Genomic DNA, 57671 nt, shown 5'->3' on the forward strand with positions numbered 1-57671 from the left:
GCGGGACGGCGCCGTTGGGCCACGATCGTGCGGGAGCGTTACGGGGCGGCCACCGACAAGGCGTCGATGTTCCGGTTCGGCTGCGTGTGCGGCGGCGCGTCGCTGTATGGCCCGCAGGCGCGCAACAACGTCGTGCGCGTGGCCTACGAGGCGATGGCGGCGGTGCTCGGCGGGGTGCAGTCGATGTTCACCGCGGCCTGGGACGAGCCGTTCGCGCTGCCCACCGAGGAGTCCACCACGCTGGCGTTGCGCACCCAGCAGATCCTGGCCTACGAGACCGGGGTGGCCAGCGTGGCCGACCCGCTGGGCGGCTCCTACTTCGTCGAGGCGCTCACCGATGCGACCGAGGCGCGCATCGTGGAGATCATGGACGACCTGGAACGCCACGGCGGCATGGTGGCCGCGATCGAGGACGGCTACCTTCAGGGCCTGATCGCCGACGAGGCCTTCCGGACCCATCAGGACATCGAGGCCGGCACCCGCCCCGTCGTCGGGGTCAACCGCTTCGTCTCCGAGGAGCCCGAACCCGACGTCATCACCTACGAACTCGACGCCGAGGGCCGCGACCTGCAGCTCAAGCGGCTCTCCAAGGTGAAGGCCGAAAGGGACTCCGCCGCAGCGCAATCGGCGCTGGCGGAACTGTCACGCGCCGCGGAGGGCACCGACAACCTGATGCACAAGCTGATCGACTGCGCCAACGCCTACTGCACCGTCGGCGAGATGGTCTCCGCGCTCAAAGCGGTGTGGGGCGAGTTCGCACAGCCGGTGGTGTTCTAGATGGCGGTTCGGATTCTGGTGGCCAAGCCCGGCCTGGACGGACACGATCGCGGTGCCAAGATCGTCGCGCGCACCCTGCGCGACGCAGGCTTCGAGGTCATCTACACCGGCATCCGGCAACGCATCGAGGACATCGCCTCCATCGCCGTCCAAGAAGACGTCGCCGTCGTGGGTCTGAGCATCCTCTCGGGTGCACACCTGGCGCTGACCACCCGCACCATCGAGGCCCTGCGCGCCGCCGATGCCGCCGACATCGCCGTCGTCGTCGGCGGCACCATCCCCCACGCCGACGTCGACAAACTACTGGCCGCCGGCGCCGCCGCGGTCTTCCCCACCGGCACACCGCTGGACGTACTGGTCCGCGACATCCGCGCCCTGACTGGAACCCCCCAACCCGCATCGGAGGAATCGTGCGCGTCGGAGTGATGATCGGTGCCGAGCGCGGCGACATGGCCCGCAAGGTGCACAAGCTGGTCTCCGATATCGAATGGGCCGAGTCCGCGGGCCTGGACACGGCGTGGATGCCGCAGGTGCCCGACGACTTCGACTGCCTGACCATGGTGTCGCTGATGGCCGCGCACAGCTCGCGCATCGAACTGGGGACCGCGGTGGTGCCGCTGCAGGCCCAGCATCCGATCGCCCTTGCCCGCCAGGCGCTCTCGACGCACGCGGTCGCCGGCGGACGGCTGGCGCTGGGTGTCGGACCGTCGCATCACTGGATCGTCCGCGACATGCTCGGCCTGCCGTATGAGAAGCCGGCCGCCTACACCCGCGACTACCTACAGGTGCTGGCCGCCGCCACCGCCGGGCCGGGACCGGTTGACGTGGAGAACGATTCGTTCACGGTGCACAATCCGACGGTGCTTGCGGCCGATACCCCGATGCCGGTGCTGGTCGCCGCGCTGGGTCCGGTGATGCTGCAGATCGCGGGCGAACTGGCCGACGGCACCGTCTTGTGGATGGCCGACGAACGCGCGATCGGCGAGCACATCGCGCCGAAGATCACCAAGGCCGCCGCGGACGCCGGGCGTCCCGCGCCGCGGATCGTCGCGGGAATACCGGTAACCCTTTGCGCACCTTCGCAAGTCGACGAGGCCAAGGAGCGGGCCAACCGCATCCTCGGCGAGGCCGAGGTGTCGCCCAACTACCAGCGCCTGCTCGACCGCGGCGACGCCCGCGATGTCGGCGACCTGTGCGCGGCCGGCGACTCCGAACAGATCCTGGCTCGCATGCGCCGCTTCGCCGACGCCGGTGTGACCGACCTGTCGGTGCGCCTGTTGCCGATCGGCGCCGACCGCGACGAACTGGTCGCCTCCAAACGGCGCACCCGCGAGATGATCGCCGCTCTCGCAACGGAGCTGCGGTGACGCGGGACGGTTCCCAGGGCCCGCTTATGGGGGTTCGCATCCTCGAGGTCGGCACCATGCTGGCCGGCCCGTACGCCACCATGCTGCTCGCCGACCTCGGGGCCGAGGTCACCAAGATCGAACCCCGCGGCGGCGAGATCTCCCGCGGCGTGGGCCCCAGCTACTTCGCCAGCCTCAACCGCAACAAGTCCAGCATCTGCCTGGACCTGAATTCCGATGCGGGCCAACAACGGCTGGGCGAGCTGGTGGCCGACGCCCACGCGCTGCTGGTGAACCTCAAGCCGTCGGCCATTCGCCGGCTGGGGCTCACCTACGAGGCGTTGCGGCGCCACAACGAGCGGATCGTGTGCGTGGCGATCACCGGCTTCGGGCTGCACGGCGGCGACGACCCGGCGTTCGATTACGTGGTCCAGGCCTCCACCGGTATCGCCGCCCTGACGGGCGACCCCGACGGGCCTCCCACGCTGCCCGGCTACTCCTCGGCGGACAACTCCACCGGCATGTGCGCGGCGCTGGGCCTGCTGGCCAAGATCGTCTCCGGCACCGGCGGGCAGGTGGACGTGTCGCTGCGCGACGTGATGTTCTCGCAGCTGAACTACCACGCCGCGGCCTACCTCAACGACGGCGTGGAGCCGCGGCGGCGGCCGTACGGCGCGCACTCGTATTACGTGCCCGCCCAGCTCTTCCCGACCGCCGAGGGATATCTGGCGCTGTTCGTCACGCACGACGGCTTCTGGAAGTCCTTCGCCGCCGAGGCGGGTATCGGGGGCTTCGAGACGATGGCCGAACGGGTCGAGCGGCGCGACGAGGTGCTCGCCGTCGTCACCGCGATGCTGGCGACCGACACCGCCGTCGGGTGGGAGCGGCGCCTGCGGCCCCTCGGGGTGCCGGCGGCGGCCGTCCGGACGTTGCCCGAGGCGCTCGATGCGACCCCGGAAGTGGTTGTGGCCGCGGGCGATTTCCGCCTCGTCGCCGGCCCGATCCACGTGTCCGGTTACGAGCCGCAGTATCGCCCGCCGCCTGTGTTGCCCGAGGGCTGAATCGGCGCCGCCCTCCGTACGGCCCGCCCGGGCTCAGAACGGCGAGCCCGTGAGGTGCGCCTCGGCGAGCTTGCGGAACGCCGCCACCAACCGGCTCCGGTCCCCGGCGCGCGTGGCGAGCACCACGTGGCAGGGCTCGACGCCCCGCAACGGGACGGTGATGATGTCGGGCCGCAGGGTGTTGACGCGTAAATCGGGCACAACGGCGACCGCCTGCCCGGAGGCGATCAGCTCGAATTTGTCCTCGAGCGCGTCGATGAACGGTCCATCGGGCGCCCGGCGTCCGTCGGGCCGGGGATCGATGCGCCAGAAGGCACTCCACAGCGTGTCGGAGTCGCGAACCCGGGGCATCGGTTCGTCGGCGATGTCGTCGAGGGTGACGAATTCCCTCCCCGCGAGCCGGTGATCGACCGACATGGCCAGCACCCGGGGCTCGTCGTAGAGGATGATCACGTGCAGCCCGTCGGTAGGGAACGGGAGCCGGGTCACCACCGCGTCCACCCGATGCCCGAGCAACGCGTCCAGGGCCTGGTCCCAATCCAGATGGGACACTTGCACATCGGCGTCGGGGTGTTCGCGGCGCATCTCGCGCACCGCGCGGGTGACGATCATCCCGGTCGTGTAGCCGATCGCGATACGGCTCGGCTGGGCGGCGGCCCGGGCCTGGGCGGCGGCCTGCGTGGCCGAGCGCAGCAAGGCCTTGGCCCGCGGCAGGAACACCTCCCCGGCCTCCGTCAGCCGGGTGCCTTGCGGCGTGCGATCCAGCAGTCGAACGCCCAGCCTGGATTTTTCATCGAATGTGGAGCTCAGGGGTGTCGTTAACGTGAAAGGTGCACTGCCGCAAGGATAATCGGAGTATTCGAGGCTCGGTTATCCAGGATGGGAGTGCACCTGTCAGATGCAGGCTACTACGGATTGGTCGAAGAATGTCCGAGTTGAGGTCCGTGGCGACGACGTGGTCGGGCACGCCGGTAACGTGATACCCCGGTTGCTGGCCGACAATCTGGGTTTGACCAGCGGTTTGTCGTCGGTGCTGTCGCGCCCAGAAGTCACCCACGACCGAGGCGCGGTGTTGCGCGATGTGGCGGTATCGATCGCCGGCGGCGCGCAGAACCTGGCCGGCACCGCGGTGCTGCGCGATCAGCACCGGTTGTTTCAGGCGGTGGCGTCGGTTCCGACGATGTGGCGGTCCCTGGGCGAGATCGACGAGCAGAGCATCACCGAGGTCACGGCCGTGCGCAACAAGGTCCGCTCTCGGGTGTGGGAGGCGATCGAGGCCCGCCACGGTGCGATCCCGGCTTCGCAGACCTGCTATGGGGACCTCGGGGACACGATCGTGATCCGCATCGACGCGTCGCTGATTCAGTCGCACAGCGATAAGCAGCACGCCGCAGGCAATTTCAAAGGCGGGTTTGGCTTCCACCCGCTGTTGGCGTGGTGTGACAACACCGGCGAACTGCTGGCGGTGATCGCCCGTGCAGGCAACGCCGGCTCGAACACCGCGGCCGATCATATCGCGATCATCGACGCCGCGATCGCGGCGATCCCGGCCAAGTGGCGCCGCAAGTTGCTGGTCACCATCGACGGCGCGGGTTCAAGCCACGCCGTCGTCGAACACCTGGAGAAACTCAATGCCCGGCCGGGGATGTCAGTGGGCTACTCGGTCGGATTCGACCTCGATGAGCGGGTCCGGGTCGCGATCGGCCAGATGCCCGATGCGGGATGGCAAGCCGCACTGGATGCCACCGGAGCGGCCCGTGACGACGCCCAGGTCGCCGAGTTGACCGGGCTGCTGCGCCACAGCACCGGAGGGGATCGGCTGGTCGGCTGGCCGGCCGGCATGCGCATCCTGGTGCGGCGCGAAGAAATCGAACACGGCACCCAGTTGTCATTGTTCGAGCAGCTGGCCGGCTACCGCTACCAGGTCCTCGCCACCTCGACTGCCGGTGGACAACCCCAGCGACTGGAAGCCCGCCACCGCGTCCACGCCCGGGTGGAGGGCTTCATCCGCACCGGCAAAGACACCGGCCTGGCCCGCTGGCCCTCACACTCGTTCGCCATCAACACCGCTTGGGTCACCGCCGTCGCGATCGCCATCGACCTGCTGTGCTGGATGCGACTGCTACTCCTGGACGGCCCACTGGCCAAAGCCGAACCCGCCACCCTGCGCTACCGGCTGCTGCACGCCGCGGCCCGGCTGATCAAACGATCCCGCTACCTGATCCTGCGGATCCCCCAAACCTGGCCCTGGGCACAAGAATTCGCCGACGCCCTCAACAGGGTCCGCGCCATACCCTGACCCACAGGCCCCTATGCCCTCTCGACCCCAAGAAAGGAGTAACCACCCCCGGGATAAAGGACCCGGCGTCACCGCACGACACGCGGCGCCGCCGCCTACCCCCAGCCTCAAAACCTCGACAAAGCTGCCGCCCCGCAGACCGCCACAGCAGAACCCGGGCCACCGTGAAATTCTGAGGCCAGTTGTTGCTCCAGCCGGCGGATCTGCCGGCTCAACGACGGTTGCGCGACGCGCAACGCGGTCGCGGCGCGGCCGAAGTGCCGGTGTTCGGCGACCACCACGAAGTACCCGACCAGCCGCAGATCGAGGTCGATGACGGGCGATACCGATTCGGTCATGCGGGCAGTGTAACGGCGCCGGCTGTCCTTGTCCGCCTCGAAGTGCGCGCGGACGTGCGGTCATGTCGATTCGGTATCGCGTCATAGGAATCGGGTCTTGGACAGTCGGGCCGCCGGGTCCGTTGACTGGAAGTCGCGAATACGCACACGACGAAAGGGAATGCCATGCATGTCTTTGTGACGGGCGCGAGCGGACACATCGGTTCGGCCGTCGTCGACGAACTCGTGCACGCGGGGCATCAGGTCACCGGGCTTGCCCGCTCCGACGAGTCGGCCGCCGCGCTGGCGGCGAAGGGTGTCCGGGTCCACCGCGGCGACCTCGACGACATCGACGGCCTGCGGTCCGCCGCCGCGGCGTCCGACGGCGTCATCCACCTCGCGTTCAAGCACGACTTCGACGACTTCGTGGGCGCCGCCGAGACCGACCTGCGCGCCGTGCAGGCGATGGGTGAGGCGCTCGTCGGGTCCGACCGCCCGCTCGTCAGCACCTCGGGAACCCTGCTTCTCTCGCTGATCGGGGACGGCGGTCTCGGCACGGAACAGGTCACGCTGCCGGGTGGGCCGCGCGTCGACTCCGAGAACGCCGTGATCGCACTGGCCGAGCGCGGGGTGCGCTCGTCGGTCATCCGGCTTTCGCCGCTGGTGCACAGCAACCTCGACCACCACGGCTTCGCCCACCATCTGATCGGCGTCGCCCGTGAGACCGGCAAGTCCGCCTACATCGGCGACGGCTCCAATCGCTGGCCCGCCGTCCACACGCTCGACGCCGCGCGCCTGTACCGGTTGGCAGTCGAAAATGCGCCTGCGGGAACGCGTTTGCACGGTGTAGCCGACGAAGGGGTGCCGTTTCGCGACATCGCAGCCGTCATCGGCCGCCACCTGGACGTGCCGACGGTCGGTATCCCCGCCGAAGAAGCCGGTCACTTCGGCTTTCTGGCGCTCTTCGCGGCGCTGGACAACCCGGCGTCGAACGCGCTGACGCAGAAGGTCCTCGAGTGGCGGCCTGAGGGTCCGGGGCTGCTCGAGGATCTGGACGCCGGCCACTACTTCGGCGAGTGAGCGGACCCGTGGCCGACGCGGTCGTCGACGCGTCCCGAAAAGCGCTGGGGCCGGTGGGTGTTTGCCTGCCGGTCTCCTTCACCGACCCACTGTCGATCGAGCGCCAGCGGGCGGCGGTGGGCAGCCTGGAGCGGGCCGGATACCGCGCGGTGTGGACCAACGAGGTGATCGGCAAGGACGCCCTCGTGCAACTCGCCATGCTGGCGAGCGCCACCGAGCGCATGGTGTTCGGCACCTGCATCGCCAACGTCTGGGCCCGGTCGCCGCAGACCATGCATGCCGCGGCGGCCCAACTCGCGCAGGCGTTTCCGGGCCGTTTCGTGCTGGGCCTGGGAATCGGGTATCCGGAGCAGGCGGCCAGCGTCGGCCGGGAATTCGGGCGCCCGCTGGCCACCATGCGTGACTACCTCGACGGAATGGATGCCCCCACCTGGCCGCCGGCGCCCGACGCCGCCTACGTGCGCATCGTCGCCGCCAACGGCCCGAAGATGATGGCGCTGGCCGGGCAGCGAGCCGACGGGGCGGTGCCGGCGTTGTTCCCCGCGGAGTTCACCGCGCACGCCCGCCGGGTGCTCGGCCCGGACAAGCTCCTCGTTGTCGGCGTGTCCGTGGTGGGCGGCGGCTCCGGGGATCCGAAAGCGGCCGCGCGCGAGTTGCTGTCGGCGAGGTTGTCGATGCCCTCCTACGCGGCCAGGCTGTCGGAGCTGGGCTACTCCGCCGGCGACATCGACGGGGTCACCGGCCGCCTGGTGGATGCCATCGTGGCCTACGGCGACCCGCCGGCGGTCGCGGCCAAGGTGCGCGAGCACCTGGACGCCGGCGCCGACCACGTGACGCTGCTGCCGGAGATCGGCGGCGACTTCGCCACCGCCGTGACGCAACTCGAATCGCTGGCCCCGGCCCTGGCCACCCTGTAGCCGCCCCGCCCCCGGGCGAATAGGATTGCCCGGTGATGAACCCCCAGCGAGTCGCCGACGAAATCGAAATCGCCGCCCTGCTCCATAGATACGCCCGGGCCGTCGATTCCAAGGACTGGGCTTTGTATCAGTCGGTGTTCACCGACGATGCGCACATCGACTACTCGTCGGCGGGCGCCGCCGCGGGCCCCCGCGACGAGGTGGCCGAGTGGCTGGCGGAGGGCTTCGGCGCGATTCCGATGTCTATGCACTACATCACCAACGTGGAAGTCCTTGCACTCGAGGGTGATACGGCGACAGTGCGGGCGATGTTCTACAACCCGATGCAGTTGCCGGGCATGGCGGAGCTCAGCTATTGCGGCGGCTACTACCACCACGAGTTGGTCCGCACGGCCGACGGATGGCGCAGTCGAAACCTGCGCGAGGAGAACGTGTGGTTCGTCAACGCGCCGGGCTAGGTCAGGCCGGCGACCCGCTTCTGCTCGTAGCGCCGAGCCCACTCGGCGCGTGAGCGGATCGACACGTCGACGTCTACCGCCTTGGCGCGCAAAGCCTTCACCGTCGCCCGCTCGCGGGCCGTGCGGGCGAACGGGTCCCAGCCGAAGAACCGGCAGGCGTTGGCCCAGGTGATCTTGTCGATGTCGGTGTCGTCGGCGCCGGCGGCGGTCAGCTCGGCCAGCACCTGTTCGGGCGCATCGGGCCAGAAGCAATCCGAGTGCGGGTAGTCGCACTCCCAGGCGATGATGTCGATGCCGATCTCGTGGCGCAGCCGCAACGAGGTCTTGTCGGTGACGTAGCACGCCAGCGAATGCTCGCGGAACACCTCGCTGGGCAGCTTGTCGCCGAAGTCGCGGCGCAGCCATTTCTGGTTGGTGTAGTGACGGTCGCTGCGGTCCAGGTAGAACGGGATCCAGCCGATGCCGCCCTCGGAGAACGCGAACTTCAGGTCGGGATACTTGCGCATCGCCGGGCCCCACAGCAGGTCCTGGGCGCACATCGCCGAAACCTGGGTGGCCAGGATGATCAGATTGTCGATCGGCGCGTCGGGCGCCATGCTGATCGCGCCGAAGCCGGTGCCGATGTGCAGGCACATCACCACGTTCTGCTCGGACAGGGCCGAGAAGACCGAGCCCCAGTAGTCGTCGTCGTGGTAGCTCGGAAGCCCTTCCAGGTGCGGCAGTTCGGGCATGGTGACCGCGCGGCAGCCCTTGGCCGCCACCCGGCGGATCTCGGCGCACATGGCCTGCGGGCTCCATGTCGGCAGGATGGCGATCGGGATGAACCGGTCCGGATACGAGCCGGCCCATTCGTCGATGTGCCAGTCGTTGTAGGCCGACACCATCGCCAGGGTGGCCTCCTCGCGGTGCATGTTGAGGTGGCGCGCGGAGAACCCGGTGAACGTCGGGAAGCACATCGAGGCCAGGATGCCGTTGCGGTTCATGTCGCGCACGCGCTCGTGGACGTCGTAGACCCCGGGGCGCATCTCGGCGAAACCGGCCGGGTCACGGCCCCATTCCTCGGCGGGCCACGACACCACGGCGTTCAGGCCGCTGACGCCCTGGGGCCGGCCCTGGTACACCCACTGGTCGACGCCCTTGTCGTCGGTCACGACGACCGGGGCCTCGGCACGGTACTTGCCGGGCACGTGAGGAACATGTCCGGCGGCTCGACGACGTGGTCATCGATGCTCACCAGGATCAGGTCATCGGCGTTCATGAACTGCCGCCTCTCCGGATTATTCGTAGTGGACCGTGACCGACGGTGTGTCGGGCACGCCCTGGCAGGTCAGGATGTACCCCTCGGCCACCTCGTCGTCCTCGAGCGCGTCGTTGACCCGCATGGTCGCGTGGCCCTCGACGAGCCTGGCCATGCAGGTGCCGCAGTTGCCGGCCTCGCAACTGAACGGCGGCTCGAGGCCGGCTCGCCGCGCGCTTTCCAGCAGCGTCTCGCCGGGGACCCGCGGCACCGAAACCTTCTTGCGGTCGAGGTGGATCGTCACCGTGCCCGGCTCGGCACCGTTGGATGCTGGATTCGTCACTGTGTCCTCGATGATCGCGGTGACCGTCGCCATGACCGCCCCTCCCGTACTTGCGTTCTTCAGTATAGAGAATACTATTCTCGTCAGCCGATAGGATCCTCTCTCCGACGGTCGGACTGCTGGAAGGAACGGACGTGACCGAGCCGGCAGCGCTCGTGTTCGAGGAGCGGCGCTTCAGCGCGCCGCAACTCGACGCGCTGGCCGCCGGGCTGGCCGCCACACTCGAGAAAAGGGGTGTCGCCGCTGGCCAGCGGGTCGCGGTGATGTCATCCAATCGGCCGGAATTCGTCGCCGCGCTGTTGGCGATCTGGCGGCTGGGTGCTACCGCGGTGCTCGTGAGTCCCGCGTGGAAACGCGACGAGGTCGACCACGCACTCGCGCTGGCCGGCCCGGCGCACGCCGTCGGTGACCATCCCGTGCTGGCCGGCCTGATGCCGATGCTGCATCTGGACGAACCGATCACCCCGACCGAGCCGGTCGCCCGGGCGCTGCCGCCCCCCGCCGACGCGGTCCTGGTCTTCAGCTCGGGCACCACCGGCCTGCCGAAGGCCGTCCGGCACACCCACGCCGCGCTGGACGAGGCCGTCGGGCATTGGCGCCGGGCGCTGCGGCTGACCGGCCGCGACCGCATCCAGGTCGTCACGCCGCCGTCCCACATCCTCGGCCTGCTCAACATCGTCACCGCGCTGCGGGCCGGTACCCAGATCCGGTTGCATCCGCGATTCGACGTCGACACCATGCTGTACCACATCGAAAACGACCGCATCACAGTGGAAATGGCGGTCGCTCCCATCGCGCTGGCGATCGCCTCGCACCCCCGGCTCGAGTCCTACGACCTGTCGTCGCTGCGCTTCATCATGTGGGGCGCCACGCCGGTGACCGTCAGCGTCGCCGAAACGGTGACCCGACGCACCGGCGTGGGCTGGGTGCCGGCCTACGGCACGACCGAACTGCCCGTCATCGCCTGCAATCCGGTCGACGGGGCCCGCCTCGACACCGTCGGGCGGCCGGTGCCCGGGGTGGAAGTTCGGGTGGTCTCGATGGACACCGGCGAGCCGGTCTGCCCGGGGGAGGTCGGCGAAATCCAGGCCCGCTCCGCCTCGTTGATGGCCGGGTACCTGCCGCCGGAGGCGACCGCCGAGGCGTTTCACGACGGCTGGTACCGGACGGGTGACGTCGGCTGGCTTGACACCGGCGGTTGGCTGCGGATCACCGACCGTCTCAAGGAGATGATCAAGGTGCGCGGCTTCCAGGTCGCCCCCGCCGAGGTCGAGACGGTGCTGCACGGTCATCCGGCCGTCAAGGACTGCGCGGTGTTCGGTGTTCCGGACGGGATCAACGGCGAAGCCATCGTCGCCGCCGTCGCGGCGTGCGCCCCCATAGATACGGCGGCGGTCGCCGCCGAACTCACCGACCGGGTCGAGCAGCGGCTAGCGTCCTACAAACGCGTGAGCCGCGTCGTGTTCGTGCCCGATATCCCGCGCCTGCCCTCGGGCAAGGTACTGCGCCGAGTTCTCAAGGAGCGCCATGGATGTACGTCTGACAGCTGAACAGCAGCAACTGCGCGACGCCGCCGCCAAGCTGGCCGACGACCTCGGGCCGGGGTCGGTCCAGGATCTCGACGACGATGGGCGAATCTCCCGCCTGGACAGGCAGGTTGCGGCGACCGGATGGCGCGCGCTGCGCTCCGACGGCGCGTCCGGTGTCGAGGTGGCCATCGTCGCCGAGGAATTCGGGCGCCGCCTGCTCGACGCGCCCTTCCTCGGGCCGGTGCTGGCCGACGATCTGGCCCGCCACGTCGGTGCCGACAGTGGGGGAGCCACGGTAGGTGGCGACGGATGGGCCGTCGACGCGCGGGGATGTGAACGCGCCCTTATGCTCTCGAGCGGCACCGTATTGGTGGCGGAGGCCGGCGAGTCCCGCACCGGTGCGGATCTGACCCGGGCCGAAGCGAGTCTGACGGGGGAGCCGACTGTGCTCGGCGAGATCTCCGACGACGATGCCGCACGATGGCTGGCGCTCGCGCTGGCCACCACGTCGGCCGATCTGGTCGGAATCGCCCGGGGCGCGCACGGCGTCTCCTGCGACTACGCGAAAATCCGCGAACAATACGGCAAGGCGATCGGGTCCTATCAGGCCGTCGCGCACCTGCTGGCCGAAAGCCTCGCCCTGATCGAAGGTTCGGTCAGCATCTCCCGACATGCCGCGTGGGGGGTCGACGAACTGCCGCCGACCGAAGCCATCCGGGCCGCCCGGATCGCCAAGGTCTACTGCGCCCGAGCCGCCCGCACCGTCTGCGAGACCGCGATCCAGGTGCACGGCGGCATCGGCAATACCTGGGACTGCCTGGTGCACGTCTACCTGCGCCGGGCGCTGACCTCCACCGAACTGTGGCCCGTCGCGCTGAAGGAGATCGACTTTGGACTTTCGTGACTCACCCGACGAGGCGGTCTTCCGCGAACGGCTGCGAAGCTGGCTCTCGTTGCACGCCAGAGATTTTCCGAGCTCCGGTGACGAGTACTGGGCCCGCCAGGCCCAGTGGCACCAGGCCCTCTACCACGAGGGCTTCTTCGGGCTGTCGTTTCCCCGCGAGTACGGCGGTCAGGATCTGCCGCCGGTCTACGACGTCATCGTGGACGAAGAGCTGGCCCGGGCCGGCGCCCCGCCGCGCCCCAGCGTGGGCTATCTCATCTACGGCATCGGCAGGCACGCGAACGACGAGCTGCGTCGGCGATTCCTGCCGGGCATCATCGACGGGACCGAGCGGTGGTGCCAGGGGTTCAGTGAGCCCGGCGCCGGCTCGGACCTGGCCTCGCTCACGACCACCGCACGCCGCGAAGGCGACAACTACGTCATCGACGGGCACAAGATCTGGACCAGCTACTCCGACGTCGCCGACTGGTGCCTGCTGCTGGCTCGCACCGACCCCGAGGCCAAACGCCACCGGGGCCTGTCGGCGTTCATCCTCGAGATGAAACAGCCCGGGGTGCAACAGCGTCCGCTGCGCATGATCAGTGGGGTCACCAACGAGTTCGGGCAGGTCTTCTTCGACGGTGCGACGGTGCCGGTGGACCGGATGGTCGGCGCGCCCGGCGACGGCTGGGCGGTCGCCATGACCGTCGTGGGTCACGAGCGCGAACCGTCCACGCTCGGCTACGCCGCCAGGTACGGCAAGCTGGTGCGAAACCTTTTGGCGCGCAGCGGTGATTCGGTGTCCGAAGAGGTCGCGTGGGCGGCCGTTCAGTCGGAGATGCTGACCCATCACGTCCGGCGGCGGCTGTCCGAACAGCTGGACGGGGTCTCGCACGGGCCGGAGGGGTCGCTCGACAAGTTGCTGATGACCTGGGTCGAGCAGTCGGTCGGCCATGCCGCGCTGGCGGTCGCCGGCACCCGCGACCCCGACCTGCTCGGCGCCTACCTGTACAGCCGCGCGCAGAGCGTGATGGGCGGGACGTCGCAGATACAGAAGAACATCATCGCTTCACGAATCCTGGGATTGTAGGAGTGATCGCGAACGCGGGCGAAGCCCGGGTGAAGCGGGTCACGACCATAGAAGGGGTCTGACGTGTACGACATGCCCGACGAGATCGAGGTCCGTGCCGAAGGCGCGTTGCGGATCATCACGCTGAACCGGCCGGAGTCTCTCAACTCGGTCAACGACAACCTGCACGTCGGCCTCGCGCGGCTGTGGCAGCGGTTGACCGACGACGCCTCGGCCCGCGCGGCGGTGCTCACCGGGGCGGGCCGGGCGTTCTCGGCCGGCGGCGACTTCGCGTATCTCAAGGAGCTCTCGGAGGACGCCGCCCTGCGCGCCAAGACCATCCGCGACGGGCGCGAGATCGTGCTGGGGATGGCGCGGTGCCGAATCCCGGTGGTGGCGGCGGTCAACGGGCCCGCCGTTGGCCTGGGCTGCAGCCTGGTCGCGTTGAGCGACATCGTCTACATGGCCGAGGACGCCTACCTTGCTGACCCCCATGTGCAGGTGGGCCTGGTGGCCGCGGACGGCGGGCCGCTCACCTGGCCGCTGCACATCAGCCTGCTGCTCGCCAAGGAATACGCGTTGACGGGCACCAGGATTCGCGCCGCGCGGGCAGTGGAACTCGGCCTGGCCAATCACGTGGTGGCCGATCCCGTCGGCGAGGCGGTGACCGCCGCCAAGAAGATCCTGGAGCTGCCCCAGCAGGCGGTCGAGAGCACCAAGCGGGTGCTCAACATCCACTTGGAGCGCGCTGTGCTGGCGAGCCTGGACTATGCGCTCTCCGCCGAGCACCAGTCGTTCACGACCGACGACTTCCGCTCGATCGTCACCAAGCTGGCGGCGGGCAAGAACTAGGACGGCGCTGATGTAGTGACCTCCAGCAGGGCGGGGATTTCGCGGTATCGGGGTCTCGACGGCTGGGAGGGGCTTGCGCTGGCTGATATTAATGGGATCGTAGGTGGCCTGGTGGCCTGGTGGCCTGGTGGCCTGGTGGCCTGGTGGTCCCGATCAGGCGATGGCCCAGCCCCCGGCCGCTGAATGCAGGCCCAGGCTGGCCAATCGGGCGAGGTTGATCGCGCCGGCTCGGGCGAGGATGTCGGTCAGGATGCGTTGTTGTCCGCGGCAGCGAGCCTTGCGACCACCCCAGGGGCGCCGGGTGAAGTGACTGATCTTGCGTTCCACAACCGGCCGATACGTTCGGTAATCGGTCTGCCAGGCCGGGTCGCGTTGGCGGGCCTTGGCCAGCTGTAGGGCGGCCTCATGGGCATGGATGGTGATCACCCGTCCACGGCGGGCTTTGGTGCATTGCGCCCGCAGCGGACACGACCCACACAATGCCCCGAAGCGAGCGACCTGCTGACGCCGCCCGGTGCTGATGGCCACAGTGTGCTCGGCCGGGCAGGTGACGGTGCCCGCAGTCAGGTCGATACCGAACTGGTCTTTGGAATAGCCGTTGGCGTTGCGCACCGGGGGCACTTTGGCGCGCATGTCATGGCCACGTTGGGTCTGCTCATCGAGGGTGGCCCCATCAGCGTAAGCCGAATCGCCATACACCTCAAAGACATTGGGCTCCGACTCGTTTCGCACATGCTCACCGTGATCGGTGATCGTTTCATCGGCATCGGCATCGGCATCGGCATCGGCATCGGCATCGGCATCGGTGGCGGCATCGGTGGCGGCGGAATCGGGTGCAGCACTCGTGGTGTCGGTGACCGGGTTGCCCAGCAGCTCGTCGATGACCTCACGGTCGGCGGCGTTGGCCGCGGTGACGGCCACCGCGGTGATCAGCTCGTCATCGGGATCGATACCCAAATGGGACTTGTAGCCATCGAAGGTCCGCGCCCGCGACTTATGCCCATGGCGGGCCTCGGTATCAACGGTGGAGATCAGCCGATCCCGGGCCACCCGCCTCGCGATGCGAAACACCCCGTCGTCGCCGGCCTCGACGTCCTGGCCGGCCACCAGCGCCAGCAACTCGACCGCCTCACCGAGTGCCCCGTCAAGCTGGCGGCCATCGCAGGCCTCCAGTGCTGCCTTGGCGTCGCGCACCAGCGCATCGACCAAGGCTTCACGCGCCGTGGGATCGTCCCAGTCACACGGTGGTTTTCCCAGGCTGGCGTAGTCATCGTCGCGGGTCAGCACGGTGCGCACCGCACCGGCCACCTCCGGATCGGCCCGATCGGCCACCGCCAGTAGTTTGCGGATCGCGGCCCGCAGCTGGATCACCGTGTCCTGGGTGGCCACCGCATCCAACAGCGGAGTGGAATCGAGCACCCGGCGCCGTCCCCGCAACAACCCCGCCGCCCGCGCCGTGGTGTTGACGTCCTCGAACAACCGCCGTGGCCGATCCGATGCGCGTAGCCGGTTGCGCATCCCGACCAGCACCGTGGGATGAAACGCCTCCGCATCCACGGTCAACCCGGCGGCCGCTTTCCAGCGCAGGTCAAAGGCCAGCCGGTCGCAGGCCTCCCGATCCGAAAGCCCCTCGTAGGCCTGCAGCAGCATCACCGCGGCCATCACCCGCGCCGGCACCGTTGGCCGACCCAACGCCGAACGCTTGAACACATCAGCGAAATAATCGTCGTCGAACAGTGCACCGCCGTGGTCGGCCAGCAGCCGATAGATGCTGCCCGCCGGCAGCTGATCGCCGACAAGCAGCATCACGTCATCGAACCGGCCCTGCCGATTTTCCCGTCCCAAAGCCACGCATCTGATCCTCGCCGCCCATCCATGCGAAACCCGCTCAGCCACGCCGAAAGTCAGCGACTAAAACAGCACCGTCCTAGAGCCGGGCCGTCACTTGGGCGGGAATCTCAGCGCGCCGTCCAACCGGATGACTTCGCCGTTGAGGTAATCGTTTTCGCAGATGCTGTGCACCAGCGTGGCGTACTCGGCGGGCCGGCCCATCCGTTTGGGGAAGGGCACCTGCGGGCCCCAGTACGCCTCCAGCTGATCGCCGTTCTTGCCGTAGGCGGGTGTCAGGAACGTGCCGGGGGCGATGGTGACCACCCGGATGCCCAGCGGCGACAGGTCGCGCGCGGCGACCAGGGTCATGCCCAGCACGCCGCCCTTGGCCGCCGCGTACGGCAGTTGGCCGATCTGGCCCTCGTAACCGGCGATCGACGCCGTGTTGACGATGACGCCGCGCGTGCCGTCGACCGGCTCCTGTCGCGCCATCGCGGCCGCGGACAGGCGCATGACGTTGAACACCGCGGTCAGGTAGAACTCGATCGTCGTCTTGAAGCCGTCCAGGTCCAGCGGCGAGCCGTCCTTGCCGACGAGACGGCCCCCGCTCGCCGGGCCGCCGTGGGTGTCGACCGAGATGCGCAGCGGGCCCAGCGATTCCGCCTCGGCGATCGCCGCCTGGAGGTCGTCGGTGCTGGTGGCGTCGGTGCGCGCGTAGCGCACCCCGAGCTCGCCGGCCAGCTCCTTGCCCTTCTTGTCGGCCAGATCGGCGACGACGACCCGCGCGCCCGCGGCGTGCAGCCGGCGGACGGTGGCCTCCCCGAGGCCGCCGGCGCCGCCGACGACGATCGCGGAGCTACCTTCGAGTTGCATGCCTTTTCCTTTCCTGCAACCAATCCTCTCCGTTGACGAGAATAGCGTTCTCGCGCGGTCGGCGCCGGAAACTCAGCCGTCGTGGCGGCGCAGGAATTCGCGCATCACCCGGTCGAACCGGTCGGGCTCCTCGATGAACGGCATGTGGGAGCTGGATTCGAACAGCTCGAACTGCGAGCCGGCGATGCGCCGGTGCACCTCCCGCATGTGGTCCGGTGCGCACTCGTCGAACCTGCCCGCCAGGACCAGGGTCGGCAGGGCGATCGCGGAGAGGCGGTCCAGCACGTCCCAGTCGCGGATGGTCCCGACGATGTGGAAGTCGCTGGCGCCGAACATCGTCTCGAAAATCTCGGCGCCCATGCCCGCGAAGGCGTCCAGCAGCTCGGTGGGCCAGGGCCGGACGCGACACAAATAGGTTTCGTTCCAGGTGCGGATCGCCGCCTGGTATTCGGCCGAAGACGTGGTGCCGGCGGCCTCGTGGCGTGCGATGGCGGATTGGGTGTCCCGGTCCAGCTCGGACTTCAACCGGGCCACCATCTCCGAAAACCGCGGTATGGAGGCGATGCTGTTCGAGATGGTGAGGCTGACCGCCCCGGAGCTCACGTCGAGCACGTACTGCTGCGCCAGCATCCCGCCCCAGGAGTTGCCGAAAATGTGGAAGCCGTTCAGGCCGAGCGCCCGCACCACCGAATCCATCTCGGCCACCGAGCGTTCCATCGTCCACAGGGCGGTGTTCGACGGGCGCCCGGAGCGCCCGCACCCGAGTTGGTCCCAGAAGACGATCTCCCGCTCGTCGGCCAGGCGTTCCAGCGACCTCAGGTAGTCGTGCGGCAGCCCGGGGCCGCCGTGGACCACCAGCACGGGACGGCCCGCACCGCCCCCGGTCCGTTTGAACCACACGTTGCCGCCCGGGACCGCGATCAGGCCTTCGTGCGCCGTCATGTCCCCTTCCTATCTCAAGCCCCAGCAGGGCGGCGAGCCGAGCGCGACGGCGGCCCACCCCGCAACTGCTACTCTCGCAGAGAGAGAATACCGTTCTCACGTCTGCCGACCTGGAGAAGACCCCGTGCCCGAAGCCGTCATCGTGTCCGCCCTGCGCACTCCCATCGGCACCGCCCGCAAGGGCACGCTGCGCGACACCAGCGCGTTCGACCTCGCCCATCACGTGGTGTGCGAGGCGGCCAAGGACCTGGATCCCGCACGGGTGGACGACGTGATCCTCGGCGAGGGCCTCTACGGCGGCGGCGTCATCGCCCGCCACGCGGCGATCACGGCGGGTCTGTCCCACGTACCGGGCCTGGCCAACAACCGGCACTGCGCGGCCGGACAGGCCGCGGTGCAGAGCGCGGCGGCAAGCGTGCGCGCCGGCATGGACCAACTCGTCATCGCCGGTGGGGTGAATTCGGCCTCCACCTCCCCGCGGTCGCGGATCCCGGTCGACGGAGAGTGGGTCGACTGGTTCCCGCCGACCCACCCGGACCGCCCCGACGCCCCGAACATGGACATGTCCATCACCGTCGGCTGGAACGCCGCGGTCAAGGCCGGCGTGAGCCGCGAGGAGATGGACGCCTGGGCGCTGCGCTCGCACCGCAACGCGATCGCCGCGATCGACGAGGGCCGGTTCACCGAGGAGATCGTCCCGATCGAGACGCCGCACGGGTTGTTCTCCGTCGACGAACACCCCCGCCGCGACACCACGATGGAGAAGCTGGCCGCGCTCAAACCGCTGCATCCCGAGATCGAGGGTTTCTCGATCACCGCCGGCAACGCCTGCGGCGCCAACGACGGGGCCGCGGTGCTGACGATCGCCAGCCACGAGCTCGGGCTGCCCGCGCTGGCCACCGTGCGCTCGTGGGCGTCGGTCGGCGTCGATCCCGCGATCACCGGCTTGGCGCCGGTCGATGCGATCCCGAAAGCACTTGCCCGGGCAGGGCTTTCGATAACGGATGTGGACCTGTTCGAAATCAACGAGGCCTTCGCGGCGATGTGCGTGGCCACCGTCAAGTTGCTCGAGCTGGACCCGGGCACCGTCAACGTCAGCGGCAGCGGCTGCTCGCTGGGGCATCCGGTGGCGGCGACCGGCGCCAGGATGCTGGTCACCCTCGTGCACGAATTGCGGCGCCGCGGCGGCGGAATCGGTGTGGCGGCGATGTGCGCGGGCGGCGGCATGGGTTCGGCGACGGTGATCGAGGTCCCGGCGCCATAATGCACAAGTGAGCATCACCGAGCTGATCGCGAGCGCGCGCAACGGATCTCCGCGCGCCGCGGGTCGTCTGCTCAGCCTCGTCGAGAGCGAGCAGCGCGACGAGGTGATGGCGAGCATCGGCCCCCCGTCGGCCGCGCACCCGGTCCCCGTCATAGGCGTCACCGGGCCGCCGGGTGCGGGCAAGTCGACGACGATCGCCGCCCTGGTCGGCGCCTACCGGGAACGCGGCTCCCGAGTCGCCGTGCTGGCCGTGGACCCGTCCTCGCCGTTCAGCGGTGGTGCGCTGCTGGGCGACCGCATCCGGATGGCCGCGCACATCAACGACTCCGGCGTGTTGATCCGCTCGGTGGCCACCCGCGGCCACCTCGGGGGGCTGGCCGCCGCCATCCCGGCTGCGCTGCGGTTGCTCGCCGCCATCGGTTACGACGTAGTGCTGCTGGAGACCGTCGGGGTGGGGCAGTCCGAGATCGAGATCGCCGCCGTCGCCGACCCTGCCGTCGTCATCCTCAATCCCGGTGCGGGCGACGCCGTGCAGGCCGCCAAGGCCGGCGTGCTGGAAGTCGCCGACATCGTGGTCGTCAACAAGGCCGACCGCGAGGGTGCCGACCAGACGGTGCGGGACCTGCGCGCCGAGACCGACGCCCCGATCGTGAGCCTGGTCGCCGCCCGCGGCGAGGGAATCGCGAATCTGCTGGCCGCCGTCGACGACCATCGCCGCAGCGACAACCGCGCCCGCCGGCTGGCCCGGGCGAGGGCGCAGATCCTGTCGCTGGCGCAGTCGCGCCTGCGGGCCCGGCCGGAACTCGAGCGGCTGGCGGAATCGGTGGTCGACGGGCACGACGATCCCTACACCGCCGCCGAGAAACTGCTGTCATCGTCCACTGGACGCGACGACTGAGGGCGCGGTGTCCCCCGATCGGGGGACACCGGTAGTCACCCCCTTTTCGGGCCGATCGACGGAGTTGGGGCGGGGTCGAACTTTCTACCGTGAGTTCGTGTTCAAGACACGGACGCAGGGTTAGGAGATCCGCACATGACTCGCGCACCGACGCCGGCGCTCGTGCAGGACCAGTTGGAGCTCTACCGGCGGATGTGGGTATTGCGGCTGCTGGACATGGCACTCGAGGAGTCGCGGATCGACGGTCTTCTCGACGGTCCCCGAGAAACCGCATTCGGGCAGGAGGCCGTGGCCGTAGGCATCACCGCGGCACTGCGGCCCCGCGACGTCATGACCACCACCATCCCCCATCTTCGGCACGCCCTGCGGGCCGGCCTCGCCCTTCCGCTGGGCCCCGCGATCGCCCAACTGATCGATCCGTCCCTCTGCGACTCGCAGGAAAGGACCCCTGTGGGCGAGTGGAAGCTCGGTCTGCACTCCGCATCGACCCCGTTGGCGCGGTCGGTGCTGTCCGCCCTCGGTGACGCCGACGCGCAGCGGCGGGCCGGCGCGGGCGAGGTAACACTGCTGGCCATCGCGGATCGGGACGCGAGCACCGTCGAGTTCACCGTGGCCGCGACCATCGCTTCGTCGTGGCGGCTCCCGGTGGTGTTCGTCGTCGAGGACATCCGCGCTGTATCGGGTCCACGCGCGGACCGCTGCCCGCGCGGTCGTCATGGCATGCCGGTGCTGTCGAACAACGGCAAAGATGTTGGCGCGGTTCGCGATTCGGTCGCCGAGGCAGTGCGGCGGACGGGTGTGGGCGAAGGCCCGGTGCTGGTCAACGCCGTTACCTACCGCAGCAACCACCCCGTCGGTCTGGATCCCCTGGTGTCCGAGAGGCGACGGCTGATCGACGGCGGCGTCAGCTGCGCCCACCTGTACGAGGTGGAACGCCGAGCCCGCCATTTGGTGGCCGAAGCCGAGTCGTTCGACGACGGCCATGGTGCGGGCGGAGGAGGCGGCGCCGGTCCGCGAGCCGGAGCGCTGGCCGGCGATCAGCTGAGTAGGCCTTGCCGCATCCCCTCGGCGACGGCCGCCGCTCGATCGCTGACGCCGAGCTTCTCGTAGAGGCGCTGGACATGGGTTTTGACGGTCGACGGGGCCACATACAGTTCCCGCGCTATCGCGGGGACGCTTTGGCCGTGGGCAATCCGGTTGAGCACCTCGCGCTCTCGTGCGCTCAGCGCGGGCGCCGCCGGCGCCGCGCGCTGGCGGATCTCGGCGGCAAGGCCCCCGACGAGCCCCGGTGCCACCACGTCACGACCTTGCGCGCAATCCAGCACGGCGCTGACGATCTCGCTGCGGGTCGAGTCTTTCAGCACGAACCCTGCGGCGCCCTGCTGCAGTGCCTGGTAGACGATCGCCGACTCGTCGTGCGCGGAGAGCAACAACGCGCGGGAGGGCAACTCCAGGTTTCGCATCTCCGCCGCCACCTGAGCGCCGTCCATGCCGGGCATCCGGTAGTCGAGCAATGCGACGTCGGGCAGGTGAGCCTTGATCAACTCCAGCGCCGCGGTGCCGTCGTCCGCCTCGCCGACGACGTCGACCGACCCGCTCGACGCGAGCGCCCGCACCACGCCCTCGCGGAAGAGCGGATGATCGTCGGCGACGACCACCGTCACCTTGTGCGGGGCCGCTGCGCCGACCATGGCGATGAGTGTAGCGGCCGGCCGCAACAGAATTGCTGCTGTGGACTTGCGGCGGCCCGATCCCTTCCTTCGTGGTTCGACACGGCCGGGACCCCGCCGATGAGTACGGTGACCGGGTGGTGCGTCCTGAAAGTTGGATTGGACTAGCGGGTGGAAGTCCCGTCCCGGTAGGTACCGGAGCGCCGGGTAGCAGGCCCCGGTTCGTTGGAGAGATCTGGCGGGCTGAGCGGGGTGTCGAGAGCCTCTTTGGAGGGAGCAAGTGTGCGGGCCGTAGCGTTAAGCGAACTCTGCAGCCTCGTCACAACCACAATGGGAGAGCCGAGCCGCTCATTTCACGGCGAAGGCCATGTCCGGCGAGCCCTGGTCCGGGGTCAGCTTGTCGGGTCTTCCCGGGGTATGGGTGGCGGCACGTGCACATAGTCTGGTTCGGAACAGGAGAGACCCGTCTGCCTGGCCTTCGTCGGGCAAAGACCAGGGGTATAAGCCGATGGTGAAATCCTTTGGAGGGCAGCGGGAGTCCGATGGGGTCGTAGTACCGCGGATCGGCGTGCAACATAACGCGCCGGGAGGGAAGGGCCCCGACTTTGATCATGCGCGTGAAGTGGGTAAGCGTGAGGGCATGGCCGGGTCTGCCCGGTCCAACTACCCCGGTGGGCTATCGCCTGTCGTAGCCGACGAGGAGCCGTTGAGTTGCTCGCCGGTGAAAGTGCGACAACTGCAACGCACGCTATGGGCTGCGGCCAAGCAGTCGAAGGGTCGGCGTTTCCACGTCCTGTATGACCGTATCTGTCGGGGTGACGTCCTGGTGGAGGCGTGGGAACGAGTGCGCAAGAACAGGGGTGCGGCCGGGGTGGATCGTGTCATTCTGGTCGCGGTGGAGGATTACGGCGTGGACCGCATGTTGCGTGAGTTGCGCCATGACCTTTGCGAGGGTGTGTATCGTCCCGCGCCAGCCAGGCGTGTGGAGATTCCGAAACCACGAGGTGGTGTGCGGCCGTTGGGGATTCCCACGGTGCGAGACCGGGTGGCTCAGGCGGCGGCCAAGCTGGTGTTGGAACCGATTTTCGAGGCGGACTTTCTGTCGTGCTCGTATGGGTTTCGGCCGAAGCGGTCGGCGACGATGGCGATGGAGCGGTTGCGTACCGGGTTCATCGAGGGTCATCGGTTCGTGGTCGAGTTCGACATCGCCAATTTCTTCGGCGAGATCGACCACGAACGCCTGCTTGAGTTGGTGGGCAGGCGGGTCTCGGATCGCAGAATACTCAAACTGCTGCGTTTGTGGCTGCAAGCAGGGGTGTTGGTCGACGGGGTGGTGACGCGGACGGTCGCGGGCACCCCGCAGGGCGGGGTCATCTCCCCGCTGCTGGCTAACGTCTTCCTGCACGTGCTCGACACTGAACTGTCCGCCCGCGGGGTGGGTGAGTTGGTGCGCTACGCCGATGACGGTGTGGTGCTGTGCCGATCGCAGGCACAGGCGAATGTGGCTCTGGAAGCGGTGGGAGAGATCCTGGCGTCGTTGGGGTTGCGGCTGCATCCGGAGAAGACGAAGGTGGTCGATCTGCGTGAGGGTCGTGAGGGCCTGGATTTTCTGGGTTGTCATTTCCGGGCGCGCATGTCGGGGCGGTTGTGGGAGCAGCAGCGCATTGTGCGCTACTACCTGCACCGTTGGCCCAGCCAAACGGCGATGGTGCGGCTGCGGACGAAAGTTCGTGAGCGTACCGGTCGTCACCGGGTCGGAGCCGATATTCGCGATGTGATCGCGGATCTCAATCCGATCTTGCACGGCTGGGGCAACTACTTTCGGACCGGTAACGCCGCCGAGAAGTTCCGTCAGATCGACTGGTATGTGAATAGTCGGCTGTTCCGCTTGATGGTTAAGAAGCGGGGCCGCAACCTACGCGCAGGCCAGGCCGATCAGTGGACCGAAGCGTGGTTCAACGGGCACGGCCTGCACCGGCTTCGTGGCACTATCCGCTACCCGAAGGCTGCGTAACCATGTCAAGAAGATCATCGGTAAGCCGTGTGCGGGAAAACCGCATGCACGGATTGAAAGGGGGATGGGGAAACGGGTCTGCTCTGCGGACACCGCGCCCCTGACTACCAATGACGGTGGGCGGCGACGCTGAACTCGATCGGGTCCGCAGCGTGCGTCAGTTGCGCGCGTACCGCCTCGCGTCGGTGCTGCGCATCGGTGTGGTGGGGCTCATGGTCGCCGCCATGGTCGTCGGCACGCCGAAATCCGAACGGGCGCAGCAGACCACCTTGGTCGTCGTCTACGCCTTTGTCGCGCTGGGTGCCGCCGTCCTGGCCTTCGCCCGGCCCGGCCTCCGGGTCGGGGTGGGCCGCTCCGCGGACATCGGCCGGTGGAGCAGTTCGCGTCACCACCGTCGACGTCGTCGCGTTGACGGGCTTTCAGCTGCTGTCCGCCTACGGGATCCATCCCCCTGTTGATCATGGTGCTGCTGCCGGTCTTGGTCGGGGTCGACGTATCGTCGCGCCGGGCGGCTGTGGTGCTGGCCTCCACCTTCGTCGGATTCGCGGTCGCCGGGGTTCACGACCATGTGCTGATGCGCCGGGGCAGATTGCCCGACGACGCTTTTCATTTGGGGCTCTACGCGTTTTTGGGCGCCACCGCGTTCGTGGTCGTCCGCACGAATAGCGTCACGTGCGGTCGGTGGCGAAGCTGGGCGCCCTACGCGAGGAGTTGCTCGCCCAGACGATGACCGCGTCGGACGTCGAGCAGTGCCGCATCTCGGGATCTCTTCACGACGGGCCGCTGCAGGACATTCTGCCGGTGCGACACGAACTCGTCGAAATGGACGCGGCGCACCCCGGCGACGAGCGCCTCGAGCGCGCGCCGGCACGTCTTGAGGCTGCCTGGGAGCGGCTGCGCTAGGCGACGTTCGAGTTGCATCCTGGGGAAGGGCACACCGTGTTGGCCTCCCAGCGGGCCCGGCTAGAGGCCGCCGGCGGGACGCTCGCCTTCCTCGCCACCCACGCGGACTCCCATGCCCGCATGCCGTTACCGCTCGGGGCAGAGCGGGGGCAAGCATTAACCGGCAATTGCCAGTTAATTAACAGGAAGCTAACAAGCTTTTCGCACAATTGTTTCTATACGCACCTAGATAGCTGAGCTATATGGTACCCGGGTGGATTCGTCGGGTGGCCAAACATGTTCGCTCAGTGGACGGCATCGACGTCTTGGTAACCGGTCGTTGCATCGCCAACCTGCCGCTCCCGCGGCAGCGCGGTGGTGCTCTCGATGACGACCGAGTCGGTCGGCAGCATCTCCGCTGCGGGCATCCTTGCTGAACCGGCATTGCACGGCTTGCTGCCGTTCGACTTCGGCGCGCTCCCCCCCGAAGTGAACTCGGGGCGCATGTATGCCGGGCCCGGATCGGGCTCGCTGATGGCGGCCGCGGGGGCGTGGGACTCACTGGCGGCGGAACTCGGCGCGGCGGCCGCCGGCTACCGGTCGGTGGTCGCCGAACTGATCAGCCTGCGCTGGACGGGGCCGGCGTCGGCGTCGATGCTGGCGGCGGTCATGCCGTTTGCGGACTGGCTGGCCGGCACCGCCGTGCTAGCCGAACAGGCCGGCGTGCAGGCCAACGCGGCCGCCGCCGCCTACGAAGCCGCGTTCGCGTTGACGGTGCCGCCGCCGGCGATCGCCGCCAACCGGGTGCTGCTCGGCACGCTGGTCGCGACGAACTTCTTCGGCCAGAACACGGCGGCGATCGCTGCGACCGAGGCTCAATACGCGGAATTCTGGGCTCAGGACGCCACGGCCATGTACGGCTATGCGGCGTCGTCGGCGGCGGCGTCGGTGTTGACCGCATTCGCCTCGCCGCCGAACACCACCAACCCCGCCGGGGTGGCCGGCCAGGAGGCGGCGGTGAGCCACGCCGCGGCGACGGCGGCACCGGGGCTGTCCTCCGAAGTGGTGCAGGTGCTGCAGCAAGCCTCGCCGTCGGCCGCCGGCGGCATCTGGTCGCAGCTGTCGAGCCTGACCTCGAGCTTGCCGATCATTCCGACGGCGAACCTGAACACGGTGGTGAACAGCTGGGGGCTCAGCTATTTCGGCTCTGGAGTCGTGCAGCTAGGCTACCTGTTTGCACAGCAGCTCGTGCCCAACTTCGGGAAGGCGGCGGCGCCACTGCCCCCGCTACCGGCGGTGCCGGCGTCGGTGTCGGCCCCGGCGGTCGGGGGCCCGTCGCTGGTGTCGGCGAGCTGGGGTCAGGCCGGCAGGGTCGGGCTGATGTCGGTTCCACCGAGTTGGGCAACGTCGCCCGTTGCGCCGACTGCGGCCGAGGCCGGCATCGTGACCTCGGTCGGACACGGCACTCCTGCCGGCGCGACGAACGGATTGCTGCCGGCCGGGGTCGGGGGACAGCGGCGCGGCCTGAACTTCGGACGGCGTCGCTACGGCCTGCGCCTGACGGTCATGACACGGCCGCCGTACGGCGGTTGAGACGTTTCGAGCCACGGCACGACATAGCCACGACAGTAGGGAGAAGGGACATGTCACACGCACACTCCGATAGGTGCCGGAAATGATGGATTTCGGCTCATTCCCGCCCGAAATTCACTCGATGAGAATCTATTCTGGGCCCGGATCGTCGTCTCTGCTTGCCGCAGCATCGGCGTGGAGCGGTTTGGCCGGCGAATTGTCCTCCACCGCAACCGGATACGAGACCGTGGTAACGCGGCTGAGCAGTGAAGGCTGGACGGGACCCGCATCGGCGGCGATGGCCGAATCCGCGGCGCCCTACATTGCATGGTTGCGTACCACCGCTGCGCAGGCCGAACAGTCGGCTGACAAGGCGCGTCTGGCGGCCAGCGCATACGAAACGGCGCTCGCCTCGGTGGTACCGCCGCCGCAGATCGCGGCGAACCGCGCTCAGCTGGAGGCGTTGGTGGCCACCAACCTGCTCGGGCAGAACGCATCGGCGATCGCGGCCAACGAGGCCCAGTACGGCGAGATGTGGGCGCAGGACACCGCCGCCATGTATCAGTATGCTGGTACCTCCGCGGTCGCGGCAGCGGTCAAACAGTATGTGTCACCGCCGCAGACTTCCAACCCGGCGGCCGCGGCCACGCAGGGCGTTGCGGCGACCCAAGCCGCCGCTACTTCGGCCGGCGCGGCGCAGAACTCGCTGTCCCAGTTGGTGTCGGCGATGCCCAATGCGTTGCAGAGCCTGGCGTCGCCCCTGACGTCGGCGGCATCGTCTCCGGCGAACAGCTTGCAGCAGTTTTTGAACTGGTATGGGCCATTCGGCAACTTCTTCTACGACACCTCGGGGTTGCCGTTCTTCGGCGCCGGCATCACCACCTTCTTCACCGGCACGGCGGCCAGCCTTGGGCTGGTAGGCCCGGGCGCCGCAGCCGCTTCTTTAGCACCGGCCGAGGGGGCGGCGGGCGCGGCCGCGGGTGCGGCCGGCGCAGTGGGCCCGGCGCTGGCGGGCAGCACCGGGGTGTCGGCGACGCTGGCCGGCGCGAACTCGGTCGGTAGCCTGTCCGTGCCTCCCGCCTGGGCCGGGTCGAGCCCGGCGGCGAGCCCGGCCATCCCGTCGCGGTTCGTCAGCGAGGTGATCGAGCCCGAGAGCGCCAGCCACGCGGGCAATCTCGTGGGCGGCATGCCGTTGGCGGGTGTGGGTAAGGGCTCGGCGGCGGCCGCCGGTCCCCGGTACGGGGCTCGCCTCACCGTGATGGCCCAGCCGCCGTCGGCAGGCTGAGCGCGAAAAAAGGGGGGGCGGACAGACAAAGGACATGACATGACAAAGGGCACCGAGACGAACGTCGCCGATTCCTCCGTCGCCGGCGTCGAGCACGACACGCTGACCGCCACCAGGGAGACGCTCGAGGACTACACGCTGCGCTTCGCGCCGCGCGGGTACCGGCGGTGGTCCACGGCCGTGGTCGGGGTGTCGGCCCTGGGCGGCATCGCCTATCTGGCCGACTTCGCGATCGGCGCCAACGTGGGTATCTCCTACGGCACCACCAATGCGCTGTGGGGTATCGGGATCTTCGCGGTGGTGATCTTCGCGACCGGGTTTCCCCTGGCCTACTACGCCGCGCGGTACAACATCGACCTCGACCTGATCACCCGCGGCAGTGGCTTCGGCTACTACGGTTCGGTGGTCACCAACGTCATCTTCGCGACGTTCACCTTCATCTTCTTCGCGCTCGAGGGTTCCATCATGGCCCAGGGGCTGAAACTGGGGCTGCACATCCCGCTCTGGGCCGGCTATGCCTGCTCGACGCTGATCATCTTCCCGCTGGTTATCTACGGCATGAAAGTCCTTTCCCAGCTGCAGGTCTGGACCACGCCGCTGTGGCTGGTCCTGATGGTCGCCCCGTTCGTGTACCTGGTGATCAGCCATCCCGAGTCGGTCGGCGAATTCTTCGGCTACACCGGCAAGTACGGCCGCAGCGGCTTCGACCTCGGTTCCTCCCTGCTGGCCGCGGGCGTGTGCCTGTCGCTGATCGCGCAGATCGCCGAACAGATCGACTACCTGCGTTTCATGCCCCCGCGCACCCCGCAGAACTCCCGCAGCTGGTGGACCTGGATGTTGCTCGCCGGTCCCGGCTGGGTGGTGTTCGGGGCGGTCAAGCAGATCGTCGGGCTGTTCCTGGCCGTATACCTGATCTTCCACCTCGTGGGCTCCACGTCGATCGCCAACCAGCCGGTGCACCAGTTCAACGAGATCTACCAGAACTTCATGCCGGACTGGCTGGCGCTGACCCTGGCCGTGATCCTCGTGGTCCTCAGCCAGATCAAGATCAACGTGACCAACGCGTACTCGGGATCGCTGGCGTGGACCAACTCCTTCACCCGCGTCACCAAGCACTACCCGGGCCGTGTGGTGTTCCTCGGTGTCAACCTGACGATCGCTCTGATCCTGATGGAAGCCAACATGTTCGACTTCCTCAACACCATTCTCGGGTTCTACTCGAACTGCGGTATGGCGTGGGTGGTGGCGGTGGCCTCCGACATCGTCTTCAACAAGTATCTGCTCGGCCTGTCGCCGAAGAAGCCCGAGTTCCGGCGCGGCATGTTGTACGCGGTCAACCCGGTGGGATTCGGCTCGATGGTGCTGGCGGCGGGGCTGTCGATCGTCGCGTTCTTCGGTGGCCTCGGTGAGGAATTGCGGCCCTACTCACCGCTGGTGGCGATCGTGATCGCGTTGGTGATGCCGCCGGTCCTGGCGGTCGCCACCAAAGGCAGGTACTACCTTCGGCGCACCGATGACGGCATCGCGTTGCCCATGTACGACGAGCTGGGCAACCCCTCGGGTGAGCACCTGAGGTGTCATGTCTGCAAGCACGAGTTCGAACGACCGGACATGATGGCCTGCCAAACCCACCAGGCTTACGTCTGCTCGCTGTGCCTTTCCACCGACAAGGTGGGCGACCACGTGCTGCCGGCCGCGGTCCAGGCTTGACATCTGGAACACGAATTCCCAGAGGCGATCTCCCGCCGCGTCCTGGCTCCGCGAGTGCCACACTTGGCGGCGGCCCAGCCGCTGTCAAGTGTGGCGTCGATGACAAGGCGCATCCAAGTGTGATGGGTTTCATGCCTCGCTGATACATGCGTCTAGTTAGCCCATCTATTATTGTTGCTCGTCGTGGTCGAGAGTCGGTTGTCGCAAAGTCATGTACCTGTGGTTGGCGATAGTGCGGGCTATGTTGACGCCGACGGCACGATCGTCGTGCCCGACGCGGTGACCCTGACGTCGCTTCTCGACCGCAACCGCCTGGCTTTCGGTGACCGCCGGTCCTATCGCTTCATCGACTACGCCAAGGATCACCACGGGCAGGCCGTTGATCTGAGCTGGAACGCGTTGTGGTCACAGGTGCGCGCGATCGGCGCCCGCTTACAACAAGTCACCTCGCCCGGGGACCGGGTGGCGATCGTAGCCCCACAGGGTTTGCATTACGTCGCAGGCTTTTTCGCCGCGCTCCATGCCGGCAACGTCGCAGTCCCGCTGTTTGCGCCGACGCTGTCCGGGCATGCCGAGCGTCTGGCGGCGGTGCTGGCAGATGCCCGGCCCGCCGCTGTGTTGACCACCACCGGCGCCGCCGAGCCGGTCCGCACGTTCATGAAAGCGGTGCCGCCGCAGCGGCGTCCGCGATTGATCGCGGTAGATGCGGTGCCAGAAGAGCTCGGCTCGAGCTTTGTCGACATGGCACGGGATGCCGATGATGTCGCCTATTTGCAATACACGTCCGGTTCGACACGCACGCCGGCCGGTGTGGAGATCACCCACCGCTCCGTGTGCACGAACGTCATGCAAATGGTCCTGGCGGGCGGACTTGACCTGAGAGTCCGCAGCGTGAGCTGGTTACCCCTGTACCACGACATGGGCCTGATCATGATCATGTTCCCCGCGCTGTTCGGGGAATCCATCACGTTGATGGATCCCATGGCGTTTCTTCGGAGGCCATACCGATGGATCAAGCACCTGGGCGCCGAGGGCCGATACGGGCGCACGTTTGCCGCCGCGCCGAACTTCGCTTTCGAACTGACCGCCGAACGCGGCCTGCCGCCACTGGGCGAAGCCTTGGACCTGAGCAATCTTGTCTGCCTGCTCAACGGGTCTGAACCGGTGACGATGTCGGCCATCGACAAATTCACCACCGCGTTCGCCCCCTACGGCCTGCCCGCCACAGCGGTCAAGCCGTCCTACGGAATGGCCGAAGCGACGCTCTCGGTGGCCAGCATCGCCCAAGATGCCAAGGCCAGTGCGATCTACCTTGATCGTGACCAGCTCGGTGCGGGCCGCGCGGTGCCCGTAGCCGCGACGAGTCCAGGCGCGGTTCCGCACGTCTCGTGTGGTCAACCGATTCCCAACCAGTGGGCAGTGATCACCGATTCCGACGGCGCCGAGGTCTCCGACTGTACGATCGGCGAAATTTGGTTGCACGGCAACAACGTTGGTCGCGGATATTTCGGCCGCGACGATGAAACCGAGCGCGTATTCGCCAACAAGCTGCAATCGCGGCTGATGCAGGGCAGCCACGCCGAGGGTGCGGAAGACAACTGCTCCTGGCTGGCAACCGGGGACCTCGGCGTGTATGTCGCCGGCGATCTGTATCTGATAGGGCGGATCAAAGACCTCATCATCATCGACGGCCGCAATCACTATCCCCACGACATCGAGGCCACGGTCGGCCACGCTTCAACGGCCATCCGCCACGGATATGTTGCCGCGTTTTCGGTACCCCGCGACATGCTGGATTCGCCGGCCGGCAACACTGCGGAGCAACTCGTCATCGTGGCCGAACGCGCGGCCGGCGCGGGCCGGGAAGATCCGCGCCCGATCCTCGATGCGGTGAGCGCTGCGGTCGCGCGCCAGCACCACATCCGCATTGCTGACATCAGACTTGTGGCCGCAGGCGTCATCCCCCGTACCACCAGCGGCAAACTTGCCCGCAACGCGTGCCGGGCCGACTACCTCGCCGGACGGTTCAACCGCGGCCGGTAGCGGCTGGGAATGTCGCCCGTTCTCGAATGCGGGATACCAACTTCGTTGCCGCAAGTGCGCACCCGACCCCGCGGCCGGTTCAGCAATTCGCCGCAGTGGGGCTTTCCGCTTCACGGCCGGATCATGGAGTAGGTCAACCGATCTGCACGTCATCGGCATCAACGTCTTGTCCGCCGCGACGGCGACCCGCGTCCGGCGCCGCACAGCTCCTATTGCAGGTCGAGGGACTTGCCGGTCGCGGCGGCGTGGCCCGCCCGGTACCCGAAAACCATTGCCGGGCCGATGGTTCCGCCGGCACCGCCGTAGGCCCGCCCGGTCGCACCGGCCATGGCGTTGCCCGCGGCGAACAGGCCCGGTATCGGTTCCCCGCCGACGTGCAGGACGCGCCCGTCGTGATCGGTGCGCGGGCCGCCCTTGGTGCCCATCGCGCCGATGCTCACCGGCACCGCGTAGAAGGGGGCCGTGTCGATCGGGCCGAGCGTCTTGCCGGCGAGCGTGGTCGCGCTGTCGTCGCCCCAGTACCCGTCGTACGCGCTCGAGCCGCGCCCGAAGTCGGGATCGGCGCCGCCGGCGACGTGACGGTTCCATCGCTCGACGGTGCGGGTCAGGCCGTCGGCGTCGATGCCGGTCTTGGCGGCCAGCTCGGCGAGGTCGGCCGATTCGCAGAACCAGTCCGGAACCGGTTCGCCGGGGGCGACGCCGAGGAATCCGTACCGCTGCAGGTGGATCGAGTCGAACACCATCCACGCGCGATCGTTGACGTATCCGTCGCGTGGGTCCAGGTACTGGAAAGCGCCGGCCATCGAGTTGTAGTCGGCGGCCTCGTTGACGAACCGCCGCCCGGCCGAGTTGACGATGATGCTCCTGGGCCGGGTCCGCTCTAGGCGCACGCTGCGGCTGCGGGGTTTGCCGTCGATGGTGTCGCCGGGAATCCGGACGATCGGCACCCACCACGCCTCGCCCATGTTGGCCAGGTCCGCGCCGTGCGCCATCGCCATGCGCAACCCGTCACCGGTGTTGTTCGGCGGCGAGACCGCCCCGTGCATCGGGCCACGCAGAAACGCCTGTGTCAGGGCTGGATCCCATTCGAAGCCGCCGGTGCCCAGGACGACGCCGTGGCGGGCGCGCACGCTGATAGTGCGGTCCGTTAAGGCTACCCGCACTCCGGTGATCTCCCCGGCGTCGGCGAGGAGTTCTTGCGCCCGCGCATTCGCGTGCACCGCCACACCGGCGTCGAGCAGACCCCGGAGCAGACCCGCGACGAGTGCGGCGCCGGCGACGCACAGGTTGCCGGGTTGACCGTCCGCCGCCGCGTGCAGACGGGCCCGGGTCTCGGCGTCGAAGCCGACGTTGGAAAAGTCGTCGGGGAACGCCGTGATCCTGGTTCCCCACTCGCCCAGGCGGTCCAGATCGTAAGGAGTCGGGATCAGCGATCTGCCACCGGTCGGTCGACCGCCCGGTAGCTCCGGCCGGTAGTCGGGGAAGCCGGTCGCGACCTCGAAACGCACGTCGCTGTGCGCCTCGACGAAATCGAGCATCGCCGGGCCGGTGCGGACGAAGGTCTCGACCAGCGCATCGTCCATCACGCCGTGGGACTGCGCCCGCAGGTAGCGCAGCGCGTCGGCGGGCGTCAATTCCCCGTCGGCGCAACGGTTATGGGCGGGGATCCATGCGACACCGCCCGACACGGCGGTGGTGCCGCCGACGGTCGGGGCCTTCTCGAAGACCTCCACCGAGGCGCCGGCGACCGCCGCCGCCAGTGCGGCGGTGAGCGCGGCGGCGCCGCTGCCGAGCACGACAACGTCGACCTCGTGGTCCCAGGACATGGACGGTCATCCCTTCAGCTCAGAACCTCGGACAACTGCTTGGCGGCCGTGATGACCGCTTCCTTTCCGCGCATCACGACGTCTTCCCGGTGGGAGATGAGGTTGATGCAGGTCGGCGGGGACGGGGCGCGCCGGCGCACCGCCACCGCCAAACCATAGGTGTTGGGCTCGATTTCGCCGTAGGTGGTCACCCACCCGCATTCCCGGGCGCGCGCGACGAGGTCCCGTTCCCCCGGGCGTGCAGGCATGCTCGCCAGCAGGGCGATCCCCGCGGCGCCGCGGTCGAGCGGATAGCGGCTGCCCTCGTGGAACGAGAGCTGATAGGCGACATGGCTCGGCACGATCACCGCGACGGCCACCTGCTGGTCGCCCTCGGCGATCAGCAGCGACACGGTGGTGCCGAGCTCGTCGGCCAGGGCGCGCAGCGTCGGCAGACAGAGCTGGCGCACGTTGCGGTCGAACGACGCGCCGAGCACGGCGAGCCCGGCCGCCGGCCGGTACCGCCCGTCTTCCCCCTTTGCCACCAAACGGAATTGGGTCAGCGTCGACAGCAGCCGGTAGGCGATGGTGCGGTGCACCCCGATCTGGTCGGCGAGCTGTTGCACCGTCAAGCCGCTCGGGGAGTTCGCCACCATCTGCAGCGCGGTCAGGCCCCGGGCCAGCGTCTGAGAACCCGTCACGGCCTTGACAGGACCTGGGACGAGAGCGAAGCTCTATATATAACGCACATCAGTGTGCGATATTAGCACACTAAGTAATCCGAAAACGAGAATCAGATTTTCCACCGCCGGAGGCCGGAGAGGAACCGTGACGGAGTTCGAGAGCATATGGAGCGACCTCCAGGGCGTCCCGTTCGAGCAGGGTTACCTCGACGCGGGGGGAGTGCGCACCCGTTACCTGCGGGCAGGCGATCCCGGCATGCCGGTGCTGATGCTGCTGCACGGGTCCGGTGGCCACGCCGAGGCCTACGTCCGCAACCTGGCGGCGCACGCGGAGCACTTCTGGACCTGGTCGATCGACATGCTGGGCCACGGGTACACCGACAAGCCGGGCCACCCGCTGGAAGTCGCGCACTACGTCGAGCACCTGATGACGGTGCTGGAAACCATCGGTGCCGACCGCGCCAGCCTGAGCGGTGAGTCGCTCGGCGGCTGGGTGGCCGCCCGCGCCGCCGTCGACCATCCCGACGCCGTGGCCCGCCTGGTGCTCAACACCGCCGGGGGCTCCCAGGCCGATCCCGAGGTGATGCAGCGCATCATCACGCTGTCCATGGCGGCCGCCGAGAACCCGAGCTGGGAAACCGTGCAGGCGCGGATCAAATGGTTGATGGCCGACAAGTCCAGGAATTACGACGACCTCGTCGCCAGCCGCCAAAGGGTTTATCGCCAAGCGGGATTCGTCGGGGCGATGCGCGACATCATGGCGCTGCAGGATCCCGAGATCCGGGCGCGCAACATCCTCGGCCCGGCCGAATACGGTTCGATCACCGCCCCGACGCTGGTGTTGTGGACCAGCGACGACCCGACCGCCGACGTGACCGAGGGCCGCCGCATCGCGTCGATGATCCCGGGTGCGCGCTTCGAACTGATGCCCGGCTGCGGTCACTGGCCCCAGTACGAGGACCCCAAGACCTTCAACCGCCTGCACCTCGACTTCCTGCTGGGGCGGTGATGGCCGGCACCGCGCAGGACACGGATGTCGACGTCGTCGTCGTCGGGGCGGGCCCGGTCGGGCTGACGCTGGCCAACATCCTGGGCCTGCGGGGTGTCCGCACGGTGGTGGTCGACGAGCGGGACACCCTCATCGACTACCCGCGCGGGGTCGGACTGGACGACGAGGGGTTGCGCACCTTCCAGTCGCTCGGCCTGGTCGACCGCATCCTGCCGCACACCGTGCCCAACCAGATCCTCCGCTTCGTCGACGCCAAGCGCCGGGTGCTGGCCGAGATGGCCCCGCCGGACGCGCGTTTCGGCTGGCCGAAGCGCAACGGATTCGTACAACCGCTCGTCGACGCCGAATTGCTGCGCGGGCTGGACAGATTCGCACACGTCGACGTGTGGTGGCAACGGCCCATGACGGAGTGCCGGCAGAGCGCCGACGCGGTCACCGTCGAGCTGGGGGGTGCGGCGCGCCAGGACGGCGGCACGTCCAGCGTGCGCGCGCGCTACGTCGTCGGCTGCGACGGCGGGCGCAGCACGACCCGCCGCATGATGGGCGTGTCCTTCGACGGCACCACGTCGTCGACGCGGTGGCTGGTCGTCGACATCGCCAACGACCCGCTGGGCCACCCCAACAGCGAGGTCGGCGCCGATCCCGAGCGGCCGTACGCCTCCATCTCGATCGCGCACGGAATTCGCCGCTTCGAGTTCATGATTCACGCCGACGAGACCGACGAACAGGCGGAGGACCCGGCGTTCCTGACGCGAATGCTGGCGCGCATGGTGCCCCACCCCGACCGGGTGGACGTGATCCGTCGCCGTGTGTACACCCACCACTCCCGCATCGCCGGCGCGTTCCGCAGCGGCCGGCTGCTGCTGGCCGGGGACGCCGCCCACCTGATGCCGGTCTGGCAGGGACAGGGCTACAACAGCGGCATCCGCGACGCGTTCAATCTCGGCTGGAAGCTCGCGGCGGTGGTGGGCGGCCTGGCCGACGACAAGCTGCTGGACACCTACGACATCGAGCGCCGCAAGCACGCGCGGGCGATGATCGACCTGTCCACCATGGTCGGTCGCGCCATCTCCCCGACCAACCGCCGGGTGGCCGGCGTGCGGGACCTGCTGGTGCGGTCGGCGTCGATCGTGCCGACGCTCAAGCGCTACGTGCTGGAGATGCGGTTCAAGCCGATGCCGCGTTACGACCAGGGCGCGGTCGTGCACTCCGGACCCATCGGCGCCGACTCACCGGTCGGCACCCTGTTCATCCAGCCCCGCGTCGATACCCGGACCCGGCCCGACGTGTTGCTGGACGACGTGCTGGGCGACTGGTTCGCGGTGGTGTGCTGGAACAACAACCCCCGAAAGATTCTCGGCGAGAAGGCCTTCGCGCACTGGAAGGCCGTCGGCGCACGCTTCTTCGCTCTCCGCCCCCTGACACAACTGCACTGGGAAGGACACGACGATCCCGATGTCGTGGTCGTCGGGGACCGCAACGGCGGACTCAAGTCCTGGTTCGACACCCATCGGGAATCGGTGTTGTTCCTGCGTCCCGATCGGTGCATCGCCGCGGCCTGTATCGCCCAGCGGGCACCCGAACTGAGCGCCGCGCTGCTCGACGTTCTCACTCTCGCGCCGAAAGGGGGTGAAGTCGCCGATGACACTGGCTCTGTGCTGCATGTCGCACAGCCCGCTGCTGAACCTTCCGGGACCGTCGCGGGCCCTGCTTGACGACATCGACGGCGCCATCGCGCAGGCGCGGGACTTCGCCGCCGCGTTCGACCCCGAGCTGGTCGTGATCTTCTCCCCGGACCACTACAACGGCTTCTTCTACAAGGTGATGCCGTCGTTCTGTATCGGCTTGAGCGCCAGCGGCGTCGGCGACTACGGCACCCACACCGGCCCGCTCGACGTCCCCGGGGACCTGGCGTTCGGCTGCGCCGAGGCGGTGCTCGAGGCGGGCGTCGACGTCGCGGTGTCGGCCAGCATGGACGTCGATCACGGCACCGTGCAGCCGCTGGAGAAGCTGTTCGGGGCTGCGACCGCATGCCCGGTGATACCGGTCTTCGTCAACGGGATCGCCGTGCCCCTGGGGCCGCTGCATCGCTGCCGGGCGCTGGGGGCGGCGGTCGGGGCGTATCTGGCCGGCCTGGACAGGCGGGTGCTGGTGATGGGGTCCGGTGGCCTTTCCCACAGCCCCCCGGTGCCCGCGCTGGCGACCGCCTCCCCTGCGGTGCGGGAGCGCATCGTGCACGGTCGTCCGATGACCGACGAGCAGCGCCAGGCCCGGCAGACGGCCGTGATCGAGGCGGCGAGGGACTTCGCTGGCGGGGCGAGTGACCTGCAACCGCTCAACCCGGCGTGGGATCATCGCTTCCTCGAAATCGTCGACGCCGGCCGGCTCGCCGACGTCGAGCAGTGGTCGAACTCGTTCGTCTCCCACGAGGGCGGCAGCTCGGCGCACGAGATCAGAACGTGGGTCGCGGCATTCGCGGCCCTGGAGGCCGTGGGTCCCTACCGGACCACCGTGCGCTACTACAAGCCGGCCCCCGAACTGATCGCCGGGTTCGCCGTCAGGACGGCGGTCCCGCAATGACCGCCCCGTCAGCGCCGAAGGCCGGCTTCGACCGGGTGGTCGACGTGCTCGTCGTCGGATCCGGCGGCGGCGGCATGACGGCCGCGCTGACCGCGCACGCCTCCGGCCTGGACGCCCTGGTGATCGAAAAGTCCTCCCACTTCGGGGGTTCCACCGCATTGTCCGGGGGCGGGATCTGGGTGCCCGGCGCGCCCGCGCAGCGCAGGGAGGGCTATTCACCCCCACCCGAAGGTGTCGTCGAGTACCTGCGGCAGATCACCGACGGCCTCGTCACCGAGGCGCGGATCCGGCAGTACGTCGACGCGGCGCCGCAGATGCTGTACTTCCTCGAAAAGCTCTCCGGATGGCTGGAATTCGTCTGGAAACCGGGCTATGCCGACTACTACCCGGAACTGAGCGGCGGCTCCGAACTCGGCAGCACCATCAACGTCCCCCCCATCGACCTGCGAAAGCTGGGACCCGACGAACAGACGCTGCTGCAGCCGCTGGCGCTCGCCCCCAAGGGAATCTGGCTGGGCCCCAAGGAGCTTCGCTCGTTTTACCGGATCCGGCAATCCTGGGCGGGCAAGGGTGTGCTGCTCAAGCTGATCGCCCGCATGGTCCGCGCGCGGGTCTTCGGCGAGCGGATCGCCGCGATCGGCCAGTCCCTGGCGGCGCGGCTCCGGCTGGCGATGCGGGACCAGGGGATACCGCTGTGGCTGGACTCGCCGATGGTGGAGTTGCTCACCGGCGCAGGCGGGACGGTGACCGGCGCGCTGGTGGAGCGGGGCGGTACCACACAGCGGATCGGCGCCCGGCGGGGGGTGATCCTGGCCTCCGGGGGCTTCGACCACGACCTGGCCTGGCGCAAGGAACAACTCCCGGTGATCGAGCAGGATTGGAGCTTCGGCAACCCCGCCGCCATGGGCGACGGCATCCGCGCCGGGCAAAAGGTCGGTGCGGCAACCGAGTTGCTCGACGAGGCCTGGTGGTTCCCGGCGATCCAATGGCCGGACGGGCGCATGCAATTCATGCTCAACGAGCGCATGATGCCGGCGCAGTTCATCGTCAACGGCGCGGGCCGGCGCTTCATCAACGAGGCGGCGCCCTACATGGACTTCGGGCACGCCATGATCGACGGCCAGAAATCCGGGGTCACCCACATCCCGTGCTGGCTGATCACCGACCATAGGTCGTGGAACCGCTATGTGATCGGCGGCCACCTGCCGATACCCAGGATCCCTGGTGCGCCGGTGCCTACCGGGCGCAGGATTCCACCGGCCTGGCTGGAGTCGGGTGTGGTCAAGGCCGCGACGAGCTGGGCGGACATGGCGGCCAAGATCGGCGTCCCGGCCGCCGAACTGGCCGAAACGGCGCGCCGGTTCAACGAACTTGCGCGCAACGGGCACGACGACGACTTCGACCGCGGCGACAGCGTGTACGACAACTACTACGGAGACCCCACCCTGCCCAACCCCAACCTGTACCCGCTGGGGGATCCGCCGTACTACGCGTTCCGGATCGTGCTCGGCGACCTCGGCACGTCGGGTGGCCTGAGTGTCGACGAACACGCCCGGGTGCTGCGGCCGGACGGCACGGTCGTGCGGGGGCTGTACGCGGTGGGCAACACCTCCGCGCCCGTCATGGGCCGCAGCTACGCCGGCGCCGGGGCTACCATCGGCCCGGCCATGACCTTCGGGTTCGTCGCAGCGAAACACTGTGCCGCGCAGGGGTTTGAGCGAACCGTTAATTCTCATAGGAGGTAATCGATGAAAATTTCCCTGTTCTACGAGTTCGCCCTGCCGCGGCCGTGGGCGCCCGACGACGAACGGGTCATGCTGCAGGACTGCCTGGACGAGGTCGAGGCCGCGGACAAGGCGGGCTTCTCTACCGTGTGGCTCACCGAGCACCACTTCCTCGAGGAGTACTGCCATTCCACGGCGCCGGAGATCTTCCTGGCCGCCGCCAGCCAGCGGACCAAGAACATCCGGTTGGGCTTCGGCATCATGCACCTGCTGCCCGCCGTCAACCACCCCGCCCGGGTGGCCGAACGCGTCGCGACCATCGACCTGCTCTCCAACGGACGCGTCGAATTCGGCACCGGGGAAGGCTCCTCCGTCGGTGAGCTCGGTGGCTTCGACGTCGACCCGGCCGACAAGCGCGCCCAGTGGGAGGAGTCCCTCGAGGTGGCCATCCGGTGCATGATCGAGGAGCCGTTCACCGGTTTCAAGGGTGAGCAGATCCAGATGCCGCCGCGCAACGTGATCCCCAAGCCGATGCAAAAGCCGCATCCCCCGGTCTGGGTGGCCTGCACGCGCCCGGCCAGCGTGCAGATGGCGGCTCAGAAGTGCATCGGCGCACTGAGTTTCGCCTACACCGGCCCCGGGCCGCTCACCGAGCGCGTCAACGGCTACTACAAGGAGTTCGAGGAGAACGGCGTGCCCGTCACGCCGCAGATCAACCCGAACATCCTGGCCATCGGCGGCGACTTGTCGATGATGGTCGCCAAGACCGAGGAACAGGCACTCCAGCGTCTCGGGCAGGGCGGCGGGTTCTTCTCGTTCGGGATCATGCACTACTACCTGACCGGGATGCACACCCCCGGGCGGACCGGTGTGTGGCAGCGCTACCTCGAAGAGGTCGAGAAGGACCCGACGCTGGCCTACGGTCCCGGCCGCGGCGCGATCGGAACCCCGGCCACCGTGCGCGAATTCCTGCGGGGCTACGAGGAGAGCGGCGTCGACGAGATCATCCTGCTGCTCAACCCGCGCAGCCACGAGGGCACCATGGAATCCATCGAGCTGATGGGCAGCGAGGTGCTGCCCGAGTTCATCGAGCGCGACGCGAAGGCGGTCGCCGAGAAGACCAGGCGGCTCGAGCCCGTCATCGAAAAGGTGGAGGCGCGGCGGCCGGCACCGGCCGCGCCGCAGTTCGACGAGACCTACGCCTTCGGCGGCCTGCCCACCGGCCGCGACAAGTTCACGGCCAGCGAGATCCCCGAGGCCATGGCCGAGATCAACGAGGGCCGCGTCCAGGCGGCGCAGCGGGCCAGGGAGCAGCGCAAGTGATCCCGGAAGCCGGCTGAGGTTGGCAGAGATCGACGGGCTGTGGCGCTACGACGGCCGCCGGGCGGTCGTGACCGGATGTGCGTCGGGCATCGGCGAACAGGTGGTGCGCCGGCTCACCGAACTCGGCGCCGAGGTGGTCGGCCTCGACAAGCGCCGGCCGGCACTCGAGCTCAACGCTTTTCACGAGGTGGACCTCGCCGACCCGGGCTCGATCGACCGGGCGGTGGCCGCGATCGGCGGGCCGGTGGACGCGCTGTTCAACGTGGCCGGGGTGTCCTCGGGGATCGGCGATCCGCCGCTGGTCGTCACCATCAACTTCCTGGGTCCGCGGCATCTCACCGAGGCGCTGCTCCCGCTGATGGGCCCGGGGTCGTCCATCGTGAGCGTGTCGTCGCTGGCGGCCGCCGGGTACCGCGAGCACCTGCGATCGGTCGCACCACTGCTGCGCACCTCCACGATGCGGGAGGGCATCGACTGGTGCCGTGAGCATCCCGACGAGCTCACCGGAGGGGGGTACCGGTTGGCCAAGGAAGCGGTCATCCTGTACACCATGCAAAGTGCGACGCCCCTCGGGGCCCGGGGCATCCGGATCAACTGCACCGGTCCGGGGGTCACCGAGACGCCGATCCTCGATCAGCTGCGCGCGGCCTACGGGCAGGGCTTCCTCGACGACATCCCCAAGCCGCTGGGGCGGGTTTCCACGGCCGCGGAACAGGCATCGGTGCTGCTGTTCCTGAATAGCGCTGCGGCAAGCTACATCTCGGGGCAGGTGGTGTGGGTCGACGGGGGCAACGCCGGAGCGGCGATCGCCCGCGAACTCGAGGAAGGAGCCCCGTGGCCGGGTTGACCGAATTCCGGCGGGTTGCCCGCGACGTCTCCAACTGGGGGCGGTGGGGCGCCGACGACGAGCTCGGCACGCTGAACTTCATCACGGCGGAGAAGGTTTCGCACGCCGCAAGCCTGGTCCGGCACGGCAAGGTGTTCCCGCTCGGGGTGGACTTCGGCTCGTCGGGGCCGCAGGGGGCCTTCCATTTTCGGCACAACCCCGTCCTGGTGATGACCGTCGACGGCGGAGACGCGAACACACTCGCGCAGTACGGGCCCCGATGGACCCAGAACCCGACCGCCGAGCAGATGGGTGGCTACTTCGTCGACAACCTGTTCCGGTTCAACGAGGACATGGTCATCATGCCGCTGCAGGCGGCCACCCAGTGGGATGCGCTGTCGCACGTCTACTACGAGGACAAGCTCTACAACGGCTTCGCGGCCGGTTCGGTGACCAGCATGGGCGCCTACCATTGCAGCATCGCCAAGGTCGACGTCAAGGGGATCACCTCGCGGGGCGTGCTGCTGGACCTGGTGCGGCATCGGGGCGCGGAAGTGTTCCTCGAGCAGGGGAATCCGATCACTCCGCAGGAATTGGACGATGTCGTTCGGGCGCAGGGGGTCACCATCGAGCGTGGCGACATCGTCGTGATCCGGACGGGCTGGTGGGCGAGGTTTTTGCAGACGGGCAACAAGACCGAGCCGTTCTCGGGGCTGCACTGGCGTTGTGCGTCGTGGCTGCACGACCACGAGGTCGCGGCGGTCGCGTCCGACAATCTTCAGGTCGAGGACCTGGTTCCGGATGTCGAGGGCGCGTTCCTGCCCATGCACCTGCTGTGCCTGCGCGACATGGGGTTGATGCTCGGTGAGTTCTGGGACCTGACGGCGCTGGCGGAAGATTGTGCCGCGGACGGCGTCTACGACTTCCAGCTCGTCGCGCCGCCGCTGAGATTCGTCGGCGCGGTCGGTTCTCCGGTGAACCCGATTGCGATCAAGTAGAAAAGGCGCCGATGGAGATTCAGCGCAAGACCATGCTGGTCGACGGACTGGCCACGAGCTATCTGGAGGCTGGCGACGGCGACCCGGTGGTGCTGCTGCACGGCGGCGAGTTCGGGGCAGGCGCCGAACTCGGCTGGGAGCACAACATCTCGGCCCTGGCGGCGCACTATCGGGTGCTGGCCCCGGATCAGCTGGGCTTCGGTGAGTCGGCCAAGGTGGTCGACTTCGTGAATGGGCGCGGGATGCGGATCCGGCACGTGGCGCACTTCTGCGAGCTGCTCGGCGTGGACGCCGCACACTTCGCCGGAAACTCGATGGGTGCCGTCAACCTGCTCACCGACGCGACCTCGGAGAATCCGATGCTGCCGATCCGCAGCCTGGCGATCATCTGCGGGGGCGGGGAGATTCAGCAGAACGAGCACTTCGAGGCCTTACAGCAGTACGACGCGACGCTGCCGGCGATGCGGCGCATCGTCGAGGCGCTGTTCTACGACCCGGGATATCCGGCCGACGATGATTATGTGCGGCGCCGCCACGAATCAAGCACCGCGCCCGGCGCGTGGGAAGCCGTGGCGGCGGCCCGATTTCGGCGTCCGGGTGCGGGGCCGTCCGGGACGGCGTCGAGCGCGCGAGCCTACGAGCGCATCGGTGTGCCGACCGTGGTGGTCGAGGGCGGCGGGGACAAGCTGCTTCCGCCCGGATGGGCGGCGCAGATCGCCGAGCAGATCGACGGCGCCCGCTCGGCGGTGGTCGACAAGGCCGGGCATTGCCCGCAGATCGAGCAGGCGCCGGCCGTCAACGACCTGTTGCTGGACTTCTTCGAAACGGCCTGACTCCTCAGAAGGGCGCTTCCGGGTTTTCTGTGGGTCTGGTCTGGGCGTGATGGGCGCAGGGCGGCAGGATGTGCTGTGTGCGCGACACCGAGTTGTACCGCCATCTGCTGGGACTGGTAGCGCCGTGGGAGGTGCAACGGGTGGAGCTGTCGGCTCAGGAAGGTCGGGTGGACGTCTGGGTCGTGCATCCGGGCCGGACCCGGTTCGCCTGCCCGGACTGCGAGCGCGAGCTGTCGGTGTATGACCATGGCGAGGAACGGGCGTGGCGGCATCTGGACTCGTGTGCGTTTCTGACGTTCCTGCATGCCAGCCCGCCGCGGGTGGCCTGTCCCGAGCACGGGGTGCATCAGGTGCGGCTGCCGTGGGCCGAGCCGCATTCGCGGTTCACCATGTTGTTTGAGCGGCTGGCCATCGACGTGCTCGCCGCGTGCGACGTGGCGGCCGCGGCCGGGCTGCTGCGGGTCAGCTGGGACGAGGCGTGGCACCTGATGGACCGTGCGGTGGCCCGCGGCCTGGCCGCCAAACCGCTGGTGGCGCCGGCCCACGTCGGGGTCGATGAGAAGGCGGCCGGGAAGGGACAGGACTACATCACCGTGGTCAGTGACCTGGACGCGGGCACGGTGGACTACATCGCCGACGAACGCCGCCAGGCCAGCCTGGACGGCTACTTCGACCGGTTCACCCCCGAGCAGCTGGCCGGGATCGAGGCGGTGGCAATGGACATGTGGGAGCCGTTCGCCGCCTCGGTGCGCGCGCACCTGAGCGACGCCGAGAACAAGATCGTCTTCGACCGCTACCACCTGATGGGCTACCTGACCAAGGCCGTGGACACCGTGCGCAAGGCCGAGAACCGGGCGCTGGCCGCGGCCGGCGATAAGAGCCTGGCCGGCAGCAAGTACCTGTGGCTGTATTCGGCGGAGAACCTGCCCGACCGTCACCAAGACCGCTTCGCCACGCTGCGCTCCGGTGACCTGAAAACCGCTCGGGCATGGGCGATCAAGGAGAGTCTGCGGCACTTCTGGTCCTACCAGCGTCGCGGCTGGGCAGCCAAACACTTTAAGCGCTGGTACTTCTGGGCCACCCACTGCCGTCTCAAGCCGATCATCGACGCGGCCAAGACGTTGAAGCGCCACGAGGCGGGGCTGTTGTCCTACTTCGCCCACCGCATCACCAACGCCGGTGCCGAGGGCCTGAACTCACGCATCCAGGCCATCCGGGTTTCGGCCCGCGGCTACCGCAACCGCGAGCACTTCAAGACCGCGATCTACTTCCACCTCGGCGGGCTCCAGCTCTATCCGGCCATCCCATGACCCACGGAGTTCCCAGAAGAGCCCTCAGAAGAGGTAGTCCAGGCGGGTCTGCATCCCGGCGGCCATGTGATAGGTGTTGTGGCAGTGCAGCTGCCACACGCCCGGGTTGTCGGCGACGAGGACGGCGTTGAGCTTCTTCTTCGGCAGCACGATCACGGTGTCTTTGCGCGGGCCGGGCGTGCCGTCGGAGTTGATCAGCTGGAAGGTGTGGCCGTGCAGGTGCATCGGGTGATACATCATGGTGGTGTTGTCGAAGGCGATGGTCGCCCCGCGCGACAACTCCGGCGCCGCGCTGGTTGTCGTCGTGGTGGGCGTGCTGTGCGCGCCGGGCTTGTTCGCCGACGTCAGCTCGTCGAACAGATAGCGCGGACTCTTGCCCACACCGTCAGTCCAATCATCCAGGACGACAATCCATTCGGAGTCGTAACCGGAGTCGGCCGGATCGTCGACGATCAGCGGCAGGTAAAGGCCCGCGTCCTCCTGGAGGCCAACGTGCGGATGGGCCCAGTAGGTGCCCGGGTTGGGAACGGAGAAGCGGTAGGTGAAGTCCTGGCCGGCGTCGATGTTCGGCGTGGCCGGCGCCGCGCCGTCCATGTCGTTGCGGATCACGATGCCGTGCCAATGCGCCGACGTGGGGCGGTCGAGCCGGTTGGACACACTGACGACGAGCTCGTCACCGACCTTGGCCCGGATCGGCGGTCCCGGAACGCCGTTGCCGTAGGCCAGCGTGCGCACCACGGTCCCGCCCAGGTCGACCTCGGTCCGCTGGGCAGTCAGAGCGGCGGTCACCGTGCGGCCGCTGTGCGGCCGGGCCGCCTCGGCCGCGGCGATGGCGTCGGCCATCTTCGCGGCGTTGCCCGGACCCTGCGGCCTGGACTGCCCGCAGGCCGCCAGCGCCAACCCGCCGGCGATGCCGGCGGCCATGAACCCGCGCCTGGTCAGCGGCGCGGCCTCGAAGGGGGCTCCGCCGGTGGGCAGCACGGCCATGAAAGCTCCTCGGTCATGTCCTGGGATGGTCCCCCTAGCCTTATACCGTGCTCGACCGGCGGGCGGGGCGCAATCGCTGAGAGCTTTTCTCGCCGAATATGCGGTGATCCCGCAGCCCGGCGGTGTGGTCGACGAACCCGATCGTGGCCTGCTAGGTCGCGCCCGCGGCCATCCAGTCACCGAACCGGGTGGGGAAGACGGTGAGTTCCTCACCCTCCACGGGAACGATGGTGTGGTCGTCGAGCAAGGCCCCGAAGTAGCGGGCATCGGGATCGCTGATCACCTCCCGTCGATCACCGGTGGCGGCGAACCGGATCCGGATGAAATCGTCCATGCCCCGCTTTTCCGGGCCCGCGACGTTGGTCACCCGGTTCAGCGGATCGCCGGCGGCCGCGCGCGTGACGGCCGTGGCGACATCCGTGGCGGCAATGGGCTGGAACGCCCCGCGCGGCGCGCGGACGGTGTTCCCCTCGGTCATCGAATCGGCAATGCCGTCAACGAATTCGAAGAACTGAGTCGCGCGCACGATCGAATACGGCAAACCCGATTCCACGATCAGCTTCTCCTGCGCGATCTTGGCCCGCATGTAGCCGCTTTCGGAGGCCCGCTCGGCGCCCACGATCGACAACGCCACGTGGTGCCTGGCGCCGGCGGCCCGCTCCGCCTCCAGCAGGTTACGGGTGGACGTGCTGAAGAACTCCAGCACGTCGTCATCGGCCCAGGACGGGGCGTTGGACACGTCGACGACCGTGTGCGCGCCGACGAGCGCTTCGCCGAGGCCCTCGCCGGTGAGGGAGTTGACGCCCGAGCGCGGCGAGGCCGCGACGGCCTCTTGCCCCAGTTCGCTGAGCATGGCCACCACCTGCGATCCGATCAGCCCGGTGCCGCCGACAACCACGATCTTCATGCTCGAGCCTTTCGTGAGTTTGCTGCCGACCCTACCGACGGCCGGTGGGGCCGCGTGGGCGATCCGCCGTCCGCCGGCGGGTTAAATCAATCGCTTGACTTAATGCATCGCGCGCCGATTAACTCTCCGTGTGGGCAACGAACTCGACGGCAGGGTGGCCATCGTCACCGGTGGCGCTTCCGGCATCGGTCGCGGCATCGTCGAACGGTTCGTCTCCGAGGGGGCCCGGGTGGTCGTCGCCGACGTCGACGCGGACAAGGGCGAGAGGCTGGCCGCGGCGCTGGGTGCCGGCTCCGTCTTCCGGCGCACCGACGTTTCCGACCCCGCGCAGATCGGGGCGCTGGTGGACGCGGCCGTGCGGGAATGCGGGGGTCTGCACGTGATGGTCAACAACGCCGGTGTCTCCGGCGTCATGCACCCGGGGCTCCTCGAGGACGACCTGGCCGATTTCCACCGCGTCATGGCCGTCAACGTGCTGGGCGTGATGGCGGGGACGCGCGATGCCGCCCGGCACATGGCCACCCACGGCGGCGGGTCGATCGTCAACGTCACCTCGATCGGCGGAATCCAGGCCGGTGGCGGCGTGCTGACCTACCGTGCTTCCAAGGCCGCGGTCATCCAGTTCACCAAGTCCGCGGCGATCGAGTTGGCGCGACACGACATTCGGGTGAACGCCATCGCGCCGGGCAACATCCCGACGCCGTTGGTGGCCTCGTCGGCATCGACCATGGACCCGGGCCGGGCCGAGCGCTTCGAGGCGCGGATCCGCGAGACCATGCGCGCCGACCGCCCGCTGCAGCGCGAGGGTACCCCCGACGACATCGCCGAGGCCGCACTGTATTTCGCCGGCCGCCGGTCGCGCTACGTCACCGGCACCGTGCTGCCGGTGGACGGGGGGACCGTGGCCGGCAAGGCGATCCGGCGGAGCGAGTGAGGCCAGACCCGTCAGGATTCCAGCGCGGGGTGACCCGCGCGTGCCTCCAGCCGCAGCCTGGCCAGGTGCCCCGCCTGCTCGAGATCCGGCGCTCCGAGCGTTTCCATCAGCACGCTGTGCGAATGGGTGAGCACGCCGAGCACCACCTCCGCGGGTAGCCCCGGAAACTGCCGGCCGAGAGAGTCGGCCGTGTTCCGGAACTCGGCCGTGCCGGGAAAGCATCGCCGGCTCGCGGCCGGCGGCACCACGCGACTGATGTCCTGGCTGTGATGCAGCGCGGCGATTGTCTTGCGTCCGTCGCGGATCGGGGAGTTCACCGGCATCCACACCCGGTAGAGGAACTCGCCCGGCCGCTGCCGGTCGGGAACGTCGTAGCGCTGCACGCCCATCCAGTGTTGCGCCCCGCGGCGGAACGTCTTTTCCAGCGAGTCGGCGAGGTTGGCCACGCCGTCCGCTTCCACGTCGGCCGGGTTGTCCGGGAATACCTCGAACAGCGGACGACCGATCATGGCGTCCCGCGGGTGTGCTGAAGCCCGTTCGAAAGCCGCGTTCACCGAACGGATGCGTAAGCCTCAGAATTTCACGGTGGCCCGGGTTCTGCTGTGGCGGTCTGCGGGGCGGCAGCTTTGTCGAGGTTTTGAGGCTGGGGGTAGGCGGCGGCGCCGCGTGTCGTGCGGTGACGCCGGGTCCTTTATCCCGGGGGTGGTTACTCCTTTCTTGGGGTCGAGAGGGCATAGGGGCCTGTGGGTCAGGGTATGGCGCGGACCCTGTTGAGGGCGTCGGCGAATTCTTGTGCCCAGGGCCAGGTTTGGGGGATCCGCAGGATCAGGTAGCGGGATCGTTTGATCAGCCGGGCCGCGGCGTGCAGCAGCCGGTAGCGCAGGGTGGCGGGTTCGGCTTTGGCCAGTGGGCCGTCCAGGAGTAGCAGTCGCATCCAGCACAGCAGGTCGATGGCGATCGCGACGGCGGTGACCCAAGCGGTGTTGATGGCGAACGAGTGTGAGGGCCAGCGGGCCAGGCCGGTGTCTTTGCCGGTGCGGATGAAGCCCTCCACCCGGGCGTGGACGCGGTGGCGGGCTTCCAGTCGCTGGGGTTGTCCACCGGCAGTCGAGGTGGCGAGGACCTGGTAGCGGTAGCCGGCCAGCTGCTCGAACAATGACAACTGGGTGCCGTGTTCGATTTCTTCGCGCCGCACCAGGATGCGCATGCCGGCCGGCCAGCCGACCAGCCGATCCCCTCCGGTGCTGTGGCGCAGCAGCCCGGTCAACTCGGCGACCTGGGCGTCGTCACGGGCCGCTCCGGTGGCATCCAGTGCGGCTTGCCATCCCGCATCGGGCATCTGGCCGATCGCGACCCGGACCCGCTCATCGAGGTCGAATCCGACCGAGTAGCCCACTGACATCCCCAGCCGGGCATTGAGTTTCTCCAGGTGTTCGACGACGGCGTGGCTTGAACCCGCGCCGTCGATGGTGACCAGCAACTTGCGGCGCCACTTGGCCGGGATCGCCGCGATCGCGGCGTCGATGATCGCGATATGATCGGCCGCGGTGTTCGAGCCGGCGTTGCCTGCACGGGCGATCACCGCCAGCAGTTCGCCGGTGTTGTCACACCACGCCAACAGCGGGTGGAAGCCAAACCCGCCTTTGAAATTGCCTGCGGCGTGCTGCTTATCGCTGTGCGACTGAATCAGCGACGCGTCGATGCGGATCACGATCGTGTCCCCGAGGTCCCCATAGCAGGTCTGCGAAGCCGGGATCGCACCGTGGCGGGCCTCGATCGCCTCCCACACCCGAGAGCGGACCTTGTTGCGCACGGCCGTGACCTCGGTGATGCTCTGCTCGTCGATCTCGCCCAGGGACCGCCACATCGTCGGAACCGACGCCACCGCCTGAAACAACCGGTGCTGATCGCGCAGCACCGCGGTGCCGGCCAGGTTCTGCGCGCCGCCGGCGATCGATACCGCCACATCGCGCAACACCGCGCCTCGGTCGTGGGTGACTTCTGGGCGCGACAGCACCGACGACAAACCGCTGGTCAAACCCAGATTGTCGGCCAGCAACCGGGGTATCACGTTACCGGCGTGCCCGACCACGTCGTCGCCACGGACCTCAACTCGGACATTCTTCGACCAATCCGTAGTAGCCTGCATCTGACAGGTGCACTCCCATCCTGGATAACCGAGCCTCGAATACTCCGATTATCCTTGCGGCAGTGCACCTTTCACGTTAACGACACCCCTGATCTCCACATTCGATGAAAAATCCAGGCAAGTCGGCGTCGATGAGCGCATACGGCGCCCATCTCGTCTGAAACCACGCGGAATTCTCGATCTCCGCCGCCTGTCGCGCTGACAGCACGGTTGTCCCTCCCTGATGAAGCTTCTGCGCCCGGCTGCCCGTTGCTTCAGCGCCGCGACACGGAAACTCCATCGTGGCGCAACGTGAACGCCATCCGCGAGGGTCTTTGGTAACTCGGCGCCTCGGCGTAGCCGGGCCGAGACAAAGATTAAATCAATCGCTTGACTTAATCGCCGGCGCGGGGTTGACTGACGCAATGACCGCAGCCGGCAGGGCCGTTCGCACCGAGCGGGCCAGCTCCACCCAGGAGGCGATCCTGGTGGCCGCCGAGCGGTTGTATGCCGAGCACGGCATGTTCGCGGTGTCCAACCGGCAGGTCAGCGAGGCCGCCGGCCAGGGCAACAACGCCGCGGTGGGTTATCACTTCGGCACCAAGGCCGACCTGGTGCGCGCCATCGAGCAGAAGCACCGCGGGCCCGTCGAGCAACTTCGCGAGCAGATGGTGGCCGAACTGCTCAAGCGGGAAGACCCGGCGCAACTGCGCGACTGGGTCGCCTGCCTGGTGCGGCCCCTCACCGACCACCTGGCCGAACTCGGGAGCCCCACGTGGTACGCGCGATTCGCCGCGCAGGCGATGACCGATCCCGCTTACTACCACATCATCGTCAAGGGCGCGCTCAGTTCGCCGTCGCTGGTCCAGGTCGTCGAGGGCATCAACCGGTGCCTGCCCGACCTGCCCGCCGAGGTGCATTTCGACCGCAACATCATGGCCCGCAACCTGCTGATGCATACCTGCGCCGACCGCGAGCGCGCGCTCGCCGCCGGGGCGTCGCCGTCCCAACGTTCCTGGCGCGCCGCCGCGTCCGGCCTCATCGACGCGGTGGTGGGGCTGTGGCTGGCGCCCGTGACATCGTACGAGTGAAGGGGGTCCGCAGGTGAAAGTGACCGTCGACCAAGACGTTTGCGCGTCCTCGGGCAACTGCGTCCTGAACGCTCCCGACATCTTCGACCAACGCGACGACGACGGCGTGGTCGTGCTGCTCAATCCGAGCCCCTCGCCCGATCAGGCCGAGGGCGCGCGCCGGGCGGCCGCCGCCTGCCCCGCACTGGCCATCCGTATCGAGGAGTGACATGTCGGACACGCTGACCGCAGGGACCGAAATCGATTCGGGCATACCGGAATATCCGATGGCGCGGGAGGCGGGCTGCCCGTTCGCCCCGCCGCCGGATGTCATGGCGCTCGCGGCGGCCGCGCCGCTGTCCCGGGTCCGCATCTGGGACGGCAGCACGCCGTGGCTCGTCACCGGCTACGAGGAAGTGCGCGAGCTGTTCTCCGACTCTCGGGTCAGCGTCGACGACCGGGTGCCCGGCTTCCCGCACTGGAACGCGGGCATGTTGTCCACGGTGCACAAGCGGCCGCGATCGGTGTTCACCGCCGACGGCGAGGAGCACACCCGGTTCCGCCGCATGCTGTCGAAACCCTTCACGTTCAAGCGGGTCGAGGGCTTGCGCCCGACCATCCAGCAGATCACCGACGACCACATCGACGCGATGCTGGCCGGACCGCGACCCGCCGACCTGGTCGCCGCGCTGGCCCTGCCGGTGCCGTCGCTGGTGATCAGCCAACTGCTCGGGGTGCCCTACGAGGATGCCGAGATGTTCCAGGAGCATGCCACCGTCGGGCTCGCGCGCTACGCGACCGGCGAGGACACCGCCAAGGGTGCGATGAGCCTGAACGCTTACCTCGCCCGGCTGGTCGAGGCCAAGATGGAGAACCCCGGCGAGGACGCGGTGTCCGATCTGGGCGAGCGGGTCAGGGCGGGCGAGCTCACCGTCAAGGAGGCCGCCCAGCTCGGGACCGGCCTGCTGATCGCCGGACACGAGACCACCTCGAACATGATCGGGCTGGGTGTCCTTGCCCTGCTGGCGAATCCGGAGCAGGTGCCCGTGATCCGCGATGCCGCGGACCCCAAGATCGTGGCCAACGCGGTCGAGGAACTGTTGCGGTACCTCAGCATCATCCAGAACGGACAGCGCCGCGTCGCCCTGGAAGACATCGCCATCGCCGGTGAGGTCATCCGCGCCGGAGAAGGCATCATCATCGACCTGGCCCCGGCGAACTGGGATGCCGATGCCTTCACCGAACCGGACCGGCTGTACCTGCACCGCTCGGGCGCGGATCGCAACGTCGCGTTCGGGTACGGCAGACACCAGTGCGTGGGTCAGCAGCTCGCTCGTGCGGAGCTGCAGATCGTCTACCGAACGTTGTTCCGCCGCATCCCCACGCTCTCGCTCGCCGTCCCGATCGAGGAGGTGCCGTTCAAGCACGACCGGTTGGCCTACGGCGTCTACGAACTGCCGGTCACCTGGTAGCCCCGCTCCCGAAGGAAGGTCAACGATGACAACAACCAGCCCAGTCTCGCTCTATCCTCCCGAAGGCTTCGGCGCACCGAAGGATCGCCATGGCCACGCCGGCGGCGTCGACGTGGGCCTGCCCGAGGGCACCGTGGTGTTCTCCGCGGACAACCACATCTCCTTGGCCTCCGACATCTTCTACGAGCGGTTCCCCGACGACCTCAAGGACAAGGCGCCGCGGATCTGGTACGAGGATGGCGCCTACCAGGTCGGGCGCAAGGGCCAGTCGTTCCTGCCCGGCGACTTCAGCGCGGTGCTGATGCAGTACGACGACCTGCCGGGGGCCGCGAGCACCAACATCGAGGCGCGCATCGCCGAACTGCACGACGACGGCGTCGACAAGGAACTGGCCTTCCCCAACGCGGTACTGGCGCTGTTCCACTACCCGGACAAGGCGTTGCGCGAACTGACGTTCCGCATCTACAACGACTACATCGCGGAGCTGCAGGAGCGCTCGGGTGGCCGCTTCTACGGCGCCGGACTGATCAACTGGTGGGACCCCACGGGCACCCGCAAGACCCTCGAAGAGCTGAAGTCGTTGGGCATCAAGACGTTCCTGATGCCCCTGAACCCCGGCAAGGACGACGACGGAAACCCGATCGACTATGCCAGCACGTCCATGCGGGCCGTGTGGGACGAGATCGAAGCCGCCGGGCTGCCGCTCACCCACCACATCGGCGAAACCCCGCCGAAGAGCCCGTGCGAGTTCAACAGCGTCGTCGTGGGGATGATGATCAACATCGACGGATTCCGGGAGACGTTCTCCAAGTACATCTTCGGCGGCATCCTCGATGACCACCCGGGCCTGCGGATCGGCTGGTTCGAGGGCGGGATCGCGTGGGTGCCGTGGGCGCTGCAGGACGCCGAGCACCTGGTGGCCTCCTACCGGCACATGTTCAACCGGCCGCTGCAGCACGACGTGCGGTACTACTGGGACACGCACATGATGGCGTCGTTCATGGTCGACCCGCTGGGTCTGCAGCTGATCGACAAGATCGGCGTCGACAAGGTGATGTGGTCCAGCGACTACCCGCACAACGAGAGCACCTACGGCTATTCGGAGAAATCCCTGGCGGCGGTCGTCGACGCGGTCGGGCCGGCTGACGCGGCGAAGATCGTCAGCGGCAACGTCACCCGATTCCTGGGGCTGGAGTGACGACGCTCGCCCCTGCGGCGCGGGCCTGGCCATCCCCGACACCCCCGACTTCGCCCGCCTGCGCCGGGAGACCGGGGCGCGCCTGCGCTCGGCGATGACCGAACGCGGTGTGGACGCGATGGTGTTGCTCGGCAACAACACGGTGGTCTATGCCACGGGGACCAGCTGGCCGCTCGGCGACGCCGGGTTGTCCTATGTCGAGCGGCCGCTGGCCGTGGTCCTCGCCGACGACGAGTGGCCGCATCTGTTCCTGCCGTACCGGGAGGGCGTCGCGCACGAGTCGGAGTTGCCCGCCGACCACCTCCACGGCCCTGTCTACCTCGAATTCGACGAGGGCGTCGCCACTTTCGCGCGTCAACTGGCCGACCTGGTGCCGGCCGGGGCCGTGATCGCCGTCGACGAGTGCACCGGGGCCATGTCGCGTGCCGGGAAGTCGTTGTTCGGCGGCGGCGCTCCCGCCGACGCCGCCGCGATCGTCGGTGCCGCCAAGGTGGTCAAGACCCCGGACGAACTGGCCTGCATCCGCACCGCGGTCCGGATCACCGACGAGGCGATGGTCGACGTCCACAAGTCGCTGGCCCCCGGCATCCGCCAAATCGAGCTGTCGGCGCGCTTTTTGCGGCGGGCCTTCGAGCTCGGGGCGATGGCCAGCATGCTGGAGCCGATCTGGCAGGTGATGCCGCACAGCAAGGCCGAGGGCGTGTGGACCACACACGGCGATCTGGCACTGCCGCTGCTGACCACGGAGCGTGAGCTGGCCGAGGGCGACGTGCTGTGGACCGACGTCAGCATCACCTACCGTGGCTACTGCTCCGACTTCGGGCGGACCTGGATCGTCGGTCGCGCACCCACGCCACGCCAGCAGGCGCAGTTCGAGAAATGGCAGCAGATCATGACCGCCGTCGAGGGGGTGGCCCGGGCCGGCGCGACCGCCGGCGATCTCGGCAGGGCCGCCACCGCGGCCAACGGCGGCACCCGGCCCTGGCTGCCCCACTTCTACCTCGGCCACGGGATCGGCGTGAACGCGGCCGAAATGCCCATGATCGGAACCGATCTCGGGCAGGAATTCGATGACGACTTCGTCCTGCAGTCCGGCATGGTGCTGGTGCTCGAGCCCGTGGTGTGGGAAGACGGCACCGGCGGCTACCGCAGCGAAGAGGTCGTGGTGATCACCGAGGAGGGTTCGATCCGCTTGACCGACTACCCCTACACCCCCTATGGCCCCCATGTCGGTTGAAGTCTGCCCCGACGAGCGCGCGCTGCGCTCGGGGCGCCGCCGGCGAGTGCTGGACCAGATGGCGGCACACGACCTCGACGTCCTGGTCCTCGGCCGGCAGGCCAACGTCCGCTACGTCACCGGCACACCGCAGCTGTGGGTCGCCGGGACCCGGCCCTTCGGCCCGTCGTGTGTGCTGGTGCGCGCGACCGGCGCCGTTCACCTGCTGAGCACCTGGGACGAAGGCGTCCCCGACGACATCCCCCACGAGAACCTGTACGGCATCTCGTGGAATCCGGCGAACACCATGGCGGTGCTGCGGCGCATCGACGGTGCGGCCACCGCGCGCCGCGTCGGCACCGACGCGCTGTCACCGGCTTTCGCGCAGCTGCTGCCGACGGCGTTTCCCAACGCGACGTTGGTCGACGGCGAGCTCGCCATGCGCGCCGCCCGGCGGATCAAGACCGCCGAGGAGGTGGCCGCGGTGCGGGAGGCGATCGCCAAGGCCGAGTCGGGTTTGGCCGCCGCGGTGGCCGAGCTGCACCCGGGAGTGCGCGAACAGACCCTGGCCGGCGTCATGCTGGAAGCCATGGCGGGCGGCGGCGTGGCGACCCCCGCGAACCAGGAATTCGCCTGGGCGACGTCGCGTGATCACCCGTGGCGGCGGGTCGGTGGCGATGGCCGCGTGAACGACGGCGACCTGGTGGCGTTCTCGGCCGGCGTGCTCGCCGGCGGCTACATGGGCGAGGTGGGGCGAACCTGGCCCGCAGGGGCTGCCGGCGACGCCGGGCCGTTGCGCCGGCGTTCGGAACGGCTGTGGGACAAGCTGTTAGCGGCATGTCGGCCGGGGGCGGGGGCCGCCGAACTGCTGGCGGCCTATCGGGCCGCGGGCGAGCAGGCGCCGCCCATGCCGGTCGCGCGAGGGCTGGGCATGGGATTCGATCCGCCCGTCGTCTCCCCGCACCTACCCGAAACCGCGACCCGCGAACACCTGGAGCCGGGAATGGTGCTGGCCGTGACGGGTTACGTCTGGGAACAGGGGGTCGGGGCGGTGTTCGGGCGCGAAGCCGTGCTGATCACCGACGACGGCCACGAGGTGCTGACCTCGAGCCCGTCCTGGCGCGAATAGCGATGGCCGCCAAGCCCGGCCCGCCGGCCGACAAGATCATCCGCTACCGCAAGGACGCCAAGACCCGCATCGCCACGATCACCTTCGACCGGCCCGACCATCTCAACGCGCCGACCATCGCGGCCCGGGTGCGCTACGCCGACCTCTTGCACCGGGCGTCCATCGACGACGACGTCAAGGTGCTGGTGGTGCGGGGAGCGGGGGAGGACCTGGGCTCCGGCGCGGATCTCCCCGAGGCCATGTCGGCGCAGAGGTCCGAGGACCAGGGCCCGCGTCTCGCCGAGTTCCGGCTCGGCGCCGACGAGGTCAGGTACCCCCCGCAGGGATCGTTGCGGCGCGGCGCCACTCTCGGCCAGTGGTATGCCAACCCCAACTCCGGGATACGCGGCCTGCAGGACTTCAAGAAGATCAGCATCCTCGAGGTCAAGGGCTACTGCTACGGCTGGCACTTCTATCAGGCCGCCGACGCGGACCTGGTGATCGCCAGCGACGACGCCCTGTTCGGGCACCCGTCGTTCCGCTACTACGGGTGGGGCCCGCGGATGTGGTGGTGGGCGCAGACCATGGGGATCCGGAAGTTCCAGGAAATGGTCTTCACCGGAAGGGCTTTCACCGCCGAGGAGATGTACGACTGCAACTTCCTCAACAGCGTGGTCCCCAGGGCCGAACTCGAGGCGGAGGTGGAGAAGTACGCGCTGGCGTGCGCGCGCAACCGCTCCACCGACACGGTGTTCATGCAGAAGGTCTTCTTCGAGATCATGAAGCAGTTCCAGGGCGAGTACATGGGTAGCATGCTCAGCGGCGTCTTCGAGTCGATGGGCGGGCTGGTCCGCCCCGACGCCGACGACGAGTTCACACTCGACGGTGCCCTCGCACGAGGTCTGGGCGATGCGGTCAACGACAACGACGGCAGGTTCCCCCCGGACTGGCGTCTGAGCAAGAGCGGGCGCATGAAGGCGGGCGCCAAGAAGAATGCCCCGCGGAAGCGGAAGCAGTAGTGGCGCAAGCTGATACCGAACCGCCGCTGGCGGGCTACACGGTGGTGGAGCTGTCCTCGGGCATCGCGGGCGCCTACTGCACGAAGCTGCTCGCCGACGGCGGCGCCGACGTCGTCAAAGTCGAATCGCCGGAAGGTGATCCGCTGCGATCCTGGTCGTCCTCGGGCGCGGTCATCCCACCCGGCGGTGACGGCGCGCTGTTCGCCTTCCTGGCCGGGTCGAAACACAGCGTGGTCGCCGATCCCGCCGGCCGGGACGACGTCGAACTCGTCGACCGGCTGCTGGCGGCCGCCGACGCGGTGGTCTGGTCGGCCGGATCGAAAGTTGCCGACAGCCAAGACTTCAGCCCCGCGGCGATCCATCTCCGCCACCCCCACCTGACGGTCCTGTCGATCACGCCCTTCGGCCTCGAGGGCCCCTGGCGGGACCGGGTAGCGACCGAATTCACGCTGCAGGCATGGTCGGGCGGAATCGTCGGCCTCGGGCGCGGCGAGCCGGACCGCGCACCGGTGTTCGTCGGCGGACAGGTCGGGGAGTATCTGGCCGGGGTGTATGCGAGTGCGGCGCTGCTGGCCACGCGACACTGCGGCGCCGGCCAGCTGCTCGACCTGTCGATGCTGGAGGCCCAGATCCTCGGGCTGACCTACTATCCCGTCACCTACTTCGAAATGCTGGGGCGGCCATGGCGAGACGCGCGGCGCGTCACCGTCCCGGGGGTGGCGCGCGCCAAGGACGGACTCGTGGACGTCGGCTGCGGGACGGCGCAGCAGTGGTTCGACCTGTGCGCGATGGTCGGCCACCCCGAGTGGATCGACGAGGCGTCGCCCCTCACCATCACCGAGCAGGCGACCCTGCACGCCGACGACATCTACGCGTGGTTCGAGACCAACACCGTCGACGACATCCTGGAACTCGCCACGGCCTTCCGGATCCCCAACGCGCCGGTCGCCAACGGCGCGAACATGGCCGCGCTGGAACACTTCCGGGAGCGCGGCTCGTTCGTGCCCAACCCGCGCGACGGGTTCCTGCAGCCGGCCCACCCCTACCGCATGCGCCCCGCACGGCTCCGCCCGCCCCAACCGGCGCCGCGACTGGGCGAGCACACGGCACGCTACCGATCCGCCGAACCGGCCCCGCGCCCCACGCCCACCGCGCCGGCACGCCGGCTGCCCCTCAGCGGGCTTCGGGTGCTGGACCTGACGACGTTCTGGGCGGGCCCCTGCTGCACGCACTTCCTGGCCATGCTCGGCGCCGAGGTGATTCACGTGGAATCCACCCGCCGGCCCGACGGCACCCGGCTGATCGCCGGGGTGCCGGTCACCGAAAACCAATGGTGGGAGCAGTCCCCGATCTTCGCGGCGTTGAACACCAACAAGAAGGGGCTCACGCT

At 68.5% G+C, this 57671-nt stretch carries 51 protein-coding genes and 3 pseudogenes (2 of these 54 only partly in view); 40 read left to right on the top strand and 14 right to left on the bottom strand.

Features of this window, described 5'->3' with window-relative positions:
* The 4 genes in view from AB8998_RS05495 to AB8998_RS05510 are tightly spaced (at most 26 nt apart) and all read left to right on the top strand, a layout consistent with a single transcriptional unit that may run on beyond the window.
* Nucleotides 1-777 carry the end of a methylmalonyl-CoA mutase family protein gene (locus AB8998_RS05495; RefSeq protein ID WP_369736967.1) on the top strand. It extends 801 nt beyond the left edge of the window, so 777 of the gene's 1578 nt are visible here — the last part of the coding sequence; the start codon falls outside the window, past its left edge; it ends in the stop codon at nucleotides 775-777.
* Complete coding sequence (locus tag AB8998_RS05500; RefSeq protein ID WP_369736968.1) at nucleotides 778-1203, top strand: cobalamin-dependent protein; 426 nt, start codon at nucleotides 778-780, stop codon at nucleotides 1201-1203.
* A complete protein-coding gene (locus tag AB8998_RS05505; protein WP_369736969.1) occupies nucleotides 1188-2144 on the top strand; it encodes an LLM class F420-dependent oxidoreductase in 957 nt (318 codons plus the stop codon). Before AB8998_RS05500 ends, AB8998_RS05505 begins: the two co-directional genes overlap by 16 nt.
* 26 nt (nucleotides 2145-2170) lie before the next feature.
* The gene (locus AB8998_RS05510) at nucleotides 2171-3184 is read left to right on the top strand and encodes a CaiB/BaiF CoA transferase family protein (protein WP_369741429.1); all 1014 of its coding nucleotides are present in this window, start codon (nucleotides 2171-2173) and stop codon (nucleotides 3182-3184) included.
* A 33-nt stretch (nucleotides 3185-3217) separates the two neighbouring features.
* Here AB8998_RS05510 and AB8998_RS05515 read toward each other — a convergent pair.
* Nucleotides 3218-3973 (bottom strand): annotated as a pseudogene (locus AB8998_RS05515) (LysR family transcriptional regulator); the annotation flags it as partial.
* A 109-nt stretch (nucleotides 3974-4082) separates the two neighbouring features.
* Between AB8998_RS05515 and AB8998_RS05520 the strand changes: the two are divergent.
* Nucleotides 4083-5483 (top strand): IS1380 family transposase, encoded by a 1401-nt coding sequence (locus AB8998_RS05520; protein WP_369736302.1) that lies wholly within the window; start codon nucleotides 4083-4085, stop codon nucleotides 5481-5483.
* A gap of 179 nt (nucleotides 5484-5662) precedes the next feature.
* Here AB8998_RS05520 and AB8998_RS05525 read toward each other — a convergent pair.
* Nucleotides 5663-5821 (bottom strand): annotated as a pseudogene (locus AB8998_RS05525) (LysR family transcriptional regulator); the annotation flags it as partial.
* A gap of 165 nt (nucleotides 5822-5986) precedes the next feature.
* On the opposite strand from AB8998_RS05525, the gene AB8998_RS05530 reads away from it, so the two are divergent.
* The 3 genes from AB8998_RS05530 to AB8998_RS05540 are packed head-to-tail and all read left to right on the top strand — an operon-like array spanning nucleotide 5987 to nucleotide 8255.
* On the top strand, nucleotides 5987-6880 hold the full coding sequence (locus AB8998_RS05530) for an SDR family oxidoreductase (protein ID WP_369736970.1): 894 nt from the start codon (nucleotides 5987-5989) through the stop codon (nucleotides 6878-6880).
* Nucleotides 6877-7797: a TIGR03620 family F420-dependent LLM class oxidoreductase gene (locus tag AB8998_RS05535; protein WP_369736971.1), complete on the top strand. Its 921-nt coding sequence runs from the start codon at nucleotides 6877-6879 to the stop codon at nucleotides 7795-7797. Before AB8998_RS05530 ends, AB8998_RS05535 begins: the two co-directional genes overlap by 4 nt.
* Nucleotides 7798-7832: 35 nt before the next feature.
* Complete coding sequence (locus AB8998_RS05540; protein WP_369736972.1) at nucleotides 7833-8255, top strand: nuclear transport factor 2 family protein; 423 nt, start codon at nucleotides 7833-7835, stop codon at nucleotides 8253-8255.
* Here AB8998_RS05540 and AB8998_RS05545 read toward each other — a convergent pair.
* Both AB8998_RS05545 and AB8998_RS05550 read right to left on the bottom strand, forming a co-directional pair.
* Nucleotides 8252-9513, bottom strand: a pseudogene (locus AB8998_RS05545) (amidohydrolase family protein). The gene AB8998_RS05540 and the pseudogene AB8998_RS05545 overlap by 4 nt on opposite strands.
* A gap of 19 nt (nucleotides 9514-9532) precedes the next feature.
* Nucleotides 9533-9868 carry a 2Fe-2S iron-sulfur cluster-binding protein gene (locus AB8998_RS05550; protein WP_369736973.1) on the bottom strand — a complete coding sequence of 112 codons (336 nt, stop codon included), beginning with the start codon at nucleotides 9866-9868 and terminating at the stop codon, nucleotides 9533-9535.
* A gap of 101 nt (nucleotides 9869-9969) precedes the next feature.
* Here AB8998_RS05550 and AB8998_RS05555 point away from each other — a divergent pair, with 101 nt between their 5' ends.
* The 4 genes from AB8998_RS05555 (at nucleotide 9970) to AB8998_RS05570 (ending at nucleotide 14168) form a co-directional block, all read left to right on the top strand.
* Nucleotides 9970-11385: a class I adenylate-forming enzyme family protein gene (locus AB8998_RS05555; RefSeq protein ID WP_369736974.1), complete on the top strand. Its 1416-nt coding sequence runs from the start codon at nucleotides 9970-9972 to the stop codon at nucleotides 11383-11385.
* Nucleotides 11363-12268: an acyl-CoA dehydrogenase family protein gene (locus AB8998_RS05560; protein ID WP_369736975.1), complete on the top strand. Its 906-nt coding sequence runs from the start codon at nucleotides 11363-11365 to the stop codon at nucleotides 12266-12268. Before AB8998_RS05555 ends, AB8998_RS05560 begins: the two co-directional genes overlap by 23 nt.
* Nucleotides 12255-13337, top strand: a complete 1083-nt coding sequence (locus AB8998_RS05565; protein WP_369736976.1) for an acyl-CoA dehydrogenase family protein — start codon at nucleotides 12255-12257, stop codon at nucleotides 13335-13337. The genes AB8998_RS05560 and AB8998_RS05565 overlap by 14 nt, the downstream gene beginning before the upstream one ends.
* Nucleotides 13338-13400: 63 nt before the next feature.
* Nucleotides 13401-14168 carry an enoyl-CoA hydratase/isomerase family protein gene (locus AB8998_RS05570; protein WP_369736977.1) on the top strand — a complete coding sequence of 256 codons (768 nt, stop codon included), beginning with the start codon at nucleotides 13401-13403 and terminating at the stop codon, nucleotides 14166-14168.
* A gap of 153 nt (nucleotides 14169-14321) precedes the next feature.
* Here the strand turns inward: AB8998_RS05570 and AB8998_RS05575 are convergent, their stop codons facing one another.
* The 3 genes from AB8998_RS05575 to AB8998_RS05585 form a co-directional block, all read right to left on the bottom strand.
* Nucleotides 14322-16019: a transposase gene (locus tag AB8998_RS05575; RefSeq protein WP_369736417.1), complete on the bottom strand. Its 1698-nt coding sequence runs from the start codon at nucleotides 16017-16019 to the stop codon at nucleotides 14322-14324.
* 90 nt (nucleotides 16020-16109) lie between these two features.
* Nucleotides 16110-16871: an SDR family NAD(P)-dependent oxidoreductase gene (locus tag AB8998_RS05580; RefSeq protein WP_369736978.1), complete on the bottom strand. Its 762-nt coding sequence runs from the start codon at nucleotides 16869-16871 to the stop codon at nucleotides 16110-16112.
* A gap of 72 nt (nucleotides 16872-16943) precedes the next feature.
* Complete coding sequence (locus AB8998_RS05585; RefSeq protein ID WP_369736979.1) at nucleotides 16944-17813, bottom strand: proline iminopeptidase-family hydrolase; 870 nt, start codon at nucleotides 17811-17813, stop codon at nucleotides 16944-16946.
* A 124-nt stretch (nucleotides 17814-17937) separates the two neighbouring features.
* On the opposite strand from AB8998_RS05585, the gene AB8998_RS05590 reads away from it, so the two are divergent.
* The 3 genes from AB8998_RS05590 (at nucleotide 17938) to AB8998_RS05600 (ending at nucleotide 21085) form a co-directional block, all read left to right on the top strand.
* Nucleotides 17938-19077, top strand: a complete 1140-nt coding sequence (locus AB8998_RS05590) for a thiolase family protein (RefSeq protein ID WP_369736980.1) — start codon at nucleotides 17938-17940, stop codon at nucleotides 19075-19077.
* 7 nt (nucleotides 19078-19084) lie between these two features.
* Nucleotides 19085-19975, top strand: coding sequence for a methylmalonyl Co-A mutase-associated GTPase MeaB (gene meaB, locus AB8998_RS05595; RefSeq protein WP_369736981.1), 891 nt, complete (start codon nucleotides 19085-19087; stop codon nucleotides 19973-19975).
* A gap of 135 nt (nucleotides 19976-20110) precedes the next feature.
* Nucleotides 20111-21085: a thiamine pyrophosphate-dependent enzyme gene (locus AB8998_RS05600; protein ID WP_369736982.1), complete on the top strand. Its 975-nt coding sequence runs from the start codon at nucleotides 20111-20113 to the stop codon at nucleotides 21083-21085.
* Here the strand turns inward: AB8998_RS05600 and AB8998_RS05605 are convergent.
* A complete protein-coding gene (locus AB8998_RS05605) occupies nucleotides 21013-21666 on the bottom strand; it encodes a response regulator (protein ID WP_369736983.1) in 654 nt (217 codons plus the stop codon). The two genes, AB8998_RS05600 and AB8998_RS05605, sit on opposite strands and share 73 nt — an antisense overlap.
* A 346-nt stretch (nucleotides 21667-22012) precedes the next feature.
* Between AB8998_RS05605 and ltrA the strand changes: the two genes are divergently transcribed.
* The 7 genes from ltrA to AB8998_RS05640 all read left to right on the top strand — a co-directional run bounded on the left by ltrA (nucleotide 22013) and on the right by AB8998_RS05640 (nucleotide 31151).
* Nucleotides 22013-23659: a group II intron reverse transcriptase/maturase gene (gene ltrA, locus AB8998_RS05610; protein WP_369736984.1), complete on the top strand. Its 1647-nt coding sequence runs from the start codon at nucleotides 22013-22015 to the stop codon at nucleotides 23657-23659.
* A 110-nt stretch (nucleotides 23660-23769) separates the two neighbouring features.
* Nucleotides 23770-24117, top strand: coding sequence for a hypothetical protein (locus tag AB8998_RS05615; RefSeq protein ID WP_369736985.1), 348 nt, complete (start codon nucleotides 23770-23772; stop codon nucleotides 24115-24117).
* Between the two features lie 223 nt (nucleotides 24118-24340).
* Nucleotides 24341-24562 carry a hypothetical protein gene (locus AB8998_RS05620; RefSeq protein ID WP_369736986.1) on the top strand — a complete coding sequence of 74 codons (222 nt, stop codon included), beginning with the start codon at nucleotides 24341-24343 and terminating at the stop codon, nucleotides 24560-24562.
* A gap of 483 nt (nucleotides 24563-25045) precedes the next feature.
* Entirely contained in the window at nucleotides 25046-26134 is a 1089-nt protein-coding gene (locus AB8998_RS05625; protein WP_420492651.1) for a PPE family protein, read from the top strand.
* A gap of 85 nt (nucleotides 26135-26219) precedes the next feature.
* Nucleotides 26220-27398: a PPE family protein gene (locus AB8998_RS05630; protein WP_369741431.1), complete on the top strand. Its 1179-nt coding sequence runs from the start codon at nucleotides 26220-26222 to the stop codon at nucleotides 27396-27398.
* 39 nt (nucleotides 27399-27437) lie between these two features.
* Nucleotides 27438-29108, top strand: coding sequence for a hypothetical protein (locus AB8998_RS05635; RefSeq protein ID WP_369736988.1), 1671 nt, complete (start codon nucleotides 27438-27440; stop codon nucleotides 29106-29108).
* 183 nt (nucleotides 29109-29291) lie between these two features.
* On the top strand, nucleotides 29292-31151 hold the full coding sequence (locus AB8998_RS05640) for a fatty acyl-AMP ligase (RefSeq protein ID WP_369741432.1): 1860 nt from the start codon (nucleotides 29292-29294) through the stop codon (nucleotides 31149-31151).
* Nucleotides 31152-31360: 209 nt separating this feature from the next.
* On the opposite strand, the gene AB8998_RS05645 is transcribed toward AB8998_RS05640, so the two are convergent.
* Both AB8998_RS05645 and AB8998_RS05650 read right to left on the bottom strand, forming a co-directional pair.
* A complete protein-coding gene (locus AB8998_RS05645; protein ID WP_369736989.1) occupies nucleotides 31361-32977 on the bottom strand; it encodes an FAD-dependent oxidoreductase in 1617 nt (538 codons plus the stop codon).
* Between the two features lie 14 nt (nucleotides 32978-32991).
* Complete coding sequence (locus tag AB8998_RS05650) at nucleotides 32992-33657, bottom strand: IclR family transcriptional regulator (RefSeq protein ID WP_369736990.1); 666 nt, start codon at nucleotides 33655-33657, stop codon at nucleotides 32992-32994.
* 127 nt (nucleotides 33658-33784) lie between these two features.
* On the opposite strand from AB8998_RS05650, the gene AB8998_RS05655 reads away from it, so the two are divergent.
* The 9 genes from AB8998_RS05655 (at nucleotide 33785) to AB8998_RS05695 (ending at nucleotide 44242) form a co-directional block, all read left to right on the top strand.
* Entirely contained in the window at nucleotides 33785-34648 is an 864-nt protein-coding gene (locus tag AB8998_RS05655; protein ID WP_369736991.1) for an alpha/beta fold hydrolase, read from the top strand.
* Nucleotides 34648-36363: a bifunctional 3-(3-hydroxy-phenyl)propionate/3-hydroxycinnamic acid hydroxylase gene (locus AB8998_RS05660; RefSeq protein ID WP_369736992.1), complete on the top strand. Its 1716-nt coding sequence runs from the start codon at nucleotides 34648-34650 to the stop codon at nucleotides 36361-36363. The genes AB8998_RS05655 and AB8998_RS05660 overlap by 1 nt, the downstream gene beginning before the upstream one ends.
* Complete coding sequence (locus AB8998_RS05665) at nucleotides 36290-37228, top strand: 3-carboxyethylcatechol 2,3-dioxygenase (protein ID WP_475582069.1); 939 nt, start codon at nucleotides 36290-36292, stop codon at nucleotides 37226-37228. Before AB8998_RS05660 ends, AB8998_RS05665 begins: the two co-directional genes overlap by 74 nt.
* The gene (locus AB8998_RS05670; RefSeq protein WP_369736993.1) at nucleotides 37225-38973 is read left to right on the top strand and encodes an FAD-binding protein; all 1749 of its coding nucleotides are present in this window, start codon (nucleotides 37225-37227) and stop codon (nucleotides 38971-38973) included. The genes AB8998_RS05665 and AB8998_RS05670 overlap by 4 nt, the downstream gene beginning before the upstream one ends.
* A 3-nt stretch (nucleotides 38974-38976) precedes the next feature.
* Nucleotides 38977-40275, top strand: a complete 1299-nt coding sequence (locus AB8998_RS05675; protein ID WP_369736994.1) for an LLM class flavin-dependent oxidoreductase — start codon at nucleotides 38977-38979, stop codon at nucleotides 40273-40275.
* A 19-nt stretch (nucleotides 40276-40294) separates the two neighbouring features.
* On the top strand, nucleotides 40295-41122 hold the full coding sequence (locus AB8998_RS05680) for a coniferyl-alcohol dehydrogenase (protein ID WP_369736995.1): 828 nt from the start codon (nucleotides 40295-40297) through the stop codon (nucleotides 41120-41122).
* Nucleotides 41110-42099 (top strand): cyclase family protein, encoded by a 990-nt coding sequence (locus AB8998_RS05685; protein WP_369736996.1) that lies wholly within the window; start codon nucleotides 41110-41112, stop codon nucleotides 42097-42099. Before AB8998_RS05680 ends, AB8998_RS05685 begins: the two co-directional genes overlap by 13 nt.
* An 11-nt stretch (nucleotides 42100-42110) precedes the next feature.
* Entirely contained in the window at nucleotides 42111-42932 is an 822-nt protein-coding gene (locus AB8998_RS05690) for an alpha/beta fold hydrolase (RefSeq protein WP_369736997.1), read from the top strand.
* Between the two features lie 77 nt (nucleotides 42933-43009).
* Nucleotides 43010-44242 (top strand): ISL3 family transposase, encoded by a 1233-nt coding sequence (locus tag AB8998_RS05695; protein ID WP_369736917.1) that lies wholly within the window; start codon nucleotides 43010-43012, stop codon nucleotides 44240-44242.
* 24 nt (nucleotides 44243-44266) lie between these two features.
* On the opposite strand, the gene AB8998_RS05700 is transcribed toward AB8998_RS05695, so the two are convergent.
* Nucleotides 44267-45229: a multicopper oxidase family protein gene (locus AB8998_RS05700; RefSeq protein ID WP_369736998.1), complete on the bottom strand. Its 963-nt coding sequence runs from the start codon at nucleotides 45227-45229 to the stop codon at nucleotides 44267-44269.
* 151 nt (nucleotides 45230-45380) lie between these two features.
* Nucleotides 45381-46136, bottom strand: a complete 756-nt coding sequence (locus AB8998_RS05705) for an SDR family oxidoreductase (protein WP_369736999.1) — start codon at nucleotides 46134-46136, stop codon at nucleotides 45381-45383.
* Nucleotides 46137-46266: 130 nt separating this feature from the next.
* Here AB8998_RS05705 and AB8998_RS05710 point away from each other — a divergent pair, with 130 nt between their 5' ends.
* Nucleotides 46267-47070, top strand: coding sequence for an SDR family NAD(P)-dependent oxidoreductase (locus tag AB8998_RS05710; RefSeq protein ID WP_369737000.1), 804 nt, complete (start codon nucleotides 46267-46269; stop codon nucleotides 47068-47070).
* Between the two features lie 11 nt (nucleotides 47071-47081).
* Here AB8998_RS05710 and AB8998_RS05715 read toward each other — a convergent pair whose 3' ends face one another.
* Both AB8998_RS05715 and AB8998_RS05720 read right to left on the bottom strand, forming a co-directional pair.
* Nucleotides 47082-47633: a PAS domain-containing protein gene (locus AB8998_RS05715; RefSeq protein WP_369741434.1), complete on the bottom strand. Its 552-nt coding sequence runs from the start codon at nucleotides 47631-47633 to the stop codon at nucleotides 47082-47084.
* A gap of 185 nt (nucleotides 47634-47818) precedes the next feature.
* Entirely contained in the window at nucleotides 47819-49219 is a 1401-nt protein-coding gene (locus AB8998_RS05720) for an IS1380 family transposase (protein ID WP_369737001.1), read from the bottom strand.
* A 404-nt stretch (nucleotides 49220-49623) separates the two neighbouring features.
* Between AB8998_RS05720 and AB8998_RS05725 the strand changes: the two genes are divergently transcribed.
* The 8 genes from AB8998_RS05725 to AB8998_RS05760 all read left to right on the top strand — a co-directional run.
* On the top strand, nucleotides 49624-50289 hold the full coding sequence (locus AB8998_RS05725) for a TetR/AcrR family transcriptional regulator (protein WP_369737002.1): 666 nt from the start codon (nucleotides 49624-49626) through the stop codon (nucleotides 50287-50289).
* A 13-nt stretch (nucleotides 50290-50302) separates the two neighbouring features.
* Nucleotides 50303-50497 (top strand): ferredoxin, encoded by a 195-nt coding sequence (locus AB8998_RS05730; protein ID WP_369737003.1) that lies wholly within the window; start codon nucleotides 50303-50305, stop codon nucleotides 50495-50497.
* Nucleotide 50498: 1 nt separating this feature from the next.
* Nucleotides 50499-51740 (top strand): cytochrome P450, encoded by a 1242-nt coding sequence (locus AB8998_RS05735; protein WP_369737004.1) that lies wholly within the window; start codon nucleotides 50499-50501, stop codon nucleotides 51738-51740.
* A 133-nt stretch (nucleotides 51741-51873) separates the two neighbouring features.
* Nucleotides 51874-52938 (top strand): amidohydrolase family protein, encoded by a 1065-nt coding sequence (locus AB8998_RS05740; RefSeq protein WP_369741435.1) that lies wholly within the window; start codon nucleotides 51874-51876, stop codon nucleotides 52936-52938.
* Nucleotides 52939-52963: 25 nt separating this feature from the next.
* Nucleotides 52964-54175 carry a M24 family metallopeptidase gene (locus AB8998_RS05745; RefSeq protein ID WP_369741436.1) on the top strand — a complete coding sequence of 404 codons (1212 nt, stop codon included), beginning with the start codon at nucleotides 52964-52966 and terminating at the stop codon, nucleotides 54173-54175.
* Entirely contained in the window at nucleotides 54165-55283 is a 1119-nt protein-coding gene (locus AB8998_RS05750; protein ID WP_369737005.1) for a M24 family metallopeptidase, read from the top strand. Before AB8998_RS05745 ends, AB8998_RS05750 begins: the two co-directional genes overlap by 11 nt.
* A 2-nt stretch (nucleotides 55284-55285) precedes the next feature.
* A complete protein-coding gene (locus tag AB8998_RS05755) occupies nucleotides 55286-56281 on the top strand; it encodes an enoyl-CoA hydratase/isomerase family protein (protein WP_369737006.1) in 996 nt (331 codons plus the stop codon).
* Nucleotides 56281-57671 carry the 5' portion of a CaiB/BaiF CoA transferase family protein gene (locus AB8998_RS05760; RefSeq protein ID WP_369737007.1) on the top strand. It continues 1027 nt past the right edge of the window, so only the first 1391 of its 2418 coding nucleotides appear in the window; the start codon lies at nucleotides 56281-56283; its stop codon lies off the right edge, out of view. The genes AB8998_RS05755 and AB8998_RS05760 overlap by 1 nt, the downstream gene beginning before the upstream one ends.

This window comes from Mycobacterium sp. HUMS_12744610 (genome assembly GCF_041206865.1).
In the GTDB taxonomy this organism is placed as follows: domain Bacteria; phylum Actinomycetota; class Actinomycetes; order Mycobacteriales; family Mycobacteriaceae; genus Mycobacterium; species Mycobacterium servetii.

Coding starts and splice junctions, on each gene's coding strand:
- AB8998_RS05500 (WP_369736968.1), top strand. CDS start 778: ATGGCGGTTCGGATTCTGGTGGCCAAGCCCGGCCTGGACGGACACGAT.
- AB8998_RS05510 (WP_369741429.1), top strand. CDS start 2,171: ATGGGGGTTCGCATCCTCGAGGTCGGCACCATGCTGGCCGGCCCGTAC.
- AB8998_RS05520 (WP_369736302.1), top strand. CDS start 4,083: ATGCAGGCTACTACGGATTGGTCGAAGAATGTCCGAGTTGAGGTCCGT.
- AB8998_RS05530 (WP_369736970.1), top strand. CDS start 5,987: ATGCATGTCTTTGTGACGGGCGCGAGCGGACACATCGGTTCGGCCGTC.
- AB8998_RS05540 (WP_369736972.1), top strand. CDS start 7,833: ATGAACCCCCAGCGAGTCGCCGACGAAATCGAAATCGCCGCCCTGCTC.
- AB8998_RS05550 (WP_369736973.1), bottom strand. CDS start 9,868: ATGGCGACGGTCACCGCGATCATCGAGGACACAGTGACGAATCCAGCA.
- AB8998_RS05560 (WP_369736975.1), top strand. CDS start 11,363: ATGGATGTACGTCTGACAGCTGAACAGCAGCAACTGCGCGACGCCGCC.
- AB8998_RS05580 (WP_369736978.1), bottom strand. CDS start 16,871: ATGCAACTCGAAGGTAGCTCCGCGATCGTCGTCGGCGGCGCCGGCGGC.
- AB8998_RS05585 (WP_369736979.1), bottom strand. CDS start 17,813: ATGACGGCGCACGAAGGCCTGATCGCGGTCCCGGGCGGCAACGTGTGG.
- AB8998_RS05600 (WP_369736982.1), top strand. CDS start 20,111: ATGACTCGCGCACCGACGCCGGCGCTCGTGCAGGACCAGTTGGAGCTC.
- AB8998_RS05605 (WP_369736983.1), bottom strand. CDS start 21,666: ATGGTCGGCGCAGCGGCCCCGCACAAGGTGACGGTGGTCGTCGCCGAC.
- ltrA (WP_369736984.1), top strand. CDS start 22,013: ATGTCCGGCGAGCCCTGGTCCGGGGTCAGCTTGTCGGGTCTTCCCGGG.
- AB8998_RS05615 (WP_369736985.1), top strand. CDS start 23,770: ATGACGGTGGGCGGCGACGCTGAACTCGATCGGGTCCGCAGCGTGCGT.
- AB8998_RS05625 (WP_420492651.1), top strand. CDS start 25,046: ATGTATGCCGGGCCCGGATCGGGCTCGCTGATGGCGGCCGCGGGGGCG.
- AB8998_RS05630 (WP_369741431.1), top strand. CDS start 26,220: ATGGATTTCGGCTCATTCCCGCCCGAAATTCACTCGATGAGAATCTAT.
- AB8998_RS05635 (WP_369736988.1), top strand. CDS start 27,438: ATGACAAAGGGCACCGAGACGAACGTCGCCGATTCCTCCGTCGCCGGC.
- AB8998_RS05645 (WP_369736989.1), bottom strand. CDS start 32,977: ATGTCCTGGGACCACGAGGTCGACGTTGTCGTGCTCGGCAGCGGCGCC.
- AB8998_RS05660 (WP_369736992.1), top strand. CDS start 34,648: ATGGCCGGCACCGCGCAGGACACGGATGTCGACGTCGTCGTCGTCGGG.
- AB8998_RS05665 (WP_475582069.1), top strand. CDS start 36,290: ATGACACTGGCTCTGTGCTGCATGTCGCACAGCCCGCTGCTGAACCTT.
- AB8998_RS05670 (WP_369736993.1), top strand. CDS start 37,225: ATGACCGCCCCGTCAGCGCCGAAGGCCGGCTTCGACCGGGTGGTCGAC.
- AB8998_RS05675 (WP_369736994.1), top strand. CDS start 38,977: ATGAAAATTTCCCTGTTCTACGAGTTCGCCCTGCCGCGGCCGTGGGCG.
- AB8998_RS05690 (WP_369736997.1), top strand. CDS start 42,111: ATGGAGATTCAGCGCAAGACCATGCTGGTCGACGGACTGGCCACGAGC.
- AB8998_RS05700 (WP_369736998.1), bottom strand. CDS start 45,229: ATGGCCGTGCTGCCCACCGGCGGAGCCCCCTTCGAGGCCGCGCCGCTG.
- AB8998_RS05705 (WP_369736999.1), bottom strand. CDS start 46,136: ATGAAGATCGTGGTTGTCGGCGGCACCGGGCTGATCGGATCGCAGGTG.
- AB8998_RS05720 (WP_369737001.1), bottom strand. CDS start 49,219: ATGCAGGCTACTACGGATTGGTCGAAGAATGTCCGAGTTGAGGTCCGT.
- AB8998_RS05725 (WP_369737002.1), top strand. CDS start 49,624: ATGACCGCAGCCGGCAGGGCCGTTCGCACCGAGCGGGCCAGCTCCACC.
- AB8998_RS05735 (WP_369737004.1), top strand. CDS start 50,499: ATGTCGGACACGCTGACCGCAGGGACCGAAATCGATTCGGGCATACCG.
- AB8998_RS05750 (WP_369737005.1), top strand. CDS start 54,165: ATGTCGGTTGAAGTCTGCCCCGACGAGCGCGCGCTGCGCTCGGGGCGC.
- AB8998_RS05755 (WP_369737006.1), top strand. CDS start 55,286: ATGGCCGCCAAGCCCGGCCCGCCGGCCGACAAGATCATCCGCTACCGC.